Source organism: Sulfitobacter sp. 15WGC, from assembly GCF_005068605.1.
Taxonomy (GTDB): domain Bacteria; phylum Pseudomonadota; class Alphaproteobacteria; order Rhodobacterales; family Rhodobacteraceae; genus Sulfitobacter; species Sulfitobacter faviae.
On the sequence record NZ_SZNL01000005.1, the window covers coordinates 150,345 to 206,472 of the forward strand.

At 61.8% G+C, this 56,128-nt stretch carries 54 protein-coding genes (2 of these 54 only partly in view); 37 read left to right on the forward strand and 17 right to left on the reverse strand.

All coding sequences use genetic code 11. The features are described from left to right. A protein-coding gene (locus FCK22_RS06105; RefSeq protein ID WP_067267876.1) for an NADP-dependent malic enzyme crosses the window boundary here: on the forward strand, positions 1-1,286 show its 3' portion. Its footprint begins 973 nt before the window's first position; only the last 1,286 of its 2,259 coding nucleotides appear in the window; its start codon lies beyond the left edge, outside the window; its stop codon occupies positions 1,284-1,286. Further along, positions 1,286-2,161 (forward strand): ribokinase, encoded by an 876-nt coding sequence (locus FCK22_RS06110; protein ID WP_082852158.1) that lies wholly within the window; start codon positions 1,286-1,288, stop codon positions 2,159-2,161. Before FCK22_RS06105 ends, FCK22_RS06110 begins: the two co-directional genes overlap by 1 nt. Positions 2,162-2,176: 15 nt before the next feature. Here the strand turns inward: FCK22_RS06110 and msrA are convergent, their stop codons facing one another. Continuing rightward, the gene (gene msrA / locus FCK22_RS06115; protein ID WP_067267880.1) at positions 2,177-2,842 is read right to left on the reverse strand and encodes a peptide-methionine (S)-S-oxide reductase MsrA; all 666 of its coding nucleotides are present in this window, start codon (positions 2,840-2,842) and stop codon (positions 2,177-2,179) included. Positions 2,843-2,997: 155 nt separating this feature from the next. Here msrA and FCK22_RS06120 point away from each other — a divergent pair, with 155 nt between their 5' ends. Together FCK22_RS06120 and FCK22_RS06125 are read left to right on the forward strand one after the other, a co-directional pair. Further along, positions 2,998-3,696 (forward strand): branched-chain amino acid aminotransferase, encoded by a 699-nt coding sequence (locus FCK22_RS06120; RefSeq protein ID WP_067267882.1) that lies wholly within the window; start codon positions 2,998-3,000, stop codon positions 3,694-3,696. A gap of 66 nt (positions 3,697-3,762) precedes the next feature. Beyond that, on the forward strand, positions 3,763-4,176 hold the full coding sequence (locus FCK22_RS06125; RefSeq protein WP_067267884.1) for a hypothetical protein: 414 nt from the start codon (positions 3,763-3,765) through the stop codon (positions 4,174-4,176). A gap of 141 nt (positions 4,177-4,317) precedes the next feature. Here the strand turns inward: FCK22_RS06125 and FCK22_RS06130 are convergent, their stop codons facing one another. Next, positions 4,318-5,544 carry an argininosuccinate synthase gene (locus FCK22_RS06130; RefSeq protein ID WP_067267886.1) on the reverse strand — a complete coding sequence of 409 codons (1,227 nt, stop codon included), beginning with the start codon at positions 5,542-5,544 and terminating at the stop codon, positions 4,318-4,320. Between the two features lie 124 nt (positions 5,545-5,668). Between FCK22_RS06130 and ilvA the strand changes: the two genes are divergently transcribed. Together ilvA and FCK22_RS06140 are read left to right on the forward strand one after the other, a co-directional pair. Beyond that, positions 5,669-6,901: a threonine ammonia-lyase IlvA gene (gene ilvA / locus FCK22_RS06135; RefSeq protein WP_197471019.1), complete on the forward strand. Its 1,233-nt coding sequence runs from the start codon at positions 5,669-5,671 to the stop codon at positions 6,899-6,901. Positions 6,902-6,979: 78 nt separating this feature from the next. Beyond that, positions 6,980-8,233 (forward strand): SpoIIE family protein phosphatase, encoded by a 1,254-nt coding sequence (locus FCK22_RS06140; protein ID WP_067267887.1) that lies wholly within the window; start codon positions 6,980-6,982, stop codon positions 8,231-8,233. On the opposite strand, the gene FCK22_RS06145 is transcribed toward FCK22_RS06140, so the two are convergent. Next, the gene (locus FCK22_RS06145; RefSeq protein ID WP_067267889.1) at positions 8,230-8,667 is read right to left on the reverse strand and encodes an NUDIX hydrolase; all 438 of its coding nucleotides are present in this window, start codon (positions 8,665-8,667) and stop codon (positions 8,230-8,232) included. The two genes, FCK22_RS06140 and FCK22_RS06145, sit on opposite strands and share 4 nt — an antisense overlap. A gap of 76 nt (positions 8,668-8,743) precedes the next feature. Between FCK22_RS06145 and FCK22_RS06150 the strand changes: the two genes are divergently transcribed. The 7 genes from FCK22_RS06150 to FCK22_RS06180 all read left to right on the forward strand — a co-directional run bounded on the left by FCK22_RS06150 (position 8,744) and on the right by FCK22_RS06180 (position 17,178). Beyond that, a complete protein-coding gene (locus FCK22_RS06150) occupies positions 8,744-9,718 on the forward strand; it encodes an Hsp33 family molecular chaperone HslO (RefSeq protein ID WP_067267891.1) in 975 nt (324 codons plus the stop codon). Position 9,719: 1 nt separating this feature from the next. Next, entirely contained in the window at positions 9,720-10,316 is a 597-nt protein-coding gene (locus tag FCK22_RS06155; protein WP_067267892.1) for a CoA pyrophosphatase, read from the forward strand. Continuing rightward, a complete protein-coding gene (locus FCK22_RS06160) occupies positions 10,292-11,473 on the forward strand; it encodes a CCA tRNA nucleotidyltransferase (protein ID WP_231886443.1) in 1,182 nt (393 codons plus the stop codon). The genes FCK22_RS06155 and FCK22_RS06160 overlap by 25 nt, the downstream gene beginning before the upstream one ends. A 166-nt stretch (positions 11,474-11,639) precedes the next feature. Continuing rightward, positions 11,640-13,478 carry an ABC transporter ATP-binding protein gene (locus FCK22_RS06165; protein ID WP_067267896.1) on the forward strand — a complete coding sequence of 613 codons (1,839 nt, stop codon included), beginning with the start codon at positions 11,640-11,642 and terminating at the stop codon, positions 13,476-13,478. After that, entirely contained in the window at positions 13,475-15,307 is a 1,833-nt protein-coding gene (locus tag FCK22_RS06170; protein WP_136720281.1) for an ABC transporter ATP-binding protein, read from the forward strand. Before FCK22_RS06165 ends, FCK22_RS06170 begins: the two co-directional genes overlap by 4 nt. A 37-nt stretch (positions 15,308-15,344) precedes the next feature. After that, a complete protein-coding gene (locus tag FCK22_RS06175; protein WP_067261132.1) occupies positions 15,345-16,568 on the forward strand; it encodes a class I SAM-dependent RNA methyltransferase in 1,224 nt (407 codons plus the stop codon). A gap of 112 nt (positions 16,569-16,680) precedes the next feature. Then, positions 16,681-17,178 (forward strand): L,D-transpeptidase family protein, encoded by a 498-nt coding sequence (locus FCK22_RS06180; RefSeq protein WP_067261130.1) that lies wholly within the window; start codon positions 16,681-16,683, stop codon positions 17,176-17,178. Positions 17,179-17,240: 62 nt separating this feature from the next. Here the strand turns inward: FCK22_RS06180 and FCK22_RS06185 are convergent, their stop codons facing one another. After that, on the reverse strand, positions 17,241-17,738 hold the full coding sequence (locus tag FCK22_RS06185) for a CAP domain-containing protein (RefSeq protein ID WP_067261128.1): 498 nt from the start codon (positions 17,736-17,738) through the stop codon (positions 17,241-17,243). Between the two features lie 168 nt (positions 17,739-17,906). Here FCK22_RS06185 and FCK22_RS06190 point away from each other — a divergent pair, with 168 nt between their 5' ends. Both FCK22_RS06190 and FCK22_RS06195 read left to right on the forward strand, forming a co-directional pair. Further along, entirely contained in the window at positions 17,907-18,518 is a 612-nt protein-coding gene (locus FCK22_RS06190; protein WP_067261126.1) for a L,D-transpeptidase, read from the forward strand. A 141-nt stretch (positions 18,519-18,659) separates the two neighbouring features. Further along, positions 18,660-18,842: a hypothetical protein gene (locus FCK22_RS06195; RefSeq protein ID WP_067261136.1), complete on the forward strand. Its 183-nt coding sequence runs from the start codon at positions 18,660-18,662 to the stop codon at positions 18,840-18,842. Positions 18,843-18,948: 106 nt separating this feature from the next. Here the strand turns inward: FCK22_RS06195 and hemH are convergent, their stop codons facing one another. Next, a complete protein-coding gene (gene hemH, locus FCK22_RS06200; RefSeq protein WP_067261125.1) occupies positions 18,949-20,025 on the reverse strand; it encodes a ferrochelatase in 1,077 nt (358 codons plus the stop codon). 54 nt (positions 20,026-20,079) lie between these two features. Further along, positions 20,080-20,898 carry an SAM-dependent methyltransferase gene (locus FCK22_RS06205; protein ID WP_067261134.1) on the reverse strand — a complete coding sequence of 273 codons (819 nt, stop codon included), beginning with the start codon at positions 20,896-20,898 and terminating at the stop codon, positions 20,080-20,082. 14 nt (positions 20,899-20,912) lie between these two features. On the opposite strand from FCK22_RS06205, the gene FCK22_RS06210 reads away from it, so the two are divergent. Genes FCK22_RS06210 through FCK22_RS06225 form a run of 4 tightly spaced genes read left to right on the forward strand, consistent with a single transcriptional unit; the run spans position 20,913 to position 23,221 of the window. After that, complete coding sequence (locus FCK22_RS06210; RefSeq protein ID WP_136720282.1) at positions 20,913-21,644, forward strand: ComF family protein; 732 nt, start codon at positions 20,913-20,915, stop codon at positions 21,642-21,644. A 37-nt stretch (positions 21,645-21,681) separates the two neighbouring features. Further along, on the forward strand, positions 21,682-21,942 hold the full coding sequence (gene grxC, locus FCK22_RS06215) for a glutaredoxin 3 (RefSeq protein ID WP_067265371.1): 261 nt from the start codon (positions 21,682-21,684) through the stop codon (positions 21,940-21,942). After that, positions 21,939-22,769, forward strand: coding sequence for a carbon-nitrogen hydrolase family protein (locus FCK22_RS06220; protein WP_067265369.1), 831 nt, complete (start codon positions 21,939-21,941; stop codon positions 22,767-22,769). Before grxC ends, FCK22_RS06220 begins: the two co-directional genes overlap by 4 nt. Before the next feature lie 11 nt (positions 22,770-22,780). Further along, a complete protein-coding gene (locus FCK22_RS06225) occupies positions 22,781-23,221 on the forward strand; it encodes a MarR family winged helix-turn-helix transcriptional regulator (protein WP_067265366.1) in 441 nt (146 codons plus the stop codon). Here the strand turns inward: FCK22_RS06225 and ubiG are convergent. Then, positions 23,196-23,966, reverse strand: a complete 771-nt coding sequence (gene ubiG, locus FCK22_RS06230; RefSeq protein ID WP_067265363.1) for a bifunctional 2-polyprenyl-6-hydroxyphenol methylase/3-demethylubiquinol 3-O-methyltransferase UbiG — start codon at positions 23,964-23,966, stop codon at positions 23,196-23,198. The two genes, FCK22_RS06225 and ubiG, sit on opposite strands and share 26 nt — an antisense overlap. Positions 23,967-24,014: 48 nt before the next feature. On the opposite strand from ubiG, the gene pip reads away from it, so the two are divergent. From pip to infB, 6 genes are all read left to right on the forward strand, one after another. Beyond that, complete coding sequence (gene pip, locus FCK22_RS06235; RefSeq protein WP_067265361.1) at positions 24,015-24,986, forward strand: prolyl aminopeptidase; 972 nt, start codon at positions 24,015-24,017, stop codon at positions 24,984-24,986. Positions 24,987-25,100: 114 nt separating this feature from the next. Then, complete coding sequence (locus FCK22_RS06240; protein WP_248646437.1) at positions 25,101-25,847, forward strand: ABC transporter substrate-binding protein; 747 nt, start codon at positions 25,101-25,103, stop codon at positions 25,845-25,847. Positions 25,848-25,983: 136 nt separating this feature from the next. Then, on the forward strand, positions 25,984-26,562 hold the full coding sequence (gene rimP, locus FCK22_RS06245; RefSeq protein WP_067265355.1) for a ribosome maturation factor RimP: 579 nt from the start codon (positions 25,984-25,986) through the stop codon (positions 26,560-26,562). Next, positions 26,562-28,190, forward strand: a complete 1,629-nt coding sequence (gene nusA / locus FCK22_RS06250; RefSeq protein WP_067265353.1) for a transcription termination factor NusA — start codon at positions 26,562-26,564, stop codon at positions 28,188-28,190. Before rimP ends, nusA begins: the two co-directional genes overlap by 1 nt. Positions 28,191-28,210: 20 nt before the next feature. Further along, on the forward strand, positions 28,211-28,831 hold the full coding sequence (locus FCK22_RS06255; RefSeq protein ID WP_067265350.1) for an RNA-binding protein: 621 nt from the start codon (positions 28,211-28,213) through the stop codon (positions 28,829-28,831). Between the two features lie 9 nt (positions 28,832-28,840). Next, positions 28,841-31,309, forward strand: a complete 2,469-nt coding sequence (gene infB / locus FCK22_RS06260) for a translation initiation factor IF-2 (protein WP_067265348.1) — start codon at positions 28,841-28,843, stop codon at positions 31,307-31,309. Between the two features lie 9 nt (positions 31,310-31,318). On the opposite strand, the gene FCK22_RS06265 is transcribed toward infB, so the two are convergent. From FCK22_RS06265 to FCK22_RS06285, 5 genes are all read right to left on the reverse strand, one after another. Continuing rightward, entirely contained in the window at positions 31,319-32,125 is an 807-nt protein-coding gene (locus FCK22_RS06265) for a metallophosphoesterase (protein ID WP_067265345.1), read from the reverse strand. Then, positions 32,122-33,039 (reverse strand): diacylglycerol kinase family protein, encoded by a 918-nt coding sequence (locus FCK22_RS06270; protein ID WP_067264289.1) that lies wholly within the window; start codon positions 33,037-33,039, stop codon positions 32,122-32,124. The genes FCK22_RS06265 and FCK22_RS06270 overlap by 4 nt, the downstream gene beginning before the upstream one ends. A gap of 320 nt (positions 33,040-33,359) precedes the next feature. Continuing rightward, positions 33,360-33,758 carry an 8-oxo-dGTP diphosphatase MutT gene (mutT, locus tag FCK22_RS06275; protein ID WP_067264286.1) on the reverse strand — a complete coding sequence of 133 codons (399 nt, stop codon included), beginning with the start codon at positions 33,756-33,758 and terminating at the stop codon, positions 33,360-33,362. 4 nt (positions 33,759-33,762) lie between these two features. Next, on the reverse strand, positions 33,763-34,989 hold the full coding sequence (argJ, locus tag FCK22_RS06280) for a bifunctional glutamate N-acetyltransferase/amino-acid acetyltransferase ArgJ (protein WP_067264284.1): 1,227 nt from the start codon (positions 34,987-34,989) through the stop codon (positions 33,763-33,765). Positions 34,990-34,992: 3 nt separating this feature from the next. Further along, on the reverse strand, positions 34,993-35,841 hold the full coding sequence (locus FCK22_RS06285; protein ID WP_136720283.1) for a peptidylprolyl isomerase: 849 nt from the start codon (positions 35,839-35,841) through the stop codon (positions 34,993-34,995). 173 nt (positions 35,842-36,014) lie between these two features. Between FCK22_RS06285 and secA the strand changes: the two genes are divergently transcribed. The 3 genes from secA (at position 36,015) to FCK22_RS06300 (ending at position 41,370) form a co-directional block, all read left to right on the forward strand. Beyond that, positions 36,015-38,717 carry a preprotein translocase subunit SecA gene (gene secA, locus FCK22_RS06290; protein ID WP_067264279.1) on the forward strand — a complete coding sequence of 901 codons (2,703 nt, stop codon included), beginning with the start codon at positions 36,015-36,017 and terminating at the stop codon, positions 38,715-38,717. A gap of 102 nt (positions 38,718-38,819) precedes the next feature. Beyond that, positions 38,820-39,791, forward strand: a complete 972-nt coding sequence (locus FCK22_RS06295; protein ID WP_067264276.1) for a hypothetical protein — start codon at positions 38,820-38,822, stop codon at positions 39,789-39,791. A gap of 19 nt (positions 39,792-39,810) precedes the next feature. Continuing rightward, positions 39,811-41,370, forward strand: a complete 1,560-nt coding sequence (locus FCK22_RS06300) for a phosphate ABC transporter substrate-binding/OmpA family protein (RefSeq protein ID WP_067264273.1) — start codon at positions 39,811-39,813, stop codon at positions 41,368-41,370. Between the two features lie 10 nt (positions 41,371-41,380). On the opposite strand, the gene radC is transcribed toward FCK22_RS06300, so the two are convergent. The 3 genes from radC to dnaK form a co-directional block, all read right to left on the reverse strand. After that, a complete protein-coding gene (gene radC / locus FCK22_RS06305; RefSeq protein ID WP_067264271.1) occupies positions 41,381-42,142 on the reverse strand; it encodes a DNA repair protein RadC in 762 nt (253 codons plus the stop codon). A gap of 108 nt (positions 42,143-42,250) precedes the next feature. Then, positions 42,251-43,399: a molecular chaperone DnaJ gene (gene dnaJ, locus FCK22_RS06310; protein ID WP_067264268.1), complete on the reverse strand. Its 1,149-nt coding sequence runs from the start codon at positions 43,397-43,399 to the stop codon at positions 42,251-42,253. An 82-nt stretch (positions 43,400-43,481) separates the two neighbouring features. Beyond that, positions 43,482-45,404, reverse strand: coding sequence for a molecular chaperone DnaK (gene dnaK / locus FCK22_RS06315; RefSeq protein WP_067264265.1), 1,923 nt, complete (start codon positions 45,402-45,404; stop codon positions 43,482-43,484). Positions 45,405-45,611: 207 nt separating this feature from the next. Here dnaK and FCK22_RS06320 point away from each other — a divergent pair, with 207 nt between their 5' ends. Beyond that, positions 45,612-46,214, forward strand: a complete 603-nt coding sequence (locus FCK22_RS06320) for an alpha-ketoglutarate-dependent dioxygenase AlkB (RefSeq protein WP_067264262.1) — start codon at positions 45,612-45,614, stop codon at positions 46,212-46,214. A gap of 52 nt (positions 46,215-46,266) precedes the next feature. Here the strand turns inward: FCK22_RS06320 and FCK22_RS06325 are convergent, their stop codons facing one another. Next, complete coding sequence (locus FCK22_RS06325; protein ID WP_067264259.1) at positions 46,267-46,875, reverse strand: hypothetical protein; 609 nt, start codon at positions 46,873-46,875, stop codon at positions 46,267-46,269. Next, on the reverse strand, positions 46,872-47,696 hold the full coding sequence (locus tag FCK22_RS06330) for an ABC transporter permease (RefSeq protein WP_067264256.1): 825 nt from the start codon (positions 47,694-47,696) through the stop codon (positions 46,872-46,874). The genes FCK22_RS06325 and FCK22_RS06330 overlap by 4 nt, the downstream gene beginning before the upstream one ends. A 116-nt stretch (positions 47,697-47,812) precedes the next feature. Here FCK22_RS06330 and cysQ point away from each other — a divergent pair, with 116 nt between their 5' ends. From cysQ to FCK22_RS06370, 8 genes are all read left to right on the forward strand, one after another. Further along, on the forward strand, positions 47,813-48,610 hold the full coding sequence (cysQ, locus tag FCK22_RS06335) for a 3'(2'),5'-bisphosphate nucleotidase CysQ (RefSeq protein ID WP_067264254.1): 798 nt from the start codon (positions 47,813-47,815) through the stop codon (positions 48,608-48,610). Then, positions 48,610-49,410: a manno-octulosonate cytidylyltransferase gene (locus FCK22_RS06340; RefSeq protein ID WP_067264251.1), complete on the forward strand. Its 801-nt coding sequence runs from the start codon at positions 48,610-48,612 to the stop codon at positions 49,408-49,410. Before cysQ ends, FCK22_RS06340 begins: the two co-directional genes overlap by 1 nt. Next, positions 49,407-50,684 (forward strand): glycosyltransferase, encoded by a 1,278-nt coding sequence (locus tag FCK22_RS06345; RefSeq protein WP_067264247.1) that lies wholly within the window; start codon positions 49,407-49,409, stop codon positions 50,682-50,684. Before FCK22_RS06340 ends, FCK22_RS06345 begins: the two co-directional genes overlap by 4 nt. A gap of 61 nt (positions 50,685-50,745) precedes the next feature. Beyond that, complete coding sequence (gene galU, locus FCK22_RS06350) at positions 50,746-51,639, forward strand: UTP--glucose-1-phosphate uridylyltransferase GalU (RefSeq protein ID WP_067264244.1); 894 nt, start codon at positions 50,746-50,748, stop codon at positions 51,637-51,639. 17 nt (positions 51,640-51,656) lie between these two features. Further along, on the forward strand, positions 51,657-52,640 hold the full coding sequence (galE, locus tag FCK22_RS06355; protein WP_067264241.1) for a UDP-glucose 4-epimerase GalE: 984 nt from the start codon (positions 51,657-51,659) through the stop codon (positions 52,638-52,640). Continuing rightward, positions 52,633-53,829: a glycosyltransferase family 1 protein gene (locus tag FCK22_RS06360; RefSeq protein WP_067264239.1), complete on the forward strand. Its 1,197-nt coding sequence runs from the start codon at positions 52,633-52,635 to the stop codon at positions 53,827-53,829. Before galE ends, FCK22_RS06360 begins: the two co-directional genes overlap by 8 nt. A gap of 68 nt (positions 53,830-53,897) precedes the next feature. Then, positions 53,898-54,884, forward strand: coding sequence for a glycosyltransferase family 2 protein (locus tag FCK22_RS06365; RefSeq protein ID WP_197470881.1), 987 nt, complete (start codon positions 53,898-53,900; stop codon positions 54,882-54,884). Further along, positions 54,881-56,128, forward strand: partial view of a beta-1,6-N-acetylglucosaminyltransferase gene (locus tag FCK22_RS06370; RefSeq protein ID WP_067264234.1) — the 5' portion only. Its footprint extends 450 nt past the window's final position; the window shows 1,248 of its 1,698 coding nt (coding positions 1-1,248); the start codon lies at positions 54,881-54,883; its stop codon lies beyond the right edge, outside the window. Before FCK22_RS06365 ends, FCK22_RS06370 begins: the two co-directional genes overlap by 4 nt.

Below are 56,128 nucleotides of genomic sequence, written 5' to 3' on the forward strand. Positions count from 1 at the left end.
GCTTTCCCTATCTTTTCCGTGGCGCGCTCGACATCCACGCGCGGGCCATCAACGACGAGATGAAGATCGCCTGCGCCCATGCGCTGGCGCAACTGGCGCGCGAGGACGTGCCGGACGAGGTGGCGCTGGCCTATGGCCGCACGCTGAGCTTTGGTCGCGACTACATCATTCCCACGCCATTCGACCCACGCCTCATCCACCGCATTCCGCCCGCCGTGGCCAAGGCAGGAATGGACACCGGGGCCGCGCGGCGGCCGATCATCGACATGGACGCCTATGAGGTCGGGCTGAAATCGCGGATGGACCCGACGGCGAGCATCTTGCGCGGCATCAACGCCCGCGCCCGGGCCAATCAGGCCCGGATGATCTTTGCCGAGGGGGACGATCCCAAGGTGCTGCGCGCGGCGGTCATGTACCAGCGCGCGGGCTTGGGCAAGGCGCTGGTCGTGGGCCGCGAGGACGACGTGCGCGCCAAGCTCGAAGAAGCGGGCATGGCCGACGCGGTGCGTGAGTTGGAGGTGGTGAACGCCGCCAACACCCAGCATCTGGCGACCTACAAAGACTTTCTTTATGGCCGGTTGCAGCGCAAAGGTTTCGATCGCAAGGACATCCACCGCCTCGCCTCGCGCGACCGCCATGTCTTTGCGGCGTTGATGCTGGCGCATGGTCATGGCGACGGTTTGGTGACCGGGGCCACCCGCAAGTCCGCACATGTCTTGGAGCGGCTCAACCACGTCTTCGATGCCAATGCCGAGGCCGGGGCCGCGGGCATCACGGCCCTGCTGCACAAGGGGCGCATCGTCTTTATCGCCGATACCTTGGTGCATGAATGGCCCGATGAGAACGATCTGGCCAATATCGCCGAAAGCGGCGCGCGCGTGGCGCGGCATCTGGGGCTGGAGCCTCGGGTCGCCTTCGTCAGCTTCTCGACCTTCGGCTACCCTGTCTCGGAGCGCGCCGAAAAGATGCACCTCGCGCCCGAGGTGTTGGACCAGCGCGGGGTGGATTTCGAATATGAGGGTGAGATGACCGTCGACGTGGCGCTGAACGCGGCCAGTCAGGCGAATTACCCGTTCTCGCGGCTGACGGGGCCTGCGAACATCCTCGTGGTGCCGGCGCGGCACTCGGCCAGCATCTCGGTCAAGCTGATGCAGGAGATGGCGGGGGCGACGGTGATCGGGCCGATCCTTACGGGCTTCGATAAGTCGATCCAGATCTGCTCTTCCACCTCGACGGCGAATGACATCCTTAACATGGCCATTCTCGCGGCCTGTAAGGTGGGCTGATGATCTGGAATCTCGGCTCTATCAACGCGGATAACTTCTATCTGCTGCCCCATCTGCCGGGACCGGGAGAGACCATTTCAGCCCGGAATTTCCGGCAGGGGCTGGGCGGCAAGGGGGCCAATATGTCGGTCGCCGCCGCCCGGGCCGGGACGCGGGTGATGCATGTCGGCGCATTGGGCGCCGATGGCGGTTGGGCGCTGGAACGGCTTTTGGAATACGGGGTCGAAACGGCGCATATCACCTTGATGGAGGGCGTGACCGGTCACGCCAACATCGCCGTCGATCTGGAGGGGGAGAACAATATCGTCATCTTCCCCGGCACCAATCACGAGATCACCGACGAGATGATCGGTGCCGCGCTGAGCGAGGCTTCCTCGGGCGATTGGCTTTTGATGCAGAACGAAACCAACGGGCAGCGGTTCGCGGCGCGAACGGCGAAAACTCTGGGCCTGCGACTGGCCTATGCCGCCGCCCCTTTCGATGCGGATGCGGTGACGGCGATCCTCGAACAGATCGACCTATTGGTGCTGAACGAGGTCGAAGCGGCGCAGTTGCGGGCCGCGACGGGGGGCGAGTTGCGGCAACTGCCGATCGACGACATCGTGGTGACGCTGGGGGCGGGGGGCTGTGAATGGGTCTCTAACAAGGCACATCTGGTCGAAAGCTTCCCCGCCTATCAGGTCGAGGCGGTGGATACGACCGGCGCGGGCGATACTTTTACCGGCTATCTGCTGGCCGGGTTGGACCGGGGGATGACCATGCCGCAGGCGATTGATCTGGCCATGCGCGCGGGGGCCTTGATGGTCACGCGTCATGGCACGGCAGATGTGATCCCCGATCTGAAAGAGATCCGGGATCACGATTTTCGCAGTTAATCTACCGGGGCGCGGTTACTTCACGAAGGGGGCCGCGCTGCCCCAAAGCTGTTCCACGCGGGCGTCACGGCCACAGCCCTTGCGGTAGCGTTTGTAGGCGACCGATTTTTTCACAGCCACGCCGACACTGCTGAACGCCAGCCGGTCGCTGCTTTTGTAGTAGTCCTGATGATAATCATCAGCCGGGTAAAAGGGCGCATCGCCAAGGATCGGCGTCACGACCTCGGTGCCGAGGGCGGCCTGCGCTTCGGCCTTGGCAGCCTCTGCCGCGCTTTTCTGGGCGGGGCTGCCCGCGAAGATCGCCGTGCGGTAGCTTTCCCCCCGGTCACAGAATTGCCCGCCCGCATCTGTGGGGTCAATCGAGCGGAAGAAGAGATCAAGCAGTGTCTTGCGGGTGACGACATCCGGGTCGAATTGGATCTGCACCGCTTCGTAATGGCCGGTGTTGCCGCCGGTGACTTCTTTGTAGGTCGGGTTCTTGGTGCGGCCCCCGGCAAAGCCCGAGATGGCCTCTTTCACGCCTTTGACGGATTCAAAATCGGCTTCGACGCACCAGAAGCAGCCGCCCGCCACGGTCAGCACCTCGGTCTCCGCCGCTGCCGCAGGTCGGTTCTGCGCGGCGAGGCCCAGAGTGATCGCAAGGGTCAGAATGGCGGGTTTGAACATTGATTTTTGGAACATATCGGTCCTCCTCAGGCCTAGGGTTGCCGCTGGGACGGAGATAGCGCAAGGCCGGGGCGGGGAAAGTCACGCTCTGGTGAAGGCAATTTACCACTTGGCGCGCGGGCGCGTTCTTTCTAGCGTTCCGGGTTCAACGGCAATGGGAGAAGCCTTTCATGCGTATTGCGATGTGGTCGGGGCCGCGCAACCTCAGCACTGCGATGATGTATAGTTTCGGAGCGCGCGCGGATTTCACCGCGATGGATGAGCCGTTCTACGCGGCTTATCTCAAGGCGACGGGGCTGGATCATCCAATGCGCGACGCGGTACTGGCGGCGCAGGAGCAAGACCCCGCGCGGGTGCCTCTTGGCTTTGTCCAAAACGGCACCCGGCATCTCTATATGAAACATATGGCGCAGCATATGATCGACGGGTTCCCGCTTGACTGGGCCGAGGACTGCGTGAACATCCACCTGATCCGCCATCCGGCACGGGTGATCGCAAGCTATGCGGAGAAGCGCGAAGCACCCCGTTTGGCGGATATCGGGTTTGACCGGCAACTCATGCTCTTCGAGCGGTTGGGCGGACTTGTCATCGACAGCGGCGATATCCGCGCGGACCCGGAGGGGATGCTGCGCAGGCTTTGCGCCGCCATCGACTTGCCCTTTGATCCTGCGATGCTGCATTGGCCCGCCGGGCCGCGGGCGGAGGATGGCGTTTGGGCGCCGCATTGGTATGGGGCGATCCATCGCAGCACCGGTTTCGCGGGGCCGGAGGGGGAACTGCCCGAGCTTAAAGGAGCAGAGGCGGAAGTTCTGGAGGCCGCCATGCCCTACTATGAGCGGCTGTTTGCGGAACGTCTAAAAAATTCCTGAAGACCGCGAAACTATTTCGCGGGGCGGTCGTGACTACGGTGCTATTTCAAACGGAGGGAAAACCAGATGAAAAAATTTGCAAGCACCGCAATCGCCCTGTCCATGATCGCCGGTGGCGCATGGGCGGATGCCCATGCCATGGCCATGGTCGAAGCCTCGGGTCAGGATGTATCGAATGGCGTCGTCACTGCCGACAAGGTGATGGCGGGCGAGAATGGCTGGCTGGTTGTGCACCGCACCGACGCCGACATGAAGCCCGGCCCCGTGGTCGGCTACGCCCCGCTGCGCGCGGGCGAGAACATGGATGTCGTCGCGATCCTGCAAGAGGACGTGGCTTCGGGCGACATGCTGATGTTGATGGTTCATTCCGAAGATGGTGGCATGAAAACCGGGGTGTTCGAATATACGTTGGGCGCCAAGGAAGACGGGCCGATCAAACCGAATGGGGAGCTGGTGATGACGGTTGTCACTGCCGATTGACCCGGTAGGTGGCTCAGAGAAAGGCCCGGGCGGTAGCGTCCGGGCCTTTTGCGTTTCTGTTTGGGGCTGGCCGCCGGGGGCGCTGCCCCCGGACCCCCGTGGTATTTAAGAAAGGATGAAGGGGGATTGGGGTCCCGTGCTTCAGCCTTTGCTGCGTTTGTCGCGGGCGGCGAGGAGTTTGAGGCGCAGGGCGTTCAGTTGGATGAAGCCTGCGGCGTCTTTCTGGTCGTAGGCGCCGGCGTCGTCCTCGAAGGTCACATGGGCCTCGGAATAGAGGCTGTGATCGGACCAGCGGCCGACGGTGCGGACATGGCCTTTGTAGAGCTTCAGGCGCACGGTGCCGGTGACATGGGTTTGGCTCGCGTCGATGGCGGCTTGCAGCATGGTCCGTTCGGGGCTGTACCAGAAGCCGTTGTAGATAAGCTCGGCGTATTTCGGCATCAGCTCGTCCTTGAGGTGCATGGCGCCGCGGTCGAGGGTGATGGATTCGATACCGCGGTGGGCCTCAAGCAGCAGGGTGCCGCCGGGGGTCTCATAGATGCCGCGGGATTTCATGCCGACGAAACGGCCTTCGACCAGATCGAGGCGGCCACAGCCGTGTTTGCCGCCAAGTTCGTTCAGTTTGGTGAGGATCGTGGCGGGGGACATGGCTTCGCCGTTGATGCTGACCGCATCGCCGCGCTCGAAGCCGATTTCGACGTATTCGGGCGTGTCGGGGGCATCCTCTGGGTTCACGGTGCGCTGGTAGACGTAGTCGGGCGCGTCGACCGCCGGATCTTCGAGCACTTTGCCTTCGGAAGAGGTGTGCAGCAGGTTGGCATCGACCGAGAAGGGCGCTTCGCCGCGCTTGTCTTTGGCGATTGGGATCTGGTTCTGCTCGGCGAAGGCCAGAAGTTTGGTGCGGCTCGACAGGTCCCATTCGCGCCAGGGGGCGATGACCTTGATGTCGGGGTTCAGCGCATAGGCGGCGAGTTCAAACCGGACCTGATCGTTGCCCTTGCCGGTGGCGCCGTGGGCGACGGCATCGGCGCCGGTTTCTTCGGCGATCTCGACCAGACGCTTGGAGATCAGCGGGCGGGCGATGGAGGTGCCCAGAAGGTAGAGACCTTCATAGACCGCATTGGCGCGGAACATTGGGAAGACGAAGTCGCGGACGAATTCCTCGCGCACGTCTTCGATGTAGATGTTCTCAGGCGCGATGCCCATCATCTCGGCCTTTTTGCGGGCCGGTTCCAGCTCTTCGCCTTGGCCGAGATCGGCGGTGAAGGTCACCACCTCGCAGCCATATTCGGTTTGCAGCCATTTCAGGATGATCGAGGTATCGAGGCCGCCGGAATAGGCAAGCACGACTTTCTTGGGCGCGGACATGACGGGTTTCCTTTCAAGTTCGCCCTGCGAGGTAGCGGTTTTCGCGGGCGCGGGCAAGATTGAAGCCCGCGTTGACCTATGCTGGCTGCGCGCCTATCGACGAATGGCAGCAAGGAGAGCACAGATGGCGGATGAATTTGCACGAAAAGCACAGGCGGCGGCAGAAGCGCTGCGGGCATTGTTCCCGGCGACACCGCTTTTGCGCAATGAGCATCTGTCGGAGCGGTTTGGCGCGGATATCTGGTTGAAGCGCGAGGATCTGAGCCCGGTGCGCTCCTACAAGCTGCGCGGGGCCTTCAATGCGATGCGTAAGGTGATCCCGGGGCAGGGGGTTTTCGTCTGTGCCTCTGCCGGGAACCATGCGCAGGGGGTGGCTTTTGCCTGTAGTCATTTCGGGGTGCGCGGCGTGATCTTCATGCCGGTGACGACGCCGCAGCAGAAGGTGCAGAAGACCCGCATGTTCGGCGGTGAGAATGTCGAGATCCGGTTGGTGGGGGATTATTTTGACGCCACGCTGGCCGCAGCGCAGGATTTCTGTCGGGAGGAGGGGGCGCATTTTCTGTCGCCTTTCGATGATGACGATGTGATCGAGGGGCAGGCGTCGGTCGCGGTGGAGATTGCCGCGCAGTTGGGCCGGGTGCCGGACCGGGTGATCTTGCCGGTGGGCGGCGGCGGGCTGTCTTCGGGGGTAGTAAGTTATTTTGGTGAGGCTTGCGATTATACATTCGTCGAACCCGCCGGTGCGCCGAGCCTTGCGCGGGCGTTGGAAGCCGGGGCGCCGGTTGATGTCTCTCCGATCGATAACTTTGTCGATGGTGCTGCGGTGGCCAAGATCGGTGCGCGGACTTTCGAGCGTTTGCGCGGGGTGAACCCGGCGGATGTGGTGCATCTGCCTGAGGACCGGATCTGCGTGACGATCAATGAGATGTTGAATGTCGAAGGCATCGTGTTGGAACCGGCAGGCGCGCTATCGATCGATGCGCTGGGCGAGGTGGCCGATCAGATCGCGGGCAAGACGGTGGTTTGCGTGGCCTCGGGGGGTAATTTCGATTTCGAGCGTTTGCCGGAGGTCAAAGAGCGGGCGCAGCGCTATTCGGGTGTGAAGAAATATTTCATCCTGCGCATGCCGCAGCGGCCCGGGGCGTTGAAGGAATTCCTGATGCTGCTGGGGCCGGAGGATGACATCTGCCGTTTCGAGTATTTGAAAAAATCGGCGCGGAACTTTGGTTCGGTCCTGATCGGGATCGAGACGCGGCGGCCGGAGAATTTCAAACCGTTTCTTGAGCAATTGGGGCAATCCGGCTTTACCTATACGGATATCACCAACGACGAAACCTTGGCGCAGTTCGTTCTGTAGCAGCGGAAGGCCGGAGGGATTCACCTTCTGGTAAGGATTGGCGGGTTAACTCGACAGGGTCTGTCAGGATCGTGTCGCATGAAATTGGATATCCCCAGCCTTTCCGAAGCAGTGGCGACGCCTGCTGTGGCGCCTTTGGTTTTGGTGGTCGAGGGGGATGAGACCCGGCGGGCCTGTCTTTCGACGGCGTTGAAGGGATGGGGATATGAGGTGGTTTCTGCCGCCTCGGAAGCCGAGGCGCCGGCCCTTTGCACGCAGCGGGGGCCTGATATCGTGCTTTGCAGTGGGGCGATATCGGGGCTCGATTTTTGTCGGGCTTTCCGGGAGCTCTCGGAAGCGCGCAGTTATCTCATTCTGTTGGTCGATAGTCAGGAGGGGGTGGTGGACTGCGCTCTTGATGCGGGGGCTGATGATGTTTTGATACGGCCCGCCGGTCTGCCGGAGCTACGCGCGCGTCTTATGGCGGGGGCGCGTTTTCTGGCCATGCAGCGGGAGTTGACGCAGAAAAACCAGCTGATCACCGAGACTTTGGATATTCTGCGGCAGGTGCATGCGCGGATCGACAAGGATTTGGTCGAGGCGAAGAAATTTCAGCAATCGCTGCTTCGCGAGCGTTATCGTGCCATGGAGGGGGGCAATCTGTCGATGATGCTGCGCTCTGCCGGGCATGTTGGCGGGGATTTGGTCGGGTATTTCCCGGTGCGGCCGGGGGTCGTTGGGCTGTTTGGCTTGGATGTGTCTGGGCATGGGATCAGTTCGGCCCTGATGACGGCGCGGCTGGCGGGGTATCTGTCGGCGGCCACGCCGGATCAGAACCTTGCCCTCACGCTTTCGCCCGGGGGGACCTACGCGGCGCGTCCACCGGGTGAAGTGGTTGCGGAACTGAACGATCTTGTTCTTCATGAGATGGAGACGGAGCATTATTTCACCCTGATGCTGGCCATTGCGGATCTCACGACTGGGGAGGTCACTGTCGCGCAGGCGGGGCATCCGCATCCGGCCTTGCTGCGCTCGGATGGGCGGGTCGAACAATCGGGCACCGGGGGGTTTCCTGTCGGGCTGCTTTCTGGGGTGGGGTTCGAGGACTATAAACTTCAGATGGCGCCGGGGGATCGTTTGTTGATCCTATCTGATGGGGTGACGGAATGCCCCGATCCGGAGGGGGAGATGTTGGGCGAAGAGGGTTTGGCCCGCATGTTGGGCGAATTGCGCCGGTTCAGCGGCCCGGCGCTGCTGAGTGCGCTGGTTTGGAAGTTGTCGGAATTCGCTGATAGCCGCGATTTCCCCGATGATGTCTCGGGGATATTGCTTGAGTATCACGGCAACGCCTAGCCTAGGTGGCGTTGCAGAAACAAACGGTCACCTTCATTGGTGAGGGTTGCCAGCGCTTCGCTGGCCGATAGCACCAGCGTGGCGTGATGCGGCTCTGTCGGGGCGGCGATCTGGCGCACGGGATGGGCGACATAGACGTGGCAGATCTTCTGCGCCCAGAGGTCGTAGTCCTTCATATAGGTAAAGCGGCGGAAGGCTCCCAATCGGCGCGGGCGGGCGATGCGCCAGCCGGTTTCTTCCAGCACCTCGCGGTGCAGCGCTTGAAGCGGGGATTCCCCCGCCTCGATACCGCCGCCGGGCAATTGCACCTCGGTCTCCTCCGCCATTTCCAGCGTCATTAGAAAACGTCGTTGCAGCGGCAGAATGGCATAGACGCCGGGGCGTGGCGTGTAGCGTTGGCCGGGTTGCGGTGTCTCACCTGTACGTCGGATCATATGCTGCCCCTTTTTCCATGGGTTGCTGCGCCTATATAGACGCGGTATGCCAAGCGGCCCCCGATAAGGAAACCCGATGACCCAAGGAACTAAAATCGCGTGGGACGATACCGTTCTGCCCTTTCAGCTTGATGATGTCGACATGCGCGGCCGCGTGGCGCGGCTTGATGGCGTGTTGGAAGGCATCCTGAAACAGCACGACTATCCGCCGCAGGTCGAAGCGCTGGTGGCCGAGATGGCGTTGCTGACCGCATTGATCGGCCAGACGATCAAACTGCGTTGGAAGCTGTCGCTGCAGGTGCAGTCCAAAGGTGCCGTTCGGATGATCGCGACCGATTACTACGGCCCCGAGAAAGAAGGCGAGCCTGCGCGCATCCGCGCCTATGCCAGCTATGATGCGGACCGGCTGACCGATGACGCCCCGTTCGAGCAGGTCGGCGAAGGCTATTTCGCAATCATGATCGACCAAGGTCAAGGCATGACCCCCTATCAGGGCATCACGCCGCTGGCCGGTGGGTCTCTGGCCGCCTGTGCCGAAGCCTATTTCGCCCAATCCGAACAGTTGCCGACCCGCTTTTCCCTGAGCTTTGGCAAATCGTCCGGCCCGGATGAGCCGGAGCATTGGCGCGCGGGTGGCATCATGTTGCAGCATATGCCCAAAGCCTCGCCGTTGGCGGCGTCGGGCGAGGGGAGCGGTGACATTCTCAAGGCCGATGACTTGGTCGAGGGCGATGAGGCCGAGGATTGGAACCGCGTGAACATCCTGCTCGGCACCGTTGAGGATTTGGAGCTGATCGGCCCCAGCGTCCCGCCGACCGATCTGCTGCTGCGATTGTTTCACGAGGAACAACCGCGAGTCTATGACCCCCAACCTGTGCGTTTCGGATGCACCTGTTCCGAAGACCGCGTGCGGCAAAGCCTGTCGATCTACTCGGCCCGCGATATCGAAAAGATGACCACGGACGAAGGTCGGGTCACCGCCGATTGCCAATTCTGCGGCGCACATTACGACCTTGATCCGGCCACGGTCGGTTTCGACGCCAAGGCCTAAGGTGAGCGACCGGTTCCAGTCCTTTCGCGAGGCGCTTGCCCAGACCGGGGTGGAATCCTCTGATTTCGATCTGAACCCAGAGGTTACCCTCCCCGAGGGGCGTGCCCTGCGCCCTGCGGGGGTGCTGGCCCCGGTGGTGGATACCGGTGCGCGGCTGGAGCTGATCCTGACCAAACGGTCTTCGGCGCTGAAACATCACCCCGGGCAGATCGCCTTTCCGGGGGGCAAACAAGACGGCGGCGATGCGGATGTCATCGCCGCCGCCCTGCGCGAAGCCCGCGAAGAGATCGGCCTGCCGAGCGATATCGTGGATGTCTTGGGCGTGCTTCCGGCTCATGAGACGGTCACCGGCTTTAGCGTGACCCCCGTGATCGGCTATGTGACGCGGGATTTCACCGTGGTGCCTGAGCCCGGTGAGGTCGAAGAGGTGTTTCGCGTGCCGCTTGACCATGTGCTCGACCCCAGCAACTACCTTGTGCATTCCCGGCGTTGGCGCGGCCAGCGGCGGTATTATTACGCCGTTCCCTACGGCCCCTATTACATCTGGGGCGCGACCGCGCGTATGTTACGGGCATGGGCGACACGAATGAACCAATGATTCCGACCGGCACGCGCTGGCTACATGACGAAGACGCACAGCGGGTTTGCCGCGTGGTGCAGGAGGGCGGGCATCCTATCTATTTCGTCGGCGGCTGCGTGCGCGATGCGCTGCTTGGCTTGCCGGATAGCGACGTCGATCTCTCCACCGAGGCGATGCCTGAAACGGTGATGGCGCTGGCCAAGGCCGCCGGGGTCAAGGCCGTGCCGACTGGGATCGACCATGGCACGGTGACGTTGGTCTCGGGCGGCAAACCCTTTGAGATCACCACCTTTCGCCGCGATGTAGAGACTGATGGCCGCCGGGCTGTCGTCGCCTTTTCCACCGATATCGCTGATGACGCCCGCCGCCGGGATTTCACGATGAACGCGCTCTATGCCACGCCCGAGGGCCGTGTGGTCGACCCCTTGGGCGGGCTTCCCGACCTGCGCGCGCGCCGGTTGCGTTTCATCGAGGATGCAGGTCAGCGTATCCGCGAAGATTACCTGCGCACCCTGCGCTATTTCCGCTTCATGGCGTGGTATGGTGACCCTGAAGTGGGGCCAGAGCCGGATGCGCTCGATGCCATCGCGTCGAATTTGGATGGGCTCGAGACGCTCTCGGCGGAACGTGTGGGGCAGGAGTTCAAAAAACTCCTCCGCGCGCCTGATCCTGCCCCCGCACTGGCTCTGATGCGGCAAACCGGTGCTTTGCCCGTGCTTTTGCCGGGGAGTAATGACCGTTGGATCTCCATGCTGGTCCATTTCGAACAGGGGCTTGGCCTTGATCCCGATTGGCTGGTGCGTCTGGCCGCGCTGGGCGGGGAGGGTTTGACCGACCGTCTGCGGCTGAGCAAAGCAGAGGTCAAACATCTCACCCTGCTGCAAGAGCAGGGCTTCGCAGGGCCGCCATTGCCTGAGCTTGCCTATCGTCATGGGGCAGGGGTGGCCATTGGGGTGGCTTTGCTGCGGGGCTGTATGGCGGAACAGATGCCCGAAACCGGCATGTTAGAGACGATAAAAGCCGCCGCGGCGGCCCGTTTCCCGGTAACGGCCAAAGACCTGATGCCCGCATTCAAAGGCCCGGCCTTGGGCCAAGAGCTTGCCCGGCTTGAACAGCTTTGGATCAACTCCGGCTTCACCTTGACCCGGGCGGACCTATTGGCCCGGCGCAGCTAGGTCGACATCGCGGTGAAATTCGTCTATCCGAAGCGCATTACAAGGGAGATGGGCGAAATGTACCGCGGGATCTGGTTCAGCTAAGCTGGCATAACCATTGCCCCTTTGCGGCTCTGCTCTTGGGCAGCGCCGAAGATTTTGCACGTCTATTTTTCAAGGTCTCCCCATGTTCCGCTTTTTTGAAAACCTCGTCGATCCCTATGTCTCCTATCGCGAGAAGGACGTGCCGCCCCAAGGGCTCTGGCCCTTCCTGCGGGACTATGCGCAGCCGTTCAAAAAGGTATTCGCCCTCGCCGGGCTGATGGCGATCCTCGTCGCCGCGATTGAGGTTGGCCTGATCTACTACATGGGCCGCATCGTCGATCTGCTGGGCAGCGATCCCGCGCGGATGTGGGCGGACCATGGGACCGAGTTGATCCTCGTAGCGCTGGCTGTGTTGTTGCTGCGGCCCATGGTGCAGGCGGTCGATGTGATGCTTCTGAACAATGCCATCTTGCCGAACTTCGGGACGTTGATCCGTTGGCGGGCGCATCGTCATGTCTTGCGGCAATCCGTGGGCTGGTTCGAGAATGACTTCGCCGGGCGTATTGCCAACCGGATCATGCAAACGCCACCGGCAGCGGGGGAGGTGGTCTTTCAGGTCTTCGATGCGATTTCTTACTCGTTGGCCTATATGATCGGCGCGGCGATCCTGCTCTCTACCTCGGATATCCGTTTATTAGTGCCGCTTTTGGGGTGGTTCATCCTCTATGGCGGCTTGGTGGCTTGGACGATCAAACGGGTCGGCCCTGCGTCCAAAGCGGCGTCGGACGCGCGGTCGCAGGTGACGGGGCGTGTGGTGGATGCCTATACCAATATCCATTCGGTCAAGATGTTCGCGCATCATGATCTGGAGGTCGATTTCGCGGGTGAAGCCATCGAAGAGGCGCGGCGCACGTTTCAAGGTGAGATGCGTATTTTCACCATCATGGATGTGGTCCTGACCCTTCTCAACGGCATGTTGATCGTGGGCGTCGTCGGCTGGGCCTTGGTGTTGTGGATGGGCGCGGAGGCAAGCGTCGGTGTTGTCGCCGCTGCCGCCGCGCTGGCGCTGCGGCTTAACTCCATGACCGGTTGGATCATGTGGGCGCTGTCGAGCTTTTTCCGCGAATTAGGTGTCGTCGCCGAAGGGATGGAGACCATTGCCCAGCCCCTCGCCCTCACCGACCGCCGCGATGCGCCGCCGCTGAAACTCACCGAAGGGCGGATCGAAATGGCGGGGCTGAGCCATCACTACGGGCGCGACAGCGGCGGGGTTCAGGACATCAATATCACCGTGCAGCCGGGCGAGAGGATTGGCCTTGTGGGCCGCTCAGGTGCCGGGAAATCGACCCTCGTAAAGCTGATACTGCGGTTCTACGACGCCGAAACCGGTGAAATCCGGATCGACGGGCAGGACATCGCGCAGGTCCGGCAAGACAGTCTGCGGCGGCATATCGGTGTGGTGCAGCAGGATTCCGCGCTGCTGCATCGCTCGGTGCGCGAGAATATTCTCTATGGCCGTCCCGACGCCAGCGAGGCCGAGATGATCGCCGCGGCGAAACAGGCGCAGGCGCATGAGTTCATCCTCGATCTGACCGATCCTGAGGGGCGCTCGGGCTATGACGCGCGTGTGGGTGAGCGGGGCGTGAAACTGTCCGGCGGGCAACGGCAGCGGATCACGCTGGCACGGGTGATCCTCAAGGACGCGCCGATCTTGTTGCTGGACGAGGCGACAAGCGCGCTCGACAGTGAGGTGGAGGCGGTCATTCAGGAAACGCTCTATGGCATGATGGCGGGCAAGACCGTCATCGCCATCGCGCACAGGCTGTCGACGATTGCCGAGATGGACCGAATTCTGGTTCTGGATCAGGGTCGTATCGTCGAAGAGGGCAGCCATGACGCGCTTTTGCAGAAAGCAGGCCTATATGCAGCTTTCTGGCACCGTCAGTCGGGTGGTTTTCTCGCATTGGATGAAAAAACGTGAGCATTTCGAATTGGATCAACCCGTTTCGCCCCGCCGAAGGGCCGCCACCGCAGACCCTCTGGGCCTTCATCCGCTGGTGCCTTGCAGGCGCTTGGCCGGTGCTCTGGCTCGCGGCATTCCTCTCAGCCGCCGCGGGCGCGATGGAGGCGGGCACGGCGTGGATTTTGGGCAAGGTGATCGATGCCACGGTCAGTGCGGGGCCGGAGCGGTTTTTTGAGGGCAGCAGTCTGGTTTTGGTCTTGGGCGCGATTGCGTTTTTCCTTGTGGCGCGTCCCGTGCTGTTTGGCCTCTCCTCGGCCTCCAACGCGATCATGGTGCAGCCTAATGTGAACCCGCTGGTGCTGTCGCGGCTGCACCGTTGGACATTGGGGCAGAACGTTAATTTCTTTGATGAAGACTTCGCCGGGCGCATTGCGCAAAAGCAGATGCAGGCCGCGCGGGCGGTGACGGATGTGGCCGCCGAAGTGATCAACGTGGTGGCCTTTGCGCTTGCCTCTCTGGTGGGGTCGGTCGCCTTGCTTTTGGCGATCGACTGGCGTGTGGCGGTTGGGTTTTCCGTCTGGCTGGTGATGTATCTGGCGCTGATCAACTGGTTCTTGCCGCGCGTGCGCAAACGGGCCGCGGGGCGGGCCGGGGCGCGGGCGATGGTGTCGGGGCAGGTGGTTGATACGATCACGAACATCAAGACGGTGAAGCTTTTCGCCCATGCCGATCACGAAGACCGCGCGGCACTTTCCGCGATGCAGAGCTTTCGCGCCCGGGCCTTGGAGTTCGGCTATCTCGCCGCCGGGTTCCGTCTGGCGCTGATGAGCCTTGCGGGGCTTTTGCCGGTTCTGCTTTTGGGCGGGACGATCCTGCTGTGGCAGCGCGGATTGGCGAGCGAGGGCGATATCGTCGCCTCTGGCGCCATCGCGATCCGTATCGCGCAGATGACGGGCTGGGTCTCTTTCACGCTGATGGCGATCTATTCGAATATTGGGGAGGTCGAAGACGGCATGCGCACCCTGACGCCGCGCGTGCGGCTGGATGATGAGCCTGATGCGCAGGAACTGGTCGTCGAGGCCGGAGAGATCGAATTGCGCGATCTGGGCTTTGCCTATGGCCGTCAAACTGGGGGGATCGACCGGATATCGCTGACCATCCAACCGGGTGAGAAGCTGGGCATCGTCGGTGCTTCGGGGGCGGGGAAATCGACCCTCGTGGCGCTGCTCTTGCGGCTCTATGAACCGGAGCAGGGCAAGATATTGATCGACGGGGTAGATACCACGACGGTGACCCAAGAGAGCCTGCGCCGCAATATCGGTATGGTCACGCAGGAGACGGCGATGTTCAACCGCTCCGCGCGGGACAACATCCTGTATGGCCGCCCCGATGCGACCGAGGCCGAGGTCATCGCCGCCGCCGAACGCGCCGAGGCGCATGAGTTCATTCAGCAACTCGAAGATCACAAAGGTCGCTGCGGCTATGACGCGCATTTGGGGGAGCGTGGGGTGAAGCTTTCGGGTGGCCAGCGCCAGCGCATCGCCTTGGCCCGCGCCATCCTGAAAGACGCGCCGATACTGGTGCTGGACGAGGCGACAAGCGCCCTTGATAGCGAGGTGGAGGCCGCCATTCAGGAGACCCTAGACCGTGTGATGGAAGGCAAAACCGTGCTGGCCATTGCCCACCGTCTGTCGACCCTGACCGAGATGGACCGCATCATGGTGCTGGACGCGGGCCGCATTGCAGAGATTGGCAGCCATGCCGATTTGCTTGCCCAAGACGGGCTTTATGCGCGCTATTGGCACCGGCAGTCGGGCGGGTTTCTGGATGTGAAGGCGGCGGAATAGGCTTTCCCAGTCGCCTTTGCCGCGCTATGGGCAGGCTATGACTGAACATGAAATCTTGCGTCTCGGCCACCACGGCGATGGCATCGCCCAAGGTCCGATCTTTGCCCCGATGACCCTGCCGGGGGAAACCGTCACCGGCGTTGTCGATGGGCAGCAGCTTCGCGATCTGCGGATCGTCACCCCCTCCGACCAGCGGGTCGCACCGCCCTGTCGCCATTTCAAATCTTGCGGCGGCTGCCAGTTGCAGCATGCCGCGGATGATTTCGTGGCGGCTTGGAAGGTCGATGTGGTGCGCAACGCGCTTTCGGCTCATGGGTTAGAGACAGAATTTCGCCCCATCCAAACCTCCCCCGCGCAATCGCGCCGTCGGGCGACCTTTGCCGCGCGGCGGACCAAAAAGGGCGCTATGGCGGGCTTTCATGGCCGCGCTTCTGACGTGCTGATCGAGGTGCCGGGCTGTCAGTTGGTCGATCCCGCCTTGCTGCCGGGGCTGAAGGTGGCCGAAGAACTGGCGCTGATCGGCACCAGCCGAAAGGCCGAATTGGCCGTCACGGTCACCCTGTCGGAAGAGGGGCTGGACGTCTCTGTCGCCAATGGCAAACCGCTCGACGGGCCGCTGCGCCAGCAATTGGCACAGGCCTGTGAGGCTCTCTCTCTGGCGCGGCTCACTTGGGATGGCGAGGTGATCGCGATGCGCGCGCCGCCCGTACAGCGCTTTGGCGATGCGCCGGTCACGCCGCCGCCGGGCGCCTTCTTGCAGGCCACCCGCCATGGCGAAGCAGCTTTGCTAGAGGCGGTCAGGGACGCCGTGGGCGAGGCCGAGGTCGTGGCCGATCTTTTCGCAGGTTGCGGCACCTTTGCCTTGCCCCTGGCGCAGCAGGCGCGGGTGCACGCGGTGGAAGGCGATGCCGAGATGATCGCCGCGCTGGAAGGGGGCTGGCGTCGGGCCAAGGGGGCAAAACCGCTCACCGCCGAGACGCGCGATCTGTTTCGCCGACCGCTCCTTCCGGATGAACTGGCCAAGATCGACGCCGTGGTGCTCGACCCGCCCCGCGCGGGGGCCGAAGCGCAGGTGGCCGAGATCATCCGCGCCGAAGTGCCGCGCGTGGCCTATGTCTCCTGCAATCCGGTGAGCTTTGCCCGCGATGTGCAGAACATGGTCGCGGCAGGCTATCGGCTGGACTGGGTACAGGTGGTCGACCAGTTCCGCTGGTCGTCCCATGTGGAACTCGCCGCCTGTCTGACCCTGCCTGAAAGCTAATCCACGGCCCCATATGACGCCGCGGATCACCGCTTTTTGAGTGAAATTAATCCCTCTCTATGGTAACGCGGATAAAAATGGCCGGAATGGCCGGGGCGTTGAGGGCACAGTGATGAAACGCAGGACGATGATACTTGGCGGCACCGCTATGGTGGCGCTTGGCGCGTGCAGTAGCAGTAAGTTCAAGCGCTACAACGGTCCTGAAGTGACCTATGTGGTTGTGAACAAAAGCCAACGCCGCATGATGCTGTTGCACCATAACCGCGTGCTCGAAGATTACCGGATTAAACTGGGCTTCGCTCCGGTGGGTCACAAAGCCTTTGAGGGGGATGGCCGAACGCCCGAAGGGCTGTACCGAATCGACCGTCGCAACCCGAACAGCCGTTTCCACCTTTCCGTCGGGATCGATTACCCGAACGCGCGCGATATCGAAAACGCCCGCGCCATGGGCAAAAGCCCGGGCGGCGATATCTTTATCCACGGGCAGAAAGACCCGCGGAAGAAGGAAAAGCACGATTGGACTTGGGGCTGTATCGCGGTCACCAACAAGGAAATCGAGGATGTTTACGCGATGGTGCGGGACGGCACGCCGATCCTGATCACACCCTAAGGGCCGCTTGATACGACACCGGCCCCCGCAGGGGCCGGATCGGTCGGTTAATCAGACAAAGATCAGTTGCCGACGACCATCGTCCACCAGATCTTGCCACCGTTTTCCTGATGCCATGCGAAACCCATCTGGCGGCCATTTGGGGCCATCAAGATGCGGCGCGTGTCGGGTTGCTCCATCCATGCGGCGAGGGTCTCAAGCTCGGTCTCATAGGTTTCCGAGATCACCTCGCCGACCAGACCGCCGGTATAGCCCACGCGCTGGATGCGATCGATCGGCGAGGACCCGTCAGAGCCGAAATGCCAGGGGCGGTTTTGCACCGCCATATCGCGCGAATGGGTGGCGGCAGCGGCGTTCAGCTTGGCATCCAGCGCCAGCGGCGTCACCCCGGCAGAGCTGCGCAGCGCATTGACGGAGTCGAGCATGCGGAATTGGATCGTACCCGCGTCGGAGCGGCTGATGCGGTAGGTGCCGCCAGCTTTGCCGCCGGTCGTGCTGGACGGGGTACAGGCAGATAGCGCAACCGTCAGCGCCAGTAGAATGGACAGGATACGGATCATATGAGCGCTCCACGCAATGAAGTTTTTTCTGCCTTACATCGGGGCGCGTTGCAGTTCAAACGCACATAGGCATGACTCTGCCGTGCGGCCCCGGTTTCAATTGAAACTGCGTCTTTCGAGCCATATAACTGGCATTAATTAGCATAATTTCAGTTTTGGAGACGCTCCATGTCCGCTCCCCGTTTTTCGATCAAGAGCCGCCGTGGCTTCCTTGCTGGCAGCGCCGCGATGCTCGCCACACCCGCGCTGGCGCAAAGCACCTCTTCCTTCAACTCCACCGCCACGACCGAGACGGAGCGTGACCTGACCGAAGCGGTCAAGCGCAATGTCTCAAGTTTCCGGATGCTGGATTGGCGCCCCTATTTCAGCAACACGCGCAATGGCGCGGTGCTGGTCGATATCGACAGCCGGGCGGTGCACTACTGGTCTGAGGATCAGAGCGTTTACAAACTCTACCCCTCTTCGGTGCCGCTGACCGAAGACCTCACACGCCGTGGCCGGACCCGTGTCATCAAAAAGGTCGAGGGGCCAAGCTGGCGCCCGACGCCGTCGATGCTCAAGCGCAATCCCGAATGGCCGCCCTATGTCGGCCCCGGCCCGGACAACCCTCTGGGCACCCATGCGCTGTACCTCAGCTGGACCTATTATCGTATCCACGGAACCCACGACACAAGAAAAATTGGACGTAAGTCTTCCAATGGTTGCATCGGGCTCTATAACGAACATATCGCCGAACTTTTTGCCCTGACGAAGGTCGGCACGCAGGTGTTGCTTATTTGACGACATCCCCCTGATTCCTTGATGCAATAGCTGATTCCGGGTTTGCAAACTTTTGCCGATACTGTTTAGAACAGGATTACGAGGTAAGTCTTGGGTGCGTGTATGTGTATGATACAGCACGCCTATTCTGGAGGTTATGTTATGAAGAAACTCGTTCTCGCCGCTGCTCTGTCCGCTGCTGCATCGACTGCTTTTGCTGGTTCGCTGGCCGAGCCGATCGTCGAAGCACCGGTCATCGTGGAAGAAACAACAGGTTCGTCCTCGGGCATCCTGGTTCCCCTGATCCTGCTGGCTCTGGTTGCCGCAGCTGTTGCTTCCGACTAATCGGAACTGACGATCAAACGGAAAAGGCGGTGCAATGCACCGCCTTTTTTTGTATTCTGCGTAAGGCTTTGAAAAAGGGGCCGCCGCGGCGACCCCAAGGCGGGGCTTAGTCCAGCCAGCCGCCCAAGTTCTCGGTGATGATCGTGGTCAGCGTTTCGATATGCGCCGCATCGTCGTTCAGGCAGGGAATATAGGTGAAATCCTCGCCGCCTGCCTCTTCAAAGCTTTCCTTGATCTCTTCGTTGATCTCTTCCAGCGTTTCGATGCAATCGGCCGAGAAGGCAGGCGCGCAGACAGCGATGCTTTTCTTGCCCGCCTTGGCCTGACGCGCGACCTCTTCGACGGTATAGGGTTGCAGCCATTCCTCGGGGCCGAACTGCGACTGGAAGGTCGTGATGATCTCACTGTCCTGCCAGCCTAAACGCTCTTTCAGCAGGCGCGTCGTTTTCTGACATTGGCAGTGGTAGGGGTCGCCCTCCATCAAATAGCGCTGCGGCAGGCCGTGGTAGGAGCAGACCAGCAGATCGGGCTTCTTGTCCTTCGCGGCATAGGCCCGCTCGACCGATTGGGCCAGCGCTTCGATATAGTCAGGCCGGTCGAAATAGGGGGCCACGGTGCGCGAAGCGGGTTGCCATTTTTCCTTCGCCAAAGCGGCAAAGAAAGCGTCATTTGCCGTTGCCGTGGTCGCCCCGGCATATTGCGGATAAAGCGGGAAAAACAAGATCTTCTGGCATCCAGCGGCGACCATTGCCTCGACTTTGGAGCGGGTCGATGGGTTGCCATAGCGCATGGCGTAGTCGACCATCACATCGGCCCCGTAGCGCGCCTCAAGCGCCGCTTTGATCTTGGCGGTTTGCGATTTGGTGATCGTCGCCAGCGGGCTTTCGTTCTCGGCCTCGTTCCAGATGGATTTATAGGCCGCGCCGCTGGCAAAGGGGCGTTTGGTGAGGATCACCGTCTGCAACAGCGGTTGCCATTTCCACGGGCTATAGTCGATCACACGGCGGTCTGAGAGGAACTCACTTAGGTAACGGCGCATTGACCAATAGTCATAGCCATCCGGCGTGCCAAGGTTGGCGAGCAGAACACCAACCTTGGGACGCGGGACTTTCGGGTGATCGCCGGGGCCGTGTTCGGGCCGGGTGGCGTCGGCTTGGGCGGATTGGGGCTGGGCTGCCTGCATGGGGGTTTCCTCGCACATGTGATCCGCGCAGAGATAGCCGCTTTGCCGATTGGGTCAATCGGGGAGGGGTTCCTCGCGACTATTCAGCGCATCTGCCAGCCGTTGCTGCGCCGATCCGGGGCGCAGTGGTTTCTGCTGGCTTTCGTCCGGTGCCCAACCGGCAAGAAAGATCATGTCGAAAGTCGCCGTGATCCGGCCCGAGGCGGCGGTGAAATGCGTGGCGTAAAGCTCAGCCGCGCGGGTCAGCACGGCGCGGCCCGTGGGGCGGCGCAGGCGGGCTTGCAGGGCGTTGGTCTCTCCCATCTCGCGCAGATCACGCATCAGGGCCCATGCGTCATCATATTCCACGGTCAGCGGTTGGCTATCGGCCACGGGCAGGGCCAGCCCCGCGCGTTGCAGCAGCGCGCCCAGATCGCGCAGTTCCCCCATCGGGGCGATGCGGGGCGACAGGCCACCGGTCACTTCGGCTTCGGCCTGGCCAAGGCAGGCGCGCAGCTCATGCAGGGTTTGCCCGCCAAGCGCCACGGCCTGTAACAGCCCGTCAGGGCGCAGTGCGCGGCGGCATTGGATCAACTGGCCGATGGGGTCATTCGCCCAATGCAGCCCCATGGCGTGGATCACCAGATCATGCGCCTGCGGTTCCAGCGCCAGCACCTCGGCCTCAGGGACGATCTCGGCCTTCGGAAAAGCCTCTGCCCAGACCTGCGGGAAGGCGGTCACGATGGCCGGTGCGGTAAACGTTTTCTTAACCAAACTCAGCCGATCCTGAACCTCATCGGCGGCTGCCTGTTGCAGGAACATGCCCCGCGCCGTCGCGCGGGCGCGGTGCTGGGCGAGGGCCTTGGGGTCGGTCAGGGTGGGCTGTGCTGTCATGGGGAACACATAGAATGCCGCCACGGGGACTTCAAACAGCAGTGTCGCTTATCTATCCGCCGCGTTGTCTGGGCTGCGGGGGGCTTGTCGATGCGGATTTCGGCCTCTGCGGCACCTGCTGGCGCGACACGGCCTTCATCGGGGGAACGGTCTGCGATGCCTGCGGCGTGCCCCTGCCGGGCGGCGGGGATGTGGGTTCACCCCATTGTGATGCCTGTCTTGCCACGCCGCGGCCTTGGGCGCAGGGGCGCACGGCGCTCATCTACCGCGATATGGGGCGCAGGCTGGTTCTGGCGCTGAAACATGGCGACCGGCAAGAGATCGCCCGCCCCGCCGCGCGCTGGATGGCGCAAGCGGCACAAGGCATGTTGCCGCAAGAGGCGCTGATCGCGCCGGTGCCGCTGCATTGGCTGCGTTTGCTGAAACGGCGTTACAATCAATCGGCTCTGCTGGCCAAGGCGCTGTCAGCGGAAACCGGGCACCGCTGGTGTCCCGATCTGTTGCAGCGGGTCCGGCATACGCCCTCGTTGGAGGGTTTGGGCCGTGCAGCCCGGTATCGCGTGTTGGAACAGGCGATCCGCGTGCATCCTCGGCGGCGGCACCGTATCATGAGGCGACCGGTGATCTTGGTGGACGATGTCTTTACCTCCGGCGCCACATTGACCGCCTGCACGCAGGCCTGTCTGGCCGCCGGGTCCGGCCCCGTTTTCGTGCTGGCACTGGCGCGCGTGGCCAAAGAGACCTAGATCACTGTGCAACGTTAACTGTTCAAAGGGTGATCCTATGCAACCTGTCGAAATCTACACGTCGCCGCTCTGCGGTTTTTGCCATTCCGCCAAACGCCTGCTGACCCAAAAGGGCGCAGCCTTTGACGAAGTCGATGTGCTGTCGGAGCCAGAGCGCAAAAAAGAGATGATCCAGCGCGCTGGCGGTGCCCGCACCGTGCCACAGATTTTCATCGGCGATGTGCATGTCGGTGGATGCGATGAGCTTTATGCGCTGGACCGTGCCGGCAAGCTGGACGCATTGCTGAGCGACAGATGAAAATCGCGCTGCTGCAACTCAACGTCTCGGATGACCCCGCCGCCAATCTGGTCGAGACCCGCGCTCTGCTGGGCGAGGCGGTGGCGGGCGGGGCCGAGTTTGTCCTGACCCCCGAGGTGACGAATTGCGTCAGCACCAGCCGGTCCCATCAACAGTCGGTGTTGGCCTATGAGGAAGACGACGCCACCCTCGCGGCCCTGCGCGAAGAGGCGGCGAAGGTGGGCATCTGGCTGCTGATCGGCTCGCTCGGTCTGAAAACGCGCGGGGGAGACGGGCGCTTTGCCAACCGGTCTTTCCTGATTTCCCCGCAGGGGGAGATCGTCGCGCGCTATGACAAGATCCATATGTTTGATGTGGATATCAACGAGACCGAAAGCTACCGCGAGTCCGCGGGCTATCGCCCCGGTGACAAAGCCGTGGTGGCCGAGACGCCTTTTGGCAAGATCGGCATGTCGATCTGCTATGACATGCGTTTTCCGGCGCTTTATCAGGCGTTGGCCGAGGCCGGTGCGCGTATCCTGACCATGCCAGCGGCCTTCTCTCCGGTCACCGGGGCCGCGCATTGGCACAGTCTGCTGCGGGCGCGGGCGATCGAGAATGGCTGCTATGTGCTGGCCCCGGCCCAGACGGGCACCCATGCCAGCGCCGCGCATAAGACCCGCGACACCTATGGGCATTCTCTGGTCGTGGCCCCTTGGGGGGAGGTTGTGTTGGATGCCGGGACGGCCCCCGGCGTTTACTTTTGTGACATGGACATGGAAGAATGTGACAAGGCCCGCGCCAAAGTGCCCAGCCTTGCCAACCGCCGCCCCTTTGCCGCGCCCTGACCGGACCGAAAATGACCGACGATAAAAACACCCTTGCGATCATGTTGTTCGGAGAATTGCTGGCCGCCGACCAATCGGTGCGCAGTCGCCTGACACGGGTGCTGCCGCGGGGGATGGAGATCTCGCATTTCTCGGTGCTGAACTCGCTTTCGTGGCACGGCGGCGAACGCTCGCCCGCGCAACTGGCCGAGACCTTCAACGTTACGCGCGGGGCGATGACCAACACGCTGAGCAAGCTCGAATGGGCGGGTTACGTTCATATCCGTCCCGATTGGGACGACGCGCGGCGCAAGATGGTCGCGATCAGCCCCGCCGGGCGGCAGGCGCGGGATGCGGCGGTGAATGCGATCACGCCGATGATCTCGAACGTGGTGGGGGAGCTTGGCGAAGAACAGGTCCGCGCCACGCTCCCGATCCTGCGCGCGCTCAGACGTCAGTTGAGCCAGGGTTGAGGCCCGGATTAAGGCTGGCGGTGACGTAGTTCACGCTTAGATCCCGATCCGAAAGCCGCCACGACCATGCAACGGGGTTAAAGACGAAACCTTTGCGATCCACCGGCTCCAGCCCGGCGCGGCTCAGCAGCTCAAAGAGTTCATCTGGGGTGATGAACTTGTTCCAATCATGGGTGCCCTTGGGCAGCCAGCGCATCACATGCTCGGCCCCGACAATCGCCATCATAAAGGACTTTGGATTGCGGTTCAGGGTCGAACAGATGTGCAGCCCGCCGGGTTTCAGCAGGCGGCGACATGCGATCAGATAGTCGATGGGAGAGGCAACATGTTCGACCACCTCCATGTTCAGCACCACGTCGAACTTCTCACCAGCATCGGCCATATCTTCGGCGGTGGTGTGGCGGTAGTCGATCTCCAGCCCCGATTGCTGCGCGTGGATCTGCGCCACGGGGATGTTGCCTGCCGCGGCATCCGCGCCCACCACTTCGGCCCCAAGCCGCGCCATCGGTTCGGACAGCAACCCGCCGCCGCAGCCGATGTCTAGGATGCGCAACCCCTCGAAAGGGGCAGAGCCCGTCAGGTCGCGGTCGAACTCCCCCGCGATCTGGCTGGTGATATAGTCCAACCGGCAGGGGTTCAGCATGTGCAGCGGCTTGAACTTGCCGTTCAGATCCCACCATTCGGCGGCCATGGCTTCGAATTTGGCGATCTCGGCGGGGTCGATGGTTGATTGATCCGCTTGCATTCTGATCTCCCTGTGCTCTTTTGGGTTCAATGACTATATAGGGCGGCAATGGACAAGTATCCCGACCAAAAACGCGGCGCGCCGCATCTTTATCCGCCGGTTGAGCCTTTCGACCAGCGGATGTTGTCCGTAGGGCAGGGGCATCAGGTCTATGTCGAGCAATGCGGCAACCCCGAGGGCATCCCCGTCGTGGTGCTGCATGGCGGCCCCGGCGGCGGTTGCAGCCCGGCGATGCGGCGGTATTTCGACCCTAAGGTTTACCGCGTGGTGCTGTTCGATCAGCGCGGCTGCGGCCGCTCCACCCCGCATGCTTCGGTTACCGACAACACGACATGGCATCTGGTCGCGGATATCGAGCTGATTCGCACCACGCTTGGCATCGACAAATGGATGGTCTTCGGCGGCTCTTGGGGCGCGACGCTTTCGCTGATCTATGCCCAAGCGCACCCCGAAGCGGTGCGCCATCTGATCCTGCGCGGCGTCTTTCTGATGACGCAGGCCGAGCTTGATTGGTTCTACGGCGGCGGGGCCGGGCGGTTCTGGCCCGAACTGTGGGCGCGTTTCGTGAACCTGATCCCCGAAGATGAGCGGGACGATCTGATTGCGGCCTATCACCGGCGGCTCTTCTCGGGCGATTTGCGGGTCGAGCAGGACTATGGCCGCGCATGGGCCGCTTGGGAGAATGCGCTGGCCTCGGTACATTCCGATGGCGTTTCGCATGGCGGGCCATTGGCCTATGCGCGGGCCTTTTCGCGGTTGGAGAACCATTATTTCACCAACAATGGCTTTTTGGAATTCGACGGTCAGATCCTCGAACATATGGGGCGGATCGCGCATATCCCGGGGGTCATCGTGCAGGGGCGCTATGACATGATCTGCCCGCCTGCGGGGGCCTATGCGCTGGCCGAACGCTGGCCCAATGCCGACCTGCGGATGATCCGGGATGCGGGCCATGCCCTGTCGGAGCCGGGGATCAGTGCCGAATTGGTGCGCACGATGGATAGGATCGGGCAGCGATGAGCGGGCGCAACTCTTTGCTGGATCGCCGGGCGCTTTTCACCACCGGTGCGGCGGCGGCCCTGCTGGCCGCGACAGGTGCGAGCGCGGGGGAGCCGCCCCGGCGGGGGGGGGCGTTTGCGGTTGGCGCTTTCGGGTGCCACGCGAGAGGACACTTGGGTCAATGGCGATGGGCTCTTCATGCAGGTTGCGCGGCAGGGGATGATCTTTGACACGCTGACCGAAGTCACCGGCAATGGCATCCTCAAAGGTGAGTTGGCGACCGGTTGGCAGGCCAGCGATGGCGCCCGGCAGTGGCAGTTCGATCTGCGCCCCGATGTGCGTTTTCACGATGGCAGCCCCCTGAGCGCCCGCGATGTGGTGGCCAGTTTACGCGGTCTGCTGGCCGGGGCCGAGGTCGCCGTTCAGGACAATCTGCAAGTGCAGGTCACATTGGCGGCGGCGAATCCTGACCTGCCGCTCCTGCTGGCGCAATCGCCCTATGTGATCCGCCCCGCACATGCGCCCGAGGCCGGGATCGGCACCGGGCTTTACCGTCTGCGGCGCTTTTCCGCCGGACGTCAGGTTTTGGCCGAACGGGTAGAGACGCATTACAAGGACGGCACCGCCGGGTGGTTCGATACGGTCGAACTGGTGTCGCTCCCCGCCCGTGAGGTGCGGGCGCAGGCGCTGAGCGAAGGGCTTGTTGATGCAGCGGATTTACCCGCGCGGCCCCGTTACCGCGACCGGGGGGATGTGACCCTTCAGGCTGATAGCGCAGGCGGGGTCAGCGCATTGTCGGGCGATCTGCGCCAGCCGCCGAACCCCGGACGCCAAGCGCCGATGGACAACCTGCGCGCGCCCGAGCGGTGGTGGTTCGGCTGAGAGGGGTTGCAGTTTCGCCGCATTCGGCCTATATCCCCTTCAACAGCGGCGCTTTCGGGTCCAAACCGAAGGCTCCACCGAATTCGTGAACGGGCCGCGCGCCCGTTTTTTTGTGCCCAGTGAAAATGGATGTCTCATGTCGAATGACCTGATCGCCAAAGCCGCCATCGACCGCCGCCTGGCCGAGATCATCACCCCGGTGATCGAGGACATGGGCTTTGAACTGGTGCGCGTGCGCCTGATGTCGGGCAAGTCCACCACCCTGCAAGTCATGGCCGACCGGCCCGAGGGCGGGATCGAAGTGGATGAATGCGCCAAGATCTCGCAGGCCATCGGCGCCGTGCTGGATGTCGAAGATCCGATCTTGGATGAGTATTCGCTTGAGGTCTCGAGCCCCGGCATCGACCGCCCACTGACGCGGCTTAAAGATTTCGATGCTTTCGAAGGCTATGAGGCCAAGATCGAGACGACCGAACTGATCGATGGCCGCCGCCGCTTTAAGGGTGAGCTGGCAGGTGTCGAGGGTGGCGAAGTGCTGATCAACGTCGAAGAAGGCACCATCGGATTGCAGTTCGACTGGCTCAGCGATGCCAAGCTGGTGCTGACCGACGACCTGATCAAGGAAATGCTCCGCCAGCGCAAAGCGTCTGGTGCGATCGACGAAACCGATTTTGATGATATCGAGACTGAAGAGTCTGCTGAGGGAGACACCTAATGGCCATTACATCTGCAAACCAGCTTGAGCTGTTGCAAACCGCCGAGGCGGTGGCGCGCGAGAAGATGATCGACCCCGGTCTGGTCGTCGAAGCGATGGAGGAATCCCTCGCCCGTGCCGCCAAGTCCCGCTATGGCGCCGAGATGGACATCCGGGTCGACATCGACCGCAAGACCGGCAAGGCCACCTTCACCCGCGTCCGCACCGTGGTCGAGGATGACGAGCTTGAGAACTATCAGGCCGAGTTCACCGTAGAGCAGGCCAAGCAGTACATGGCCGACCCCAAGGTTGGTGACACTTTCGTCGAGGAAGTACCCCCGGTTGAAATGGGCCGCATCGCGGCGCAGTCGGCCAAGCAGGTGATCTTGCAAAAGGTCCGCGAAGCTGAGCGTGACCGCCAGTACGAAGAATTCAAAGACCGCGCCGGGACCATCATCAACGGACTGGTCAAGCGCGAGGAATATGGCAACGTCATCGTCGACGTGGGCGCGGGCGAAGCGATCCTGCGCCGGAACGAGAAGATTGGCCGCGAAAGCTATCGCCCGAACGACCGCATCCGCGTCTATATCAAAGACGTGCGCCGCGAGCAGCGCGGCCCGCAGATTTTCCTGAGCCGCACCGCGCCTGAATTCATGGCCGAGTTGTTCAAGATGGAAGTGCCGGAAATCTACGACGGCATCATTGAGATCAAAGCGGTTGCCCGCGACCCCGGTTCGCGCGCCAAGATCGCCGTTATCTCGCATGACGGTTCCATCGACCCAGTCGGTGCCTGCGTCGGTATGCGCGGCTCTCGTGTGCAAGCCGTGGTGAACGAGCTTCAGGGCGAGAAGATCGACATCATTCCGTGGAATGAAGACCAGCCCACCTTCCTTGTGAACGCGCTTCAACCTGCTGAAGTGTCGAAAGTGGTTCTGGACGAAGAAGCCGGTAAGATCGAAGTCGTCGTGCCTGAAGAGCAACTGTCGCTCGCGATTGGCCGCCGTGGTCAGAACGTGCGTCTTGCCAGCCAGTTGACCGGTCTCGACATCGACATCATGACCGAAGAGCAGGAAAGCCAGCGCCGTCAGGCTGAGTTCGAACTGCGCACCAAGCTGTTCATGGACAACCTCGATCTCGACGAATTCTTCGCCCAGCTTCTGGTCTCCGAAGGCTTCACCAACCTCGAAGAAGTGGCCTATGTCGAAGTCGACGAGCTGCTGGTCATCGACGGTGTGGATGAAGACACGGCGGGTGAGTTGCAGGCCCGCGCCCGTGACGTGCTCGAAGCGCAGAACAAAGCGGCGCTTGATAACGCCCGCGCATTGGGTGTCGAAGACAGTCTGGTTGAATTTGAGGGGCTGACCCCCCAAATGATAGAAGCGCTGGCCAAAGACGATGTCAAAACGCTGGAAGATTTCGCCACCTGTGCCGATTGGGAACTGGCTGGCGGCTGGACCACGGTCAATGGCGAGCGTGTCAAAGACGACGGCGCGCTTGAGCCCTTCGATGTTAGCCTCGAAGATGCGCAGGCCATGATCATGACCGCCCGCGTCATGCTGGGCTGGGTCGACCCGACCGAGCTTGAGGACGATGCGGAAGAAGACGACGTAGAAACAGACGGCGAAACCGCCGAGGAGGCCGAGGCCTAAGCGGGCCTCGGGGGTTGCACATGGGACGCGGTGGCGCCTCGAATGACCGCTCAGACGGTGCGGAACGCAAGTGCATCGCTACGGGCGAGGTGCAGCCGAAACACGGGTTGATCCGTTTCGTGGTCGGCCCGGACAATCAGGTCTACCCGGATATTCCGGGTAAACTGCCGGGCCGGGGCATCTATGTCGCGGCGGATCGTGCGGCGCTGGAATTGGCCATCAAGAAAAAGGCCTTTTCCCGCTCGGCGAAACAGCCGGTCACCCTGCCCGACGGGCTGGTCGACGAGGTCGAGCAGCAGTTGGCGCGCCGGGTGGTGGAGCTGATCTCGCTCCAGCGCAAGGCGGGCAAGGCGGTCGCCGGTTACGAAAAGGTCAAGGGTTGGTTGCAAACCGAAGAGGCCGAAGTATTGATACAGGCCGTAGATGGGTCAGGGCGCGGTAAGTCCAAGCTGAGTACCCCACACTATGGTCATTACATCGGTTGGTTGACAGCCGATGAATTGGGTTTGGCATTCGGTCGCCAAACTGTGATACATGGGGCGCTCGCCTCTGGTGGACTCACGCAACGTGTTGTAGAGGAAGCCGGTAGACTTAAAGGCGTGCGCGTAAACGAGGGTGGCAACGGCCATCCGAAAGGATAGACGAGCTTCATGAGCGATAGTGACGGCAAGAAAACATTGGGTCTGCGCGGTGGCGCACGTCCGGGGAACGTAAAGCAAAGCTTTAGCCACGGGCGTACCAAAAACGTTGTGGTCGAAACCAAGCGCAAGCGTGTTGTGGTGCCCAAACCGGGTGGCCAGAAATCAACAGGTCCGGGCGCCGGGCCGATTGGCGATCCCAAGAAGCGCCCCGCGGGCATCACCGATGCCGAGATGGAGCGCCGTCTGAAGGCCGTTCAGGCCGCCAAGGCCCGTGAGGCCGAGGAAGCCGCGCAGCGTGAAGCCGAGGAAAAAGCCCGCGCCGAAGAGCGTGAGCGTCGCCGGGCCGAGATTGAGGCCAAGGAACGCGAAGAGCGTGAGCGCGAAGAAAGCCTCAAAGCCAAGGCCGAAGAAGACGCGCGTCGCAAGGCAGAGGCCGAAGCGGCTGCTGCTGCCCCCGCGCCGGAACCTGCCGCTGCACGTGAGCCGGGCAACAAACCTGCGCCCGCCGCCACGCCGCGCAAAACCACGGACCGTGACCGCGACGACAGCAAGAAGCGCAGCAAAGGTGGCGACAGCCGCCGCGCGGGCAAGCTGACCGTCAATCAGGCGCTTGCCGGTGGCGAAGGTGGCCGTCAGCGTTCCATGGCGCAGATGAAGCGCAAGCAGGAGCGTGCGCGTCAAAAAGCGATGGGTGGTCAGGTCGAGCGTGAAAAGATCGTGCGCGACGTGCAGCTTCCGCCCGCCATCGTGGTCTCTGAGCTTGCCAACCGTATGGCCGAAAAGACCGGCGCGGTGGTCAAGGCGCTGATGCAAAACGGCCTGATGGTGACCCAGAACGAAACCATCGACGCCGATACAGCCGAGCTGATCATCGAGGAATTCGGCCACAAAGTGGTGCGCGTTTCCGACGCCGACGTCGAAGATGTCATTAAAGAGGTCGAGGACGATCCGAAGGATCTGCAATCGCGTCCCCCGGTCATCACGATCATGGGCCACGTCGACCACGGCAAAACCTCGCTTCTGGATGCGATCCGCAACGCCAAGGTTGTGGCGGGCGAAGCTGGTGGCATCACCCAGCACATCGGCGCCTATCAGGTGAAAACCGACAACGGCACCGTGCTGTCCTTCCTCGACACGCCCGGCCACGCGGCCTTCACCTCCATGCGCTCGCGCGGGGCTCAGGTGACGGATATCGTGGTTCTGGTGGTTGCGGCGGATGACGCCGTGATGCCGCAAACGATCGAAGCGATTGCCCACGCAAAAGCGGCCAAGGTGCCGATGATCGTGGCAATCAACAAGATCGACAAACCCGCCGCCAATGCCGACAAGGTCCGTACCGATCTGCTTCAGCACGAAGTCATCGTCGAGAAGATGTCGGGCGATGTGCAAGACGTCGAAGTTTCGGCGGCGACAGGCCAAGGTCTCGACGATCTGCTCGAAGCCATCGCGCTGCAGTCGGAAATCCTCGAACTTAAGGCGAACCCGAACCGGGCCGCCGTGGGTGCGGTGATCGAAGCGCAGCTTGACGTGGGTCGCGGCCCTGTGGCGACCGTGCTGGTTCAGAACGGCACGTTGCGTCAGGGCGATATCTTCGTCGTGGGTGAGCAGTACGGTAAGGTTCGTGCGCTGATCAACGACCAAGGCGAGCGCGTCAAAGAAGCCGGGCCTTCGGTGCCGGTTGAGGTGCTGGGCATAAACGGCACGCCCGAGGCCGGTGACGTGCTGAACGTGACCGAGACCGAAGCGCAGGCCCGCGAGATCGCCGAGTACCGCGCCCAGGCCGCCAAGGACAAGCGCGCCGCTGCCGGTGCCGCCACCACGCTGGAACAGCTGATGGCCAACGCCAAGGCGGATGAGAACGTCAGCGAGCTGCCGATCTTGGTCAAAGCCGATGTGCAAGGTTCTGCCGAAGCGATCGTTCAGGCGATGGAGAAGATCGGCAACGACGAAGTCCGCGTTCGGGTTCTGCACTCCGGTGTGGGCGCGATCACCGAGACGGATGTCGGCCTTGCCGAAGCCTCCGGCGCGCCGATCATGGGCTTCAACGTGCGTGCCAATGCCTCGGCTCGGAACACGGCGAACCAGAAGGGCGTCGAGATCCGCTACTACTCGGTCATCTATGACCTTGTGGATGACGTGAAAGCGGCCGCAAGCGGCTTGCTGAGCGCCGAGATCAAAGAGAACTTCATTGGCTACGCCAATATCAAAGAGGTCTTCAAGGTCACTGGTGTGGGCAAAGTCGCAGGCTGTCTGGTCACCGAAGGCGTCGCCCGCCGCAGCGCCGGTGTGCGTCTGCTGCGCGACAACGTCGTGATCCACGAAGGCACGCTGAAGACGCTCAAGCGCTTCAAAGACGAGGTGCCCGAGGTTCAGTCCGGTCAGGAATGCGGCATGGCATTCGAAAACTACGAAGACATCCGTCCCGACGATGTGATCGAGATTTTCGAGCGCGAAGAAGTGACCCGCACCTTGGCCTAAGCCGAGTGCTTACAAGATGAATTCCCCAGAGGCCCGGTCGAATTGCCGGGCCTCTGCTTTTGTGAAGACCTTCTTGCTGTCATCGAAACTAATCCGCGCCAGATTGACGTGTAGGGGCGAGATATCGATCAGGTTGAAGTCATTCGGCTCCCCTCGCTGGCGCGAAGACAGGCTGGTGCCCGCGTGCAACTGGATCGCCAGATGACCGTCATGCTCTGGCGCCGGATGGGCAAAGGTGCCCGCGTGCCAAATGTGCAGATGCCCCGAGAGGATTAGGTCCGCGCCGCAGTCCAAGAGCCGCCTCAGCGCGCGTTTCGCGCCCGGAATGGGCTTTTTGTGGGTCTCGTTGGGGTGATCCAGCGGATGGTGGCAAATGGCGATGCGCAGGGTCTTTTCCCCCCCGCGCGACAGGGCGCGGCAGGCGCGGCCCAAACGGCGCAGGCCCAGTTTGCCGGTCTGCCATTTGAACCGATCAACGGTGTTGATCCCCACGGCGACAAAATCCGCCCCCTCATGTACCGGTGTAAGGTCGTGATCGATCCAACGCCGGTAATAGCGCCACGGGGCGAAAAACCGGGTAAAGGGGCGGTGCAGCGGAATATCGTGATTGCCCGGCACGCTCAGCACCGGTGCGTTGATCCTGTCGATAAAGGCCCGCGCGGCGCGATATTCCTTTTCCCGCGCCCGTTGGGTCAGGTCGCCCGAGATGATCACCAGATCGGGGTCATAGCCATTCACCGCCTCTAGGAGCGGCACCAATAGGTCGGGGCGGTCTTTGCCGAAGTGCAGGTCGGATAGGTGGATCAAACGGCTCATCGCACGGCCTTTCCAGCCGTGGAGGGCACAAAGATATGGATGGGCGAACTGGCGCGAGTGAGCTGGTACGGGCCGCGCATCACCGCGATCTCCCCATCCCGCGCGACATAGCGTTTGCGCTGTTTCATGCGTATCTCAATCTCGGACCCGCAGAGCATTTCATAGTCCGTGTGATGCTTCGCGCGGCCCGTCGCCAGCGCCACTGCATGGCGCAACAAGCCGAAACGATAGGTGTCAGGAGCGACCAGCAGCACCATATCACCGCGCGCGATGCAGTCCTGCCCATCAAGCCCCATTTGATCCAACTGGAAGGCGTTGTTCACCGCGAAAACCAGCGGAGTGCGCAACTGGGTCTCTTTCCCGTCGACCACGATGGTCAGTTTGAGCGAGGTGCGGAAATCCATCAAGGCTTTGATCACCGACCAATAGGCGGCGATCCGGCTGCGTCCCCAACGACGGTAGATGCCTTCGCGCGTTTTGAGGATGGCGGGATAGGCCCCGATGCTGGCGTTATTCAAAAAGGTCTCACCATTGATCGTCGCCACATGCACCGGGCGGCTGTCGCCAGCGGCGATGACATCGACGGCTTCTTCAAGGTTCTCTGGAATGCCCATCGACCGCGCGAAATAGTTGAAGGTGCCCTGCGGGATGATGCCGAGCGGGCGGTCGTGGTCTAGCATGGCCGAAGACACGCCCGAGATTGTGCCATCCCCGCCCGCGACGGCAATGATCCCTTGGCCCCAAGACAGCGCCTCGCGCGCTGCGCCGGCAGGGTCGTTGCGTTTGTCGATGTGAATGAATTCCGCCGTGATCCCATGCCGCGCAAAGGCGGAGCGGATCGTGTTTTCGGCTTGGTCACCGTCTTGACGGCCTGAACCGCGGTTCAGAATGACGATAGCGCGCTTCGATGACATAAGTTCCCCTGCCAAATGCTCGGGGAAAACGCGGTGGAACGCCTATTTGTTCACCTCAATAGGCGTTCCGAAGAGATTTTTCAGACAGGCTTGCCTTCGTAAATCTTCCCGTCGACCTGAACGGCCATGCGACCGCCTGCCAACATTTTTACAAAGATACCCTGAACGTAAATGGAACTTCCGATTGCGATGGTTCTCAACATGTCGGCACCCTTTCATACAGATGTTACAACTATGCCTCAGGATGATGCGCATTCGGTTAAAAAATCCGCAACATGCTGAGCGATTGCCGTTCACTAGTGCAATTCTGCCACTCTGCGCTAGAGCCAATCACGCAATATTGATATAAGTGGCACGTCTGCCTCGGGCATCGGATAGGCGCGCATTTCGTTCGGGCGTACCCATTTCAGGGTCTGCCCCTCGCGCGAAACCGGGGTGCCGCCCCATTTGCGACAGGCGAACAGCGGCATCAGAAGGTGGAAATCACTGTAGCTGTGGCTGGCAAAGGTCAGCGGGGCAAGACAGGATTCCCATGTCTCGATCCCCAGTTCTTCGTGCAACTCGCGGATCAGCGCCGCCTCTGGCGTCTCTCCGGGTTCGATCTTGCCGCCCGGAAACTCCCAAAGGCCCGCCATCGGCTTGCCTTCGGGGCGTTGGGTCAAAAGCACGCGACCATCGATGTCGATCAAGGCCGCGGCGGAAACCAGCACTGTCTTCATCTGCTCAGGACCGGTAATCGGCGTTGATGTCGATATAGCCGTGGGTCAGGTCACAGGTCCATACGGTGCACTGCCCCTCGCCAAGGCCCAGATCGACGCCGATGGTGATGTTCTGACCCTTCATATGCGCGGCGGCATCCTCTTCGGAGTAGTCGGGGCTGCGCCATCCGTCGCGCGCGACTTCGATATCGCCGAACCGGATCGACAGACGATCACGGTCCGCCGCGGCACCGGATTTCCCGATGGCCATGACGACGCGGCCCCAGTTGGGGTCTTCGCCCGCGATTGCGGTCTTGATTAGGGGGGAGTTGGCGATGGCCATGGCGTGGATCTTGGCCTCGTCATCGTTGGAGGCACCGGTCACGGCCACCTCGACGAATTTCTGCGCGCCTTCGCCGTCTTTGACGACCTGATGCGCGAGGTCCATCATCACGTCCCGCAGCGCCGCGTCGAAGGCTTCATTGCCCGATACATCGACACCGGAGGCACCTGTTGCGGCCATGATCAGCGCGTCGGAGGTGGAGGTGTCACTGTCGACAGTGATGCAGTTGAACGTTGTCTCGGTATGGGTTGAAAGGCGCTGTTGCAGCTCATCCGTCGCCAGCACCGCATCGGTAAAGATATAGACCAGCATGGTGGCCATATCGGGCGCGATCATGCCCGATCCTTTGGCGATCCCCGCGATAGAGACGGTTTTGCCGTCGATCTCAACCGTGGCGCTGGCCCCTTTGGGGAAAGTGTCCGTCGTCATGATGGCGCGCGCCGCGTCCTCGATGCCCGCGGGGTCAAGCTGAGCATGCAGATCACCCAGCACGGCGGTGATGCGTTCATGCGGCAGGGGTTCGCCGATGACACCGGTGGAGGAGGTGAAGACCCGCGCTTGCGGCACGCCGCAGGCCTCTGCAGCGGCGGCGGTGATCGCTTCGACCGCGTCGGTGCCGCCCCGCCCGGTAAAGGCATTGGCGTTGCCCGAGTTCACGACAATGGCGGCGCCTTCGTCCGAGGCGCCGCCAATTTTTGCCTGGCAGTCCAGCACCGGGGCCGCGCGGGTGGCGGAACGTGTGAACGCCCCCGCCACGGCGCTGCCCGGCGCCAGTTTCGCCAACATCACATCGGTACGCCCTTGATAACGCACGCCCGCGGCGATGGTGGCGAATGTCACGCCGTCGATAACCGGCAGTTCGGGAAAACGGGCCGGGGCGAGCGGCGAGACAGCCAGGGATTTAGCCATGAGTTAGTTCAGCCATTCGATGTTGTTGAGAACGGAAGGGTCGATGCCTTCGGCCGCGCTGCGGTCAACCTCGGCAGAGTCGGTCAGGCTTTCGATCGCCTCTTGCACCCTGGTCTGGCGGATTTGGGTTTCCAGCTCTTCGCGCACGTCTTCCAGCGCGGGGGCTTCGGCGGTGCGTGTCTCGTTCAGTTTGATGACATGCCAGCCGAACTGGGTTTCCACCGGGTCGGACACGCTGCCGGCTTCCATGCCCGCGACGGTCTCTTCAAAGGCAGGCACCATCATGCCGGGGCCGAACCACCCCAAGGAGCCGCCACCGGGGCCGGAGGGACCGGTCGATTTCTCTTTGGCAAGTTCGGCAAAGTCCGCGCCGCCATCGAGTTCTGCTTTGATCGCGTCGGCTTCTTCCTTGGTTTCGACAAGGATATGCGAGGCGTTGAACTCGGGCTCAGGCTCTGCGTCGCTGTATTGCGCGTCATAGGCCGCTTGCAACTCTTCGTCGCTGACCGGCTCGGCCATGACGCCTTCGATCGCCTCACCGGCGGTGAGCGAGCGGGTCTCATTCTCGAGCGACAGGGTCACGCGCGGCGGCAATTCGCCGCTAAAGCTGTCGGCGAGGGCCGTCTGCTGCACAAGCTGGTCCAGAAGACCTTTGAACAGCACGTCCTCGGGCAGTTGTTGGTACTGCTGGGGCAGGCTCGCGCGGGCGACGATCATATGCCCGAGCGTGATTTCAGTGTCGTTGACGGTGGCAACAACCGTGTCGAGACCCGGTTCGTCCTGGGCGGCCACAGGCAGCGCCACAGCGGCGGCAAGCGCCAAAGACGACAGAAATGTGAGGGGTTTTTGCATGGTTGGGTCCAATCGCTTCCTTCGTAGCAGGGCTGCTACATTGACAGTGTATGGCACGCCCCTTACATCGCCTTATGGCGCTGAGAGGCGCGGGCTCATCCACTATCTATGGGCTGCCATGGCGCTCGGCAACCAGATCGGCGCAAGACATCATAACTTCGGCGGGAGATTACATGCTGGGTATCGGAACAATCGCCAAAAAGGTCTTTGGCACGCCAAACGACCGGAAGATCAAGGCGACCCGTCCGCTTGTGGCACGGATCAATGCGCTGGAGCCCGAGTTTGAAAAGCTAAGCGACGACGAGATCAAAGCGCGCACCGCGGAATTGGCCAAACGGGCCGACGGGGGCGAGAGCCTCGACGATCTGCTGCCCGAAGCCTTTGCCAACTGCCGCGAAGCCGCCCGCCGCACCCTCGGCCTGCGCGCCTTCGACACGCAGCTTCTGGGCGGCATCTTCCTGCATCAGGGCAATATCGCCGAGCAGAAGACCGGTGAGGGCAAGACCCTGACCGCGACCTTCGCGGCCTATCTGAACGGGCTCACGCATAAGGGCGTGCATGTGGTGACCGTGAACGAATACCTCGCCAAGCGCGACGCCGAGTGGATGGGCAAGGTTTTCGGCGCGCTCGGTCTGACCACGGGTGTCGCCTATTCCGGTATGCCGGAGGATCAGAAACGCGCGGCCTATGCCTGCGACATCACCTATGCCACCAACAACGAATTGGGCTTCGACTACCTGCGCGACAATATGAAGTCGAACCTGTCGGACATGCTGCAACGCGGGCATAACTTTGCCATCGTGGACGAAGTCGACAGCATTCTGATCGACGAGGCGCGGACGCCGCTGATCATCTCCGGCCCGTCGCAGGACCGTTCCGAGATGTACCAGATCATCGACGCGCTGATCCCCTCGCTCACCGATGAGCATTACGAGCTGGACGAGAAAACCCGCAACGTCACCTTCACCGACGAGGGCAATGAGTTCCTCGAAGAGCAGCTGCGCGCGCGGGAATTGATCGAAGAGGGGATGACCCTTTACGATCCCGAAAGCACCACCATCGTGCACCACGTCAACCAAGGTCTGCGCGCGCATAAGCTGTTCCAGCGCGACAAGGACTACATCGTGCGCGATGGCGCGGTGACGTTGATTGACGAATTCACCGGCCGCATGATGCCGGGCCGCCGCCTGTCGGACGGTTTGCACCAAGCGATTGAAGCCAAGGAAGGCGTCGACATCCAGCCCGAGAACGTGACCCTCGCAAGCGTCACCTTCCAGAACTACTTCCGCCTATACGACAAACTCGGCGGCATGACCGGCACGGCTCTGACCGAAGCCGAAGAATTCGCCGAGATCTACGGCCTCGGCGTGGTCGAAGTGCCGACCAACGTGCCAATCGCCCGTGTGGACGAAGACGACGCCGTTTACCGCACCGCGCGGGAGAAGTATGAGGCGATGATCGAGCGGGTCAAAGAGGCCCACGCCAAGGGGCAGCCCTGCCTTGTCGGCACCACCTCGATCGAAAAGTCCGAACAGCTCAGCGCCATGCTGACCGCCGCCGGGATCGAGCACAATGTGCTCAACGCCCGCCAGCACGAGCAAGAGGCGCAGATCATCGCCGAAGCGGGCAAGCTGGGCGCGGTGACCATCGCCACCAACATGGCGGGCCGCGGCACCGACATTCAGTTGGGCGGCAATGTCGAATTGAAAGTGCTCGACGCGCTGGATGCCGATCCTGAGGCCGACCCGGCCAACATCCGCGCCCAGATCGAAGCGCAGCACGCCGAAGAGAAGCAGAAGGTGCTTGAGGCCGGTGGTCTCTACGTTCTGGCCTCTGAGCGCCACGAGAGCCGCCGCATCGACAACCAGTTGCGGGGCCGTTCGGGCCGTCAGGGTGACCCGGGCCGCACCTCGTTCTTCCTGTCGCTCGAAGATGACCTGATGCGCATTTTCGGTTCGGAACGGCTTGAGAAGGTGCTGACGACGCTGGGCCTGAAAGATGGCGAAGCCATCGTGCACCCGTGGGTCAACAAATCGCTGGAGCGGGCGCAGGCGAAGGTTGAGGGCCGCAACTTCGACATCCGCAAGCAGCTGTTGAAGTTCGACGACGTGATGAACGAGCAGCGCAAGGTGATCTTTGGCCAGCGCCGCGAGATCATGGAGGCGGACAACCTCAATGAGATCGTCACCGACATGCGCGAGCAGGTGATTGACGATCTGATCGACACCTATATGCCGCCCAAGACCTATGCCGATCAGTGGGACACCCAAGGCTTCTATGCCGCGGTGATCGAACAGCTTAACGTCGACGTGCCGATCATCGCATGGTGCGAAGAGGACGGCGTGGATGATGAGGTGATCCGCGAACGTCTGATGAAAGCCACGGATGAGCTCATGGCCAAGAAGGCCGAGGCCTTTGGCGAAGAGAACATGCGCAACATCGAGAAACAGTTGTTGTTGCAAGCCATCGACACCAAATGGCGCGACCACCTGCTGACGCTTGAACATCTGCGCTCGGTCGTGGGCTTCCGCAGCTACGCGCAGCGCGATCCGCTGAACGAGTATAAGAACGAAGCCTTCCAACTGTTCGAGACGATGCTCGACAGTCTGCGGCAGGACGTGACCCAAAAGCTGGGCCAGATCCAACCGATGAGCGAAGAGCAGCGCCGCGAGATGATGCAGGAAATGGCCGCCCGTCAGGCCGCCATGCAAGCTGCGGCGAGCGAGGCGGCGGATGAGGCCTCTGAACAGGCCGAGGCCGCAGCCCCCGGTTTTGACGAGAACGATCCGTCCACATGGGGCAACCCGGGCCGGAACGATCCCTGCCCCTGCGGTTCTGGCAAGAAGTTCAAACACTGCCACGGTCAGATCACCTGAGCGGCGTCACCTTTTCGCCCATAACTTGGCGTTTCAGGGCCATACCCCGGCCCTGATCCGCGCCCATAAAGTCTCTAACGAATCCGTTGAAGGAGACTTGTCATGTGGCGCACGAAAGAAATTCTGACAGCTGTCGGCACTCTGGCCTGTGCGGTGGGCATTGGCTATGTCATGCAAAGCTCCGACACCGCGCAGCAGCGCTATGGCGCGGCTGAGGCGCAGCGCCCGGTGGCCGACAATGGCGCCTTGCTTGAGGTTGAAGGTATCACCCTGACCTCTGCCGCGCTCGACAGTCCCATTGCACTGCCAACACTGGATGACCGCGTGGTCAAGGCCGCAGCACCTCAAAGCCTGCCGCCCGCCCCGGAAAGCCACGGCGCCGCGATCCCTGCGACCTGCGATATCATTGCCGAAGCGGATGCCGTCGCCGCCGCGATGGTGAAACTCACCCTCGATGCCGCCTGCCTGCCGAATGAGCGGCTGACGGTGCACCACAACGGGATGATTTTCACCGAAGTGACCGATGACCAAGGGCAGTTGTCCGTCACCGTCCCGGCCTTGGCGGAAGAGGCTGTTTTCATCCTCGCCTTCGGCAACGGTGATGGCGCGGTGGCGCAGACTTCGGTCCCTGAACTCTCTGATTTCAACCGCGTCGTGCTACAATGGAAAGGCACCGCAGGGTTTGAGCTTCACGCCCGCGAGTTCGGCGCGGATTACGGTGAGGCGGGCCACGTTTGGTCCGGCGCGCCGCGCGATATGACCGCTGCCGTGCTGGGCGAAGGGGGCTTCATGACCCGCAATGGCGACATTGAGGCTTCTGAGCCGCTGATGGCCGAAGTCTATAGCTTCCCGGTCGCCAAAGCGGCGCAGGCGGGCGATGTCGCGCTCAGCGTGGAGGCTGAGGTGAGCGAGGCGAACTGCGGGCTTGAGATCGAAGCACAGGCGCTGGAACTGCGCGGCGATGATCCGGTGAAAACCCAGAACCTGACCCTCGCCGTGCCGGACTGTGATGCGGTCGGCAACTTTCTGGTGTTGAATAATTTGCTCCAAGACCTGAAAGTCGCGCAGAACTGACGCAACCGGGTAGGTCTAGATGAACGGGTTGAAACGTGCGGCGATCAGCGCCGCACTTTTGCTTTTTACGGCGGGCGCATCTGCGGCGCAGGACATCGCACTGACCTCGCGCGATGGCAGCGTCGAACTCAGCGGTACCCTGCTGGGGTTCGACGGCGAATTCTATCGCGTCGAGACGGACTATGGTGAGTTGACCGTCGACAGCAGCGGTGTGTCCTGCGCCGGGCCGGGTTGCCCCAACCTTGCGGATTTCGTGGCCGAGGTGCGTTTCTCGGGCTCCGCCACCATGGGGGCGGTGCTGATGCCCGCGCTGATCGAAGCCTTCGCCGCGCGCCAAGGCTATACCGTCAGCCGTGAAGAGGGGGACAGCGGGCGCTTCGCGCTGCTGCTCTCGCGTGAGGATGACGGCAAGCTCGCCGCGCGGTTCGATTTCCGGGCGAGCAATACCAACGAAGGCTTTGCCGATCTGCTGGCGGATGAGGCCGATGTCGTCATGGCCCTGCGCGAGGTGCGCCGCGAAGAGCGGATCAATGCCCGCGAGGCGGGCTTGGGTGATCTGACCGGTGCAAATCGCAGCCGGGTTCTGGCGCTTGATGCAGTGGTGCCCGTGGTCGCCCCGTCCAATCCGGTGAAACAAATCTCGCCGCTGACATTGGCGCGGGTGTTCTCGGGCGAGATCAAGAATTGGCAGCGCCTCGGCGGGCCGGACGCACCGATTGAGTTGCATCTGCCCACCGCCGATAGCGGGTTGAGCCAAGCGATCGTGGATCAGGTGCTCACCCCCGCCGGGCTGGAACTGAGCACTGATGTCACCCGCCACGCCATGCCCGATGCGCTGGCCGAGGCGGTCGCGCGGGATGTTTTTGCCCTTGGAATCACCAGCTATGCCGAACAGGGGGAGACCGAGGTGCTGACCCTTGGCGGCAACTGCGGTTTTGCGCTGGATGCCGCACGGCGGACGATCAAAACCGAAGATTACCCGCTGACCGCGCCGATGTTCCTCTATTTCCCCGCCCGGCGCTTGCCGCTGATCACGCGTGAGTTTCTGGCCTTCACCCGTGGCCCTTCGGCCCAGATCGTGATCCGCCGGGCCGGTTTCGTGGATCAAACGCCCGAGGAAATCCCGGTTGAGGAACAGGGCAACCGCTTTGCCAATGCGATCATCACGGCGGGCGCGGAAACGCCGCTGGAAGAATTGCAGCGCATGACAGCGACGCTGGTGCCGATGGCGCGGCTCACCACCTCTTTCCGCTTCGAGGCCGGGTCGATCCGGCTTGATGCGCAGTCGCGGTCCAACGTGCAGCAATTGGCGCGCGCCTTGGAGCAGGGGCAATATGATGCGCGGCGGCTGATGTTCGTGGGCTTCAGCGATGGCGAGGGGGCCGCGCGGGCCAACCGCGAAATCGCCCTGCGCCGGGCCGAAGCGGTGCAGCGCGCAGTAAGCGCGGCTGCGGTCACCGCCAATCTGTCGCGCATTGATCTGCGGGTCGATGCCTTTGGGGAGGCGATGCCGATTGCCTGTGACGATAGCGAATGGGGCCGCCAAGCCAATCGGCGGGTGGAGGTTTGGGTGCGCTAAACGCACCCCGCTATAGATGCCCCTCGCTGCGAAAGCTGAGCTCGCGCGATTTTCCGATGATCAGGTGATCATGCAGGGTCAGCCCCAAGGCGTCACAGGCGGCGGCGACCTGCCGGGTCATATCAATGTCTGAGCGTGACGGGCTGGGATCGCCCGAGGGGTGGTTATGCACGAGGATGATCGCGCTGGCATTCAACTCAAGCGCACGTTTGGCAACCTCGCGCGGGTAGACTGGCACATGGTCCACCGTGCCTTTCGCCTGCTCCTCATCGGCGATGAGGATGTTTTTCCGGTCGAGGTAGAGGACGCGAAACTGCTCCATCTCCAGATGGGCCATGGTGGTGTGGCAATAGTCCAGCAGCGCATCCCATGAGGAAACGACATGCCGTTGCAGCACCTTCGCCCGGGCCAGCCGCTGTGCCGCGGCCTCAATGATCTTGAGTTCGACAATCACCGCCTCTCCGACGCCTTTGACATCGCGCAGCCGGGCGGCGGGGGCGGTAATGACGCGGTTGAAATCGCCGAACCGGTCCAGCAGTTCGCGCGCCAGCGGTTTCACATCCCGGCGCGGGATGGCGCGAAAGAGGACAAGCTCCAACATCTCATAGTCCGGCATGGCCGCCGCGCCCCCGTCGATGAAACGGCTGCGCAGGCGCTGGCGGTGATCCGCGATATAAGAGGGTTGCTTGCCCGTATTGGACGGCGGCGCTTGCGCTTCGTCCAGCAGATAGGGGAGGGGCTGATCAGCCAAGGTTCTCGGGGCACGGGTCATGCCCGGAGTGTCGCGCCAAAGTGGTTATTATTCGGTTAACGGACGGTTAAAACTTCGTTCACCACGCTGCCGAAAAAGGGGAGCCGCATCCACGGCTCCCCCCAATGGTTAACCCTTCATCGAATCCCAGAAGGATTTGACGGAAGAGAAGAAGTTGCTGCTTTCGGGGTTGTTGTTCTGGGCCTCGCCCTCGAACTCCCGCAACAGTTCTTTCTGCCGGTTGGTCAGGTTCACCGGGGTCTCGACCGCCAGTTCGATGATCATGTCACCCACGCCACCGCCACGCAGCGGCGGCATGCCTTTGCCGCGCAGACGCATCTGGCGACCCGATTGGCTGCCCGCGGGGATCTGCACGCGGCCACGGCCCCCATCGATGGTGGGCACTTCGATATTGCCACCCAGAGCGGCAGTGCTCATCGACACCGGAACACGGCAGAAGAGGTTCGGCCCGTCGCGTTCGAACAATTCGTGATCGGCCACCTCGATAAAGATGTAGAGATCACCGGACGGCCCGCCACGCATGCCCGCTTCGCCTTCGCCGGCGAGACGGATGCGGGTGCCGGTTTCGACGCCCGCGGGGATGTTGACCGAGAGCGTGCGCTCTTTCTCAACCCGGCCCGCGCCGCGGCATTTCTTGCAAGGATTCTTGACGATCTGCCCCATGCCGGAACAGGTCGGGCAGGTCCGCTCGACGGTAAAGAAACCTTGCTGCGCGCGCACCTTGCCCATGCCCGAACAGGTGGGGCAGGTCGAAGGTTCCGCGCCGCCTTCGGCACCGCTGCCGTCACAGGCGTCACATTGGACGGAGGCCGGGACGGTGATCGACTTTTGCATGCCCGAAAAGGCATCTTCGAGCGAGATGCGCAAGTTATAGCGCAAATCAGCCCCACGTGCGGCACGGCGTCCGCCGCCACCGCCACGTTGGCCCATGAAGTCACCGAAGAGATCGTCAAAGACGTCGGAAAAGGCCGAAGAGAAATCGCCCTGACCGCCGCCCATGCCGCCGCCGGGACGCCCGCCGCCCATGCCACCTTCAAAGGCGGCGTGGCCATAGCGATCATAGGCGGCTTTCTTGTCACCGTCTTTGAGCACGTCATAAGCCTCGCCCACTTCCTTGAACTGGGCTTCGGCTTGGGGGTTGTCTTTGTTGCGGTCGGGGTGGAGGTCCTTCACCTTGCGGCGATAGGCTTTCTTGATCTCGTCGGCAGAGGCCCCTTTGGCAACGCCAAGCACCTCGTAGTAGTCACGTTTTGCCATGGGTTATCATGCTCCTGCGCTGGAACGTGATAGGCCGGCCCGTCTGACGGACCGGCCCTTTCACAGGTTCCGTTTCACACGCTTACGCGCGCTTGTCGTCGTCCAGATCTTCGAACTCGGCATCAAGGATGTCGTCATCGCCACCTTGGGCTTGCTGAGCATCCGAAGGCTGCGCCGTGTCCTCACTGCCGCCCTCTTCCTGAGAGGCCTTATAGATGGCTTCGCCCAGTTTCATGGCGGATTCGGTGACGTTCTGGATGCCGTTCTTGATCTTGTCGGCGTTGTCTGTTTCCAGCTCGTCTTTCAGCGCGGCAATGGCCAGTTCGATCGCTTCGACGGTGGTCGGGTCGACCTTGTCGGAATGCTCTTCCAGCGACTTCTCGGTCGAGTGGATCAGCGATTCCGCCTGGTTCTTCGCTTCGATCAGCTCGCGACGGGACTTGTCCGCCTCAGCATTCTCTTCCGCGTCCTTGACCATCTGTTCGATGTCCGCATCCGACAGACCGCCCGAAGCTTGGATCGTGATCTTCTGCTCCTTGCCGGTGCCTTTGTCGAGCGCGCCGACCGACACGATGCCGTTGGCGTCAATATCGAAGGTCACTTCGATCTGCGGCATGCCGCGAGGCGCAGGCGGGATGTTCTCAAGGTTAAAGGCACCAAGCATCTTGTTGTCGGCAGCCATCTCACGCTCACCTTGGAAGACCCGGATGGTCACGGCGTTCTGGTTGTCTTCGGCGGTCGAGAAGACCTGAGACTTCTTCGTCGGGATCGTGGTGTTACGGTCGATCAGACGGGTGAAGACACCACCGAGGGTCTCGATACCGAGGGACAGCGGGGTCACGTCGAGCAGAACCACGTCCTTCACGTCGCCTTGCAGAACACCGGCCTGAATGGCGGCACCAAGGGCCACGACTTCGTCCGGGTTCACACCCTTATGCGGCTCCTTGCCGAAGAATTTAGAGACCTCTTCGGCCACCTTCGGCATACGGGTCATACCACCCACGAGCACGACTTCGTCGATGTCGGACGCGGACAGGCCGGCATCCTTCAGCGCGGCGGCGCAGGGCTTCATCGAAGCTTTGATCAGGTCACCAACGAGGCTTTCCAGCTTGGCGCGGGTCAGCTTCATGACCATGTGCAGCGGCGAGCCGTCCTTGCCCATCGAGATGAAGGGCTGGTTGATCTCGGTCTGGCTGGAGGAGGACAGTTCGATCTTAGCCTTCTCTGCCGCTTCCTTCAGACGCTGCAGCGCCATCTTGTCTTGCGTCAGGTCAACGCCGTTGGCCTTTTTGAACTCTTCCGCAAGGTAGTTCACGATGCGCATGTCAAAGTCTTCACCACCAAGGAACGTGTCGCCGTTGGTGGATTTCACTTCGAACAGGCCGTCGTCGATCTCAAGAATGGTCACGTCGAATGTACCGCCGCCAAGGTCATAGACCGCGATGGTTTGCGTGTTCTCTTTGTCGAGGCCATAGGCCAGCGCGGCGGCTGTCGGCTCGTTGATGATGCGCAGCACTTCGAGACCGGCGATCTTGCCGGCGTCTTTGGTGGCCTGACGCTGGGCGTCGTTGAAATATGCAGGCACGGTGATAACCGCCTGAGAGACTTCCTCGCCCAGATAGCTTTCTGCGGTTTCTTTCATCTTGCCGAGGATGAAGGCCGAGATTTGGCTTGGGGAGTATTTCTCACCCTTGGCTTCGACCCATGCGTCGCCGTTGCCGCCGTCGATGACGTTGAACGGCATGTTCTTTTTGTCTTTGGCCAGATCCGCATCGTCGTTGCGGCGGCCGATCAGGCGCTTGACGCCAAAGACTGTGTTTTCGGGGTTGGTGACCGCCTGGCGTTTCGCCGGCTGGCCGACAAGGCGTTCGTCGTCGGTGAAGGCGACGATCGACGGCGTGGTGCGCGCGCCTTCGGCGTTTTCGATCACACGCGGCTGGCTGCCATCCATGATGGCGATACAGCTGTTGGTGGTGCCAAGGTCAATACCGATTACTTTGGACATGTTTCGATCCCTCTTTGAATCTAAGGCGATGACACGAGGCGCGGACCCGTTTTGGCATCCTGCCCCGATCTGTTGACATCGAAGACCACGTGCCTTCGACGGTTCGGAGCGTATATAGGGAGGGTATTTGCACCCTGCAACCATTGGCTGGTCTGGATGGTCGCGATTCCGTGATGTTTTTGCTAAACGAGTGAGGAAGAACGAAAAATGACTGCTTTGCGCCTCCGGGGCTTTGATATTCACAAGGAATTTCTAGGAAGAGTGGCCCAGCAGGAGGTGCTGGAGGCGGTGCGCGGCGTGGTGCGTCAGGCGCCGTTCTTTCGCCCCGAAGTGCCGCGCGGCGGGCGCATGTCGGTCCGGATGAGCGCGGCAGGGCGCTATGGCTGGTTTTCGGATCGGCGTGGGTATCGTTACGTTACCGAACATCCCGAAGGCCAGCCTTGGCCCGAGATCCCGGCGCCGATTGTGGCGATTTGGGATCAGTTGACCGGGTTGGAGCGCCGCCCGGAATGCTGCCTGATCAACTACTACGATGCCGATGCGCGCATGGGGCTGCATCAGGACCGGGACGAGGCAGATTTTCAATGGCCGGTCGTCTCAGTCTCTCTGGGGGATGATGGGCTGTTTCGGATCGGCAACCTGACCCGAGGCGGCAAGACGGAATCGATCTGGCTGCAATCGGGCGATGTGGTGGTGATGGGCGGAGATGCGCGGCTGACCTATCACGGCGTGGACCGGATCAAGCCCGGCACCTCGACATTGCTGCCCAAAGGCGGGCGGATCAACTTGACGCTGCGTGTGGTGGAGTAGCGTTTTCTTTGAAAGAAAACGGAGACGGACTTTTTAAAAAAAGTCCGTCGCTTCAGTGGCCAAGCGAACAACATCCTGTCTGATGTTGCCAGCCATCATTTCCCTGCAAAAGGAAGTCGACCGCCAGCCCATAGGCGCGGTCCGACATGCCATCGCTACAGGCACGCGCCGTGAGCGTGGCGATGGCCGTGCCCTGCGGCCCCTCGGCGATCATGTGAAAACTGTCGCGCCGCCCCTGCGCCGGGCCAGTCTGCGTGATTCGGTAATCGCGTGCGCCGCCCGCCATGGCGTCATAGCTCAACGTCTCGCCGGTCACCTCAAAAGACCAAAACGGCTCTGTCCCGCCGCAATGGGCCACGGGTGGCATCGCACGGGCCCATTGGCCCGCTTGCCGGGTGAGGAAACGCAGAGAGACCCAGCCGCTCCCTTCGCCCGTATTGACCAAGCCCCAGCCGTGATGGTCATTGGGGCGGATCACTTCGATGTTCTGGGCGTCAGGCTCAAAGCTGCCGATGATCGGGGCGCTGGCACTCGGGGCACGGCGAATGTTCAACACGTCATCCGCCGCGACACCGCTGACGTCATGCAGGGCGGGCCATGCATCCTGCGTCGCCCAGACAGGCAGTGCCCAAAGGCAGAGGAAGAGTGCCAGAAGTCTCATCGCCGGGCGTTCCAACTGATCGACGCATGGCGGCGGGTATAGAATTCGCCCATCAGCCCAATCATCAAAAGCACCAGCCCCACCCAAAGCGGATATTCCCAACTGGTATAGCGCGGGTTGTAATTGATGAAGGCAAAGCCGCGCGCTTGGTCGATGCTGTGAAACAACGGGTTCCAGTCAAACATCGCCAGCATATAGCCGGGCAGGGAGTTGGCGAGGAACATCTTCCCCGAGGCGATCATATTGGCGCGTTGATAGACGGTTGAGAAAATCGTCACGAAGGACGGAAACCACGGTTTGATCGCGAGCATCACCAGACCAAGGGCGCAGCCGGTAAACCACGCGGTCAGCATCATCCCGAAAGCGGCAAAAGGCTGATCTATGGTGATCGGCGTGACCGCCACATGATAGATGAACAAGATCACGAAGAGCGACAGAACTTGGATATAGAGCGAGCCCACCGCCGCCGATGCGATGGCGATGATCGTGTTCATCGGGGCGTGCTGCATCATCGGGCTTGCCGGTCCCTCAGACCCCGCCACCGCGCCCAAAGCTTTCACATGGGTGAGGTAGAGGAAAATCCCCGACATCAGATAGATGAGGAAGTCACCCCGCACGGCGGAGCCGCGCATCCCGAGGATCGAAAACATCACATAGAAGGCCAGTACGAACATCACCGTTTGCAGCATGTTCATCGCGATGGCGATAAAGGCATTGTTGTGCTGTTTGCGCACGTTGCGCACCACGGAATGGTAGACCAGTTCCGCGATGGCGAGGGCAGAACCGATGCCGGATTTCGGCTTTCTGGAAGACTGGAACATGCGCGCGTCCTTGACGAAGCCCTAGCGTGGCACGGAATTCTTGCTGTTCCGTTAGCTCCGCAGCATAAGGGAAACAGTGAATTGAAGCAACGACAGCCCGCAGGGCCGGAGGCAAAATGGATTACGAGAAACTGGTCGCGGAAATGCGGCGGCTGGCATTGGAAGCCGGGGACAAGATCATGGAGATCTACGGTCAGGACGATTTCGAGGTGAAATCGAAATCCGACGACAGCCCCGTCACCGCCGCCGACGAAGCCGCCGATGCGATCATTTCCGAAGGGCTCCGCGCCGCTTTCCCCGATGTGATCTTGGTGACCGAAGAGCAGGCTGCGACCCATTCCGCCAAGGGCGATACCTTTCTCATCGTCGATCCGCTGGATGGCACCAAGGAGTTCGTCCACCGACGCGGGGATTTCACGGTGAACATCGCGCTGGTCGAGGGCGGCGTGCCGACGCGCGGCGTGGTCTATGCCCCCGCCAAAGCCCGGATGTTCTTTACCCAAGCCGACGGCCAGTCGGTCGAGGAGGCCGGCGCATTCGAAAAGGGGCAGGTGAGTGAGACCAAGGCGATCTCGGTCTCTAACCCCGACAATGCGGCCCTGATGGTCGTCGCCTCCAAATCCCACCGCGATCAGGCGACCGATGATTACATCGGCAAGTACGCCGTGCGGGACATGACCTCGGCGGGGTCGTCGCTGAAATTCTGTCTCGTCGCGACCGGAGAGGCCGATCTCTACCCGCGTTTGGGCCGCACGATGGAGTGGGACACCGCCGCGGGCCATGCGGTGCTGAACGGGGCAGGCGGCTCGGTGGTGCGCTTTGACGATCTCACGCCCCTGACCTACGGCAAGGAAGACTTCGCCAACCCTTTCTTCATCGCCCATGCCCCGGGCGTTGAGTTGAAGGCGGGCTGATGTCTGTCCTGATCGTCATCCCCGCCCGCTATGCCTCCACCCGCTACCCCGGCAAGCCGCTGGTGGCGCTCACCGGGGTGTCGGGCCAGAAACAGACCCTGATCGAACGCAGTTGGCGGGCCGCCAGCGCGGTGTCGGGCGTCGACCGCGTGGTGGTGGCCACCGACGACGACCGCATTCGGGAGGCTGCCGAAGGTTTCGGCGCCGAGGTCGTGATGACCTCGGAAAGCTGCGCCAATGGCACCGAACGCTGTGCCGAGGCCCATGCCGCATTGGGCGGGGGCTATGACATCGTGGTGAACCTGCAAGGTGACGCCCCGCTGACGCCGCATTGGTTTGTCGAAGGGCTGGTGCAGGGGTTGAAAGACAACCCCGAGGCCGAGATCGCCACCCCGGTTCTGCGCTGTGACGGGGCCACGTTGAACAGTCTTCTGGCCGACCGTAAGGCGGGGCGCGTGGGCGGCACCACAGCGGTTTTCGGCGCCGACAATCAGGCGCTCTACTTCTCGAAAGAGGTCGTTCCCTATACCGGAATGCCCTACGCAGAGACGGATATGACCCCGGTCTTCCACCACGTCGGCGTCTATGCCTACCGGCCCGATGCGCTGGCCCAATATCCAAGCTGGCCCGTCGGCCCCTTGGAGCAGTTGGAAGGGTTGGAGCAGTTGCGTTTCCTTGAAAATGGCCGCGCCGTGTTCTGTGCGGAGGTCGAGGCCAAGGGGCGCGAGTTCTGGGAATTGAACAACCCCGAAGACGTGCCAAAGCTCGAAGCCATGATGGCGAAAATGGGTCTGGAATGACCGCCACCCCCGTCAGTGCCACGCTTGAAAGCGGCGTGCCTGTCAGCATCGTGATCGTCAGCCGGAAGCGGCCCGAAGCATTGCGGCGCTGCCTGACGGGGGTGGAACAGCTTCAATATACCACTTTCGAAGTCATCATCGTGGCCGATCCCGCCGGAATTGCCGTGGCCCGCGCCATGCATTTCGCCGGGGCGCTGAAACTGGTCCCTTTCGACAGGCCGAATATCTCTGCCGCGCGCAACCTTGGGATTGCCGAGGCCGCGGGGGACGTCGTGGCCTTTATCGACGATGATGCGGTGCCCGAGCCGCAATGGCTGCGCCACCTGCTGGAGCCTGCGCAACAACCCGAGGTCGCGTCGATGACCGGCTTCGTCCGAGGGCGAAACGGCATCTCTTTCCAATATCGCGCGCGTCGGTTGAGTGGTTTCGGAGAGCCGGAAACGCTCAATGTCGACCCTGAAACCCCAAGCATCCTGCACCCTCCGCCCGGGGGGGCAATCAAGACCGAAGGCACTAATATGGCCTTTCGGCGCGATGTCTTGGTGGAAATGGGCGGCTTTGACCCGGCCTTTCATTACTATCTTGATGAGACCGATCTGAACATGCGGCTGGCGCGGGCGGGCCATGCCACGGCAATCGTGCCATTGGCCGAAGTCCATCACGGTTTCGCCGCCAACGCCATGCGAAGCGCCAACCGCGTGCCGCGCGATCTTTTCGATATCGGGGCGAGCTGGGCTGTGTTTCATCGCAAACATCTGCCTGCGCAGGACCGTGCCGCCCATTGGGCGCATCTGCGCGCCCAACAGCGCCACCGTCTGCTGCGCCATCTGGTAAGCGGCGGGTTGGAACCGCGTGATGTGCCAAGGCTGCTGCGAAGGTTAGATGACGGCCACGCCGAAGGGGCGAAACGCCCTATCGCCACCGTCACCCTGCCTGAGAAGGCCAACAGCGCTTTCCGTCCTTTTCCGGCCCGCGCCCGGCGCAGCGTGGCCATGTTCACCCGGCCTATTAAACTGGCGCAAGACCGGGCAAAGGCTGCAAAACGGGCATTATCGGGTGAGATCGTGACCCTGATCAACCTTTCGCCGACCGCGCTTTATCATCGCGTTGCCTTTGATCCGACCCACGCTATTTGGCTGCAAACAGGTGGAATATACGGAAAGTCCACACGGGATGACGCGGTTTTCCGCTTAACTCGGCGCCTCGACAGGCTGCAAAGGGAAGTTAAGCGAGTTGCCAGACAGCGCGGTTTCGGCGATGATCATCGCCGGTAGAAAGACGCAGGTAAATTGACCGCGGCGTTCTGTATATTTCGAATAAGTTGTAAGGATTAAAATGCGCAAGAAGGTTACAAAAGCGATTTTTCCCGTTGCAGGCATGGGGACACGCTTTCTGCCCGCCACCAAATCGGTGCCGAAAGAGATTATGACCCTCGTCGACCGGCCTTTGGTTCAATATGCAATTGATGAGGCGCGCGCCGCCGGGATCAAAGAGTTCATCTTCGTGACCTCGCGCGGCAAAGGCGCGCTGGAAGATTACTTCGACCACGCGCCGCAGCTTGAGCAGGAATTGCGCAAAAAGGGCAAGACCGAGCTTCTTGAGACGCTGCAAAGCACGAATATGGACAGTGGCGCAATCGCCTATATCCGCCAGCACAAGGCGCTGGGCTTGGGCCATGCAGTCTGGTGCGCGCGCCGTTTGATCGGCAATGAGCCCTTTGCCGTTATGCTGCCGGATGACGTGATCGCGGCGGAAAAACCTTGTCTACAACAGATGGTCGAGGCCTATGAGGAAACCGGCGGCAGCATGGTCGCTGCGATGGAGGTGGAGCCTTCCCGCACATCCTCTTACGGCATTCTCGATACCAGCGAAGAGCGCGGTGATCTGGTGAAGGTCAATGGCATGGTTGAGAAGCCTGCCGTCGACGAAGCACCGTCGAACCTCGCAGTGATCGGGCGCTATATTCTGGCGCCGACCGTTTTGAAGAACCTGAACAAGCTGAAATCCGGCTCGGGCGGTGAAATTCAATTGACCGATGCGATCGCGCAAGAGATCGAGCAAGACCGCGATGTCTATGGCTTCCGTTTCCGCGGTCAGCGGTTCGACTGCGGCTCTAAAGCGGGTTTCCTTCAGGCGACCGTGGCCTTTGGTCTTGCCCGTGAAGAATTGCGCGACGACCTTTCGGCTTATCTGCAAAGCATCTCGCAAGTCGACCGCGCGGCGCAGTAGTACTGGGAAAACGCGGAATGGAAAAGGTATTGGTAACCGGCGGGGCGGGCTACATCGGCTCGCACGCTTGTAAGGCTTTGAACGCGGCGGGGTTCATTCCCGTTACGTTCGACAATCTCGTAACGGGCTGGCGCGATGCGGTGAAATTCGGCCCTTTTGAGGAAGGGGATTTGTTGGACCGCACACGGCTGGATGAGGTCTTTGCAAAACATCAGCCGATCGCGGTGATGCATTTCGCCGCTTTAAGCCAAGTGGGAGAGAGCATGGCCGAGCCGGGTCTCTATTGGCGCAACAATGTCAATGGCTCCCTGACTTTGATTGAGGCAGCTGCCGCGGCAAACTGCAAGCAGTTCGTCTTTTCGTCGACTTGTGCGACCTATGGGGATCAAGATAACGTCGTATTAGATGAGAACAGCGCTCAGTATCCGATCAACGCTTATGGCGCGTCGAAACGCGCGATTGAGGATATTCTGCGTGATTTTGAAGCCGCCCATGGCTTGCAATATGTTATTTTCCGCTATTTCAACGTGGCCGGGGCGGATCCCGAAGGTGAGGTGGGCGAGTTCCATCAGCCGGAAACACATCTAATCCCGCTGATGCTTGATGCGATTGCCGGCAAACGCGCGGCATTGACCGTGTTTGGGGACGACTATGACACGCCTGACGGCACCTGCATTCGTGACTATGTACATGTCTGCGATCTGGTTGATGCCCATGTTTTAGGTCTGAAATGGCTTCAGCGTGATAAGGGCAGCCGGGTGTTCAACCTCGGCACCGGCAGGGGGTTTTCGGTACGCGAAGTACTTGACCACAGCCGCGCTGTGACCAATCAAACGGTGCCGCACGAGATCGGTGCGCGCCGTCTTGGGGATTGTACCAAGCTCGTGTCAGGCTCATCGCGCGCGATCGAGGAATTGGGATGGACCCCCAAACGCTCAACTTTAGATAAGATGATCGCCGATGCCTGGAGATGGCACCAGACCGGCCACTACGATGGCTAATACCCACGCGCGGCTGTTGGACCTGACGCGCAGTTTGCGTCGGGTTGGGCGGGGCGCGACGGGGGTGGATCGGGTCGAACTGGCCTATCTCTCACATCTTTTGACAGAGGACGCGCCGCTTTTTGGAGTGGCGCGCACCGCTTTGGGCTATGTCCTGCTGGACCGCGATGGGATGCGGGGCTTTCAGGATCGGGTTGCGGGCCGCGTTCCTTGGGGGCGGGCGGATCTGCTTTCGCGCCTGCCGCGGGGGCGTGCCGTGGCGCTGAGCCGGGCGGAAAGCGACTTGCGGCGTTTGGCGGTCGCGCGCTGCGTTCCGGCCGGGTTGCCCGCGATGCTTGCCCGGCATCTGCCGCCGGAATTTGCCTATCTGAATGTCGGGCACAGCAATCTGACGGACCGGGTTCTGGGCGCCGTGAAACAGGCGCGGGGGCGAAGTGCCGTTCTCATCCACGACGTGATCCCATTGGAATATCCCGCCTACCAACGCCTCGGCTCCGTTGCGCCGTTTCGGGCCAAGATCGACCGGGTGAGCGCGCAGGCTGATCTCGTGATTTACAACTCGCAAGACACGCGTCAGCGCAGCGAGGCGCAGATGCGCGGGCGGGTTCCGCCTGCCGTCGTCGCGCATCTGGGCGTCGATCTGCCCGCGCCCGATGCTGGTGAGCTGCCTGCGGGGCTTCCGCCAAAGCGTCCCTATTTCGTCGTTGTCGGTACGATCGAGCCGCGCAAGAACCACGGGTTTTTGCTGGACCTTTGGCAAAAGATGGGGCCTGATGCGCCGCTCTTGCTGATCTGCGGGGCGCGGGGGTGGAACAATAGCGCGGTTTTCGACCGGCTCGACTGGCTGCCGCAGAACGGCCCCGTGCAAGAGCTCGCGAACCTTAATGACAAAGGATTGGCGGCCTTGGTGCAGGGGGCGGCGGGGATGCTTTTCCCCAGCCATGCAGAGGGGTTTGGCCTGCCCCCGGCAGAGGCGCTGAGCCTTGGAACGCGTGTTTTATGCAACGATTTACCGGTCTTGCATGAGGTCTTGGGCGACAAAGCCGTTTACGCGCCCCTGAGCGAACCCTATTCATGGATCAGAACAATCGAAGAATGGGCCGCATCTGTGCCAGACCCGCGCCCAGCGACGACTTTTATCGCGCCAACATGGGCCGAACACTTCAAGACCGTGTTAAAGTCGACGTGATAGCGCGGTAGAGGGGCGGTCAGACGCGATAGGTAAGGGGCGGTTTGGGCTTAATTCAGTCATATCGGTTGCGGCTGCAACGCAAGCGCTGGCGCATCCGCGCCTTCCGCAAGCGGCGCGAGTTGACCCCTGTGGCGAACCGGACCGCGCAGATCACAGCCGATGATATTCTGCTGTTCTGCACGCAGCGCAACGAAGCGATCCGGCTGCCCTATTTCCTGAAATACTACCGCGAGATGGGCGTCGGGCATTTCTTCTTTGTCGATAATGACAGCGACGATGGCGCGCTCGACTATCTGGCCAAGCAACCCGATGTCTCGGTCTGGAGCGCCAAGGCCAGCTACAAACGCGCCCGCTTTGGGGTGGATTGGCTGAACTGGTTGCAAATGAAATACGCCCATGGCCATTGGGCGCTGACGGTCGATCCGGATGAGTTTTTGGTCTACCCCTTTTGTGACACGCGCCCCCTGCGGGCGCTGACCGATTGGCTCGATGCCTCTTCGATCAAGAGCTTTTCGGCGATGCTGCTGGATATGTATCCCAAGGGGCGGCTTGACGAGGAACCCTATCAGGCGGGGCAAAATCCGATTGAGATCGCCGCATGGTTCGACAGTGGCAACTACACCATTTCCCGCAATCGGCGGTTTGGGAATCTCTGGATACAGGGCGGGCCACGGGCGCGGGTGTTTTTTCCCGACGCGCCTGCCAATGCGCCCGCGCTGAACAAGGTGCCGCTGGTCAAATGGGATCGGCGCTATGCCTATGTCAGCTCGACCCATATGCTGCTGCCGCGTGGGCTTAATCAGGTCTATGACGAATGGGGCGGAGAGAAAGCCTCGGGCGTCCTCTTGCACGCCAAATTCCTCGACACCTTCGGGGCCAAGGCGGCGGAGGAGTTGCAGCGTAGCGAGCATTACGCGGCTTCTGTCGAATACAAAGCCTATGCCGCACAGCTGAAAGACGACCCGCAGCTTTGGTGCAAATGGTCGGAACGCTACATCAATTGGCGACAGCTTGAGATCCTCGGCCTCATGTCCAAGGGGAACTGGGCATGAGCGTCGGGATCGTCATGTTAGTGCACAACGCTTTTGACCGGGCCGAGCAGGTCGCGCGGCATTGGGCGGCGGCGGGCTGTCCGGTGGTGATCCATATCGACAAGGCGGTGCCCCGGCGGGCGCATGATGCCTTTGTGGCGGCGCTGTCGGATCTCAAGGATGTCTGCTTTAGCCCGCGCAAACGTTGCGAATGGGGCACCTGGGGAATCGTTGCCGCCTCGCAAGGCGCGGCGGAATTGATGCTCTCGCGCTTTCCCAAGGTGCGCCATGTCTATCTGGCCTCCGGCTCTTGCCTGCCGCTGCGCCCGGTGCAGGAGTTGATCGACTATCTTGAGGACCGTCCCCAGACTGATTTCATCGAAAGTGCCACCACGGCAGATGTGCCTTGGACCGTGGGCGGGCTGGATGCAGAGCGGTTTACCCTGCGTTTCCCCTTCTCTTGGCGGCGCAATCGCTATCTGTTTGACCGCGCGGTCGAGGTGCAGCGCCTGCTGCGGTTGAAACGCCGGATGCCGCGCGGGGTCGTGCCGCATATGGGCTCGCAATGGTGGTGCCTGACCCGGCGCACCCTATCGGCGATCTTGCAAGACCCCGACCGGCCGACCTACGACAAGTTCTTTCGCCATGTTTGGATCCCGGACGAAAGCTATTTCCAGACCCTTGCACGGCTCTATTCCAGCAAGATCGAAAGCCGGTCGCTGACCCTGTCGAAGTTCGATTTTCAGGGCAAGCCGCATATCTTTTACGACGATCACCTCCAGCTTTTGCGCCGCTCGGATTGTTTCGTGGCACGCAAGATTTGGCCCCATGCCGACAGGCTCTATGATGCCTTTCTGACCGACCCTGCCGGTGCGATGAAAAAGACCGAGCCGAACCCCGGCAAGATCGACCGCATCTTTGCCAAGGCGGTGGAGCGGCGCACCCGGGGTCGCGCGGGGCTTTATATGCAAAGCCGTTTTCCCAACGAAGATTGGGAGAATGGCGTCACCGCCGCGCCCTATTCGATGTTTCAGGGCTTTACCGAGATTTTCGAGGATTTCGAACATTGGCTCAGCCGGGCCAGCGGGGCGCGCGTGCATGGGCATCTCTTTGCGCCCGACCGGGTGCATTTCGCGGGCGGGGAAACCGCGCTGAACGGTGCCTTGTCGGACAATCCGGTGCTGCGCGATCACAATGCCAGTGCCTTTCTGACCAATCTGATCTGGAACACCCGGGGCGAGCGTCAGTGCTTTCAGTTCGGCCCG

Bases quoted from the DNA above. Each gene is read 5' to 3' on its own strand.
- FCK22_RS06110 (WP_082852158.1), top strand. From the start codon at position 1,286: ATGATCTGGAATCTCGGCTCTATCAACGCGGATAACTTCTATCTGCTG.
- msrA (WP_067267880.1), bottom strand. From the start codon at position 2,842: ATGTTCCAAAAATCAATGTTCAAACCCGCCATTCTGACCCTTGCGATC.
- FCK22_RS06120 (WP_067267882.1), top strand. From the start codon at position 2,998: ATGCGTATTGCGATGTGGTCGGGGCCGCGCAACCTCAGCACTGCGATG.
- FCK22_RS06125 (WP_067267884.1), top strand. From the start codon at position 3,763: ATGAAAAAATTTGCAAGCACCGCAATCGCCCTGTCCATGATCGCCGGT.
- FCK22_RS06130 (WP_067267886.1), bottom strand. From the start codon at position 5,544: ATGTCCGCGCCCAAGAAAGTCGTGCTTGCCTATTCCGGCGGCCTCGAT.
- ilvA (WP_197471019.1), top strand. From the start codon at position 5,669: ATGGCGGATGAATTTGCACGAAAAGCACAGGCGGCGGCAGAAGCGCTG.
- FCK22_RS06140 (WP_067267887.1), top strand. From the start codon at position 6,980: ATGAAATTGGATATCCCCAGCCTTTCCGAAGCAGTGGCGACGCCTGCT.
- FCK22_RS06145 (WP_067267889.1), bottom strand. From the start codon at position 8,667: ATGATCCGACGTACAGGTGAGACACCGCAACCCGGCCAACGCTACACG.
- FCK22_RS06150 (WP_067267891.1), top strand. From the start codon at position 8,744: ATGACCCAAGGAACTAAAATCGCGTGGGACGATACCGTTCTGCCCTTT.
- FCK22_RS06160 (WP_231886443.1), top strand. From the start codon at position 10,292: ATGGGCGACACGAATGAACCAATGATTCCGACCGGCACGCGCTGGCTA.
- FCK22_RS06165 (WP_067267896.1), top strand. From the start codon at position 11,640: ATGTTCCGCTTTTTTGAAAACCTCGTCGATCCCTATGTCTCCTATCGC.
- FCK22_RS06175 (WP_067261132.1), top strand. From the start codon at position 15,345: ATGACTGAACATGAAATCTTGCGTCTCGGCCACCACGGCGATGGCATC.
- FCK22_RS06180 (WP_067261130.1), top strand. From the start codon at position 16,681: ATGAAACGCAGGACGATGATACTTGGCGGCACCGCTATGGTGGCGCTT.
- FCK22_RS06185 (WP_067261128.1), bottom strand. From the start codon at position 17,738: ATGATCCGTATCCTGTCCATTCTACTGGCGCTGACGGTTGCGCTATCT.
- FCK22_RS06190 (WP_067261126.1), top strand. From the start codon at position 17,907: ATGTCCGCTCCCCGTTTTTCGATCAAGAGCCGCCGTGGCTTCCTTGCT.
- FCK22_RS06195 (WP_067261136.1), top strand. From the start codon at position 18,660: ATGAAGAAACTCGTTCTCGCCGCTGCTCTGTCCGCTGCTGCATCGACT.
- hemH (WP_067261125.1), bottom strand. From the start codon at position 20,025: ATGCAGGCAGCCCAGCCCCAATCCGCCCAAGCCGACGCCACCCGGCCC.
- FCK22_RS06205 (WP_067261134.1), bottom strand. From the start codon at position 20,898: ATGACAGCACAGCCCACCCTGACCGACCCCAAGGCCCTCGCCCAGCAC.
- FCK22_RS06210 (WP_136720282.1), top strand. From the start codon at position 20,913: ATGCCGCCACGGGGACTTCAAACAGCAGTGTCGCTTATCTATCCGCCG.
- grxC (WP_067265371.1), top strand. From the start codon at position 21,682: ATGCAACCTGTCGAAATCTACACGTCGCCGCTCTGCGGTTTTTGCCAT.
- FCK22_RS06220 (WP_067265369.1), top strand. From the start codon at position 21,939: ATGAAAATCGCGCTGCTGCAACTCAACGTCTCGGATGACCCCGCCGCC.
- FCK22_RS06225 (WP_067265366.1), top strand. From the start codon at position 22,781: ATGACCGACGATAAAAACACCCTTGCGATCATGTTGTTCGGAGAATTG.
- ubiG (WP_067265363.1), bottom strand. From the start codon at position 23,966: ATGCAAGCGGATCAATCAACCATCGACCCCGCCGAGATCGCCAAATTC.
- pip (WP_067265361.1), top strand. From the start codon at position 24,015: ATGGACAAGTATCCCGACCAAAAACGCGGCGCGCCGCATCTTTATCCG.
- rimP (WP_067265355.1), top strand. From the start codon at position 25,984: ATGTCGAATGACCTGATCGCCAAAGCCGCCATCGACCGCCGCCTGGCC.
- nusA (WP_067265353.1), top strand. From the start codon at position 26,562: ATGGCCATTACATCTGCAAACCAGCTTGAGCTGTTGCAAACCGCCGAG.
- FCK22_RS06255 (WP_067265350.1), top strand. From the start codon at position 28,211: ATGGGACGCGGTGGCGCCTCGAATGACCGCTCAGACGGTGCGGAACGC.
- infB (WP_067265348.1), top strand. From the start codon at position 28,841: ATGAGCGATAGTGACGGCAAGAAAACATTGGGTCTGCGCGGTGGCGCA.
- FCK22_RS06265 (WP_067265345.1), bottom strand. From the start codon at position 32,125: ATGAGCCGTTTGATCCACCTATCCGACCTGCACTTCGGCAAAGACCGC.
- FCK22_RS06270 (WP_067264289.1), bottom strand. From the start codon at position 33,039: ATGTCATCGAAGCGCGCTATCGTCATTCTGAACCGCGGTTCAGGCCGT.
- mutT (WP_067264286.1), bottom strand. From the start codon at position 33,758: ATGAAGACAGTGCTGGTTTCCGCCGCGGCCTTGATCGACATCGATGGT.
- argJ (WP_067264284.1), bottom strand. From the start codon at position 34,989: ATGGCTAAATCCCTGGCTGTCTCGCCGCTCGCCCCGGCCCGTTTTCCC.
- FCK22_RS06285 (WP_136720283.1), bottom strand. From the start codon at position 35,841: ATGCAAAAACCCCTCACATTTCTGTCGTCTTTGGCGCTTGCCGCCGCT.
- secA (WP_067264279.1), top strand. From the start codon at position 36,015: ATGCTGGGTATCGGAACAATCGCCAAAAAGGTCTTTGGCACGCCAAAC.
- FCK22_RS06295 (WP_067264276.1), top strand. From the start codon at position 38,820: ATGTGGCGCACGAAAGAAATTCTGACAGCTGTCGGCACTCTGGCCTGT.
- FCK22_RS06300 (WP_067264273.1), top strand. From the start codon at position 39,811: ATGAACGGGTTGAAACGTGCGGCGATCAGCGCCGCACTTTTGCTTTTT.
- radC (WP_067264271.1), bottom strand. From the start codon at position 42,142: ATGACCCGTGCCCCGAGAACCTTGGCTGATCAGCCCCTCCCCTATCTG.
- dnaJ (WP_067264268.1), bottom strand. From the start codon at position 43,399: ATGGCAAAACGTGACTACTACGAGGTGCTTGGCGTTGCCAAAGGGGCC.
- dnaK (WP_067264265.1), bottom strand. From the start codon at position 45,404: ATGTCCAAAGTAATCGGTATTGACCTTGGCACCACCAACAGCTGTATC.
- FCK22_RS06320 (WP_067264262.1), top strand. From the start codon at position 45,612: ATGACTGCTTTGCGCCTCCGGGGCTTTGATATTCACAAGGAATTTCTA.
- FCK22_RS06325 (WP_067264259.1), bottom strand. From the start codon at position 46,875: ATGAGACTTCTGGCACTCTTCCTCTGCCTTTGGGCACTGCCTGTCTGG.
- FCK22_RS06330 (WP_067264256.1), bottom strand. From the start codon at position 47,696: ATGTTCCAGTCTTCCAGAAAGCCGAAATCCGGCATCGGTTCTGCCCTC.
- cysQ (WP_067264254.1), top strand. From the start codon at position 47,813: ATGGATTACGAGAAACTGGTCGCGGAAATGCGGCGGCTGGCATTGGAA.
- FCK22_RS06340 (WP_067264251.1), top strand. From the start codon at position 48,610: ATGTCTGTCCTGATCGTCATCCCCGCCCGCTATGCCTCCACCCGCTAC.
- FCK22_RS06345 (WP_067264247.1), top strand. From the start codon at position 49,407: ATGACCGCCACCCCCGTCAGTGCCACGCTTGAAAGCGGCGTGCCTGTC.
- galU (WP_067264244.1), top strand. From the start codon at position 50,746: ATGCGCAAGAAGGTTACAAAAGCGATTTTTCCCGTTGCAGGCATGGGG.
- galE (WP_067264241.1), top strand. From the start codon at position 51,657: ATGGAAAAGGTATTGGTAACCGGCGGGGCGGGCTACATCGGCTCGCAC.
- FCK22_RS06360 (WP_067264239.1), top strand. From the start codon at position 52,633: ATGGCTAATACCCACGCGCGGCTGTTGGACCTGACGCGCAGTTTGCGT.